At 71.4% G+C, this 54514-nt stretch carries 59 protein-coding genes, 3 tRNA genes and 2 pseudogenes (1 of these 64 cut by a window edge); 34 read left to right on the top strand and 30 right to left on the bottom strand.

Features of this window, described 5'->3' with window-relative positions; all coding sequences use genetic code 11:
• The 3 genes in view from C2L59_RS40755 to C2L59_RS40745 are tightly spaced (at most 52 nt apart) and all read left to right on the top strand, a layout consistent with a single transcriptional unit that may run on beyond the window.
• A protein-coding gene (locus C2L59_RS40755) for a hypothetical protein (RefSeq protein ID WP_103354928.1) crosses the window boundary here: on the top strand, positions 1-533 show its 3' end. It extends 883 nt beyond the left edge of the window; 533 of the gene's 1416 nt are visible here — the last part of the coding sequence; the start codon falls outside the window, past its left edge; the stop codon is at positions 531-533.
• On the top strand, positions 530-1504 hold the full coding sequence (locus tag C2L59_RS40750; protein ID WP_233223972.1) for a glutamate ABC transporter substrate-binding protein: 975 nt from the start codon (positions 530-532) through the stop codon (positions 1502-1504). Before C2L59_RS40755 ends, C2L59_RS40750 begins: the two co-directional genes overlap by 4 nt.
• Before the next feature lie 52 nt (positions 1505-1556).
• Entirely contained in the window at positions 1557-4193 is a 2637-nt protein-coding gene (locus C2L59_RS40745) for a serine/threonine-protein kinase (protein ID WP_103354927.1), read from the top strand.
• 45 nt (positions 4194-4238) lie between these two features.
• On the opposite strand, the gene C2L59_RS40740 is transcribed toward C2L59_RS40745, so the two are convergent.
• Positions 4239-4832 carry a PaaI family thioesterase gene (locus C2L59_RS40740; RefSeq protein ID WP_199199593.1) on the bottom strand — a complete coding sequence of 198 codons (594 nt, stop codon included), beginning with the start codon at positions 4830-4832 and terminating at the stop codon, positions 4239-4241.
• A 237-nt stretch (positions 4833-5069) separates the two neighbouring features.
• Between C2L59_RS40740 and C2L59_RS40735 the strand changes: the two genes are divergently transcribed.
• Positions 5070-6404, top strand: coding sequence for an MFS transporter (locus C2L59_RS40735; protein ID WP_103354925.1), 1335 nt, complete (start codon positions 5070-5072; stop codon positions 6402-6404).
• Positions 6405-6493: 89 nt separating this feature from the next.
• Here the strand turns inward: C2L59_RS40735 and C2L59_RS40730 are convergent, their stop codons facing one another.
• The 4 genes from C2L59_RS40730 to C2L59_RS40715 form a co-directional block, all read right to left on the bottom strand.
• The gene (locus C2L59_RS40730) at positions 6494-6967 is read right to left on the bottom strand and encodes a hypothetical protein (RefSeq protein ID WP_146060507.1); all 474 of its coding nucleotides are present in this window, start codon (positions 6965-6967) and stop codon (positions 6494-6496) included.
• Positions 6968-6972: 5 nt separating this feature from the next.
• Complete coding sequence (locus tag C2L59_RS40725; RefSeq protein ID WP_103354923.1) at positions 6973-7527, bottom strand: SigE family RNA polymerase sigma factor; 555 nt, start codon at positions 7525-7527, stop codon at positions 6973-6975.
• Positions 7528-7531: 4 nt separating this feature from the next.
• Positions 7532-7834 carry a hypothetical protein gene (locus C2L59_RS40720; RefSeq protein ID WP_103354922.1) on the bottom strand — a complete coding sequence of 101 codons (303 nt, stop codon included), beginning with the start codon at positions 7832-7834 and terminating at the stop codon, positions 7532-7534.
• Positions 7835-8013: 179 nt separating this feature from the next.
• Entirely contained in the window at positions 8014-9213 is a 1200-nt protein-coding gene (locus tag C2L59_RS40715) for an Ig-like domain-containing protein (protein ID WP_199199591.1), read from the bottom strand.
• 468 nt (positions 9214-9681) lie between these two features.
• Between C2L59_RS40715 and C2L59_RS40710 the strand changes: the two genes are divergently transcribed.
• A complete protein-coding gene (locus C2L59_RS40710) occupies positions 9682-9885 on the top strand; it encodes a cold-shock protein (protein WP_003097368.1) in 204 nt (67 codons plus the stop codon).
• Between the two features lie 77 nt (positions 9886-9962).
• On the opposite strand, the gene C2L59_RS40705 is transcribed toward C2L59_RS40710, so the two are convergent.
• The gene (locus tag C2L59_RS40705; protein WP_199199585.1) at positions 9963-10400 is read right to left on the bottom strand and encodes a hypothetical protein; all 438 of its coding nucleotides are present in this window, start codon (positions 10398-10400) and stop codon (positions 9963-9965) included.
• A 945-nt stretch (positions 10401-11345) separates the two neighbouring features.
• On the opposite strand from C2L59_RS40705, the gene C2L59_RS40695 reads away from it, so the two are divergent.
• From C2L59_RS40695 to C2L59_RS40675, 5 genes are all read left to right on the top strand, one after another.
• Positions 11346-11600 carry a hypothetical protein gene (locus C2L59_RS40695; protein WP_003097372.1) on the top strand — a complete coding sequence of 85 codons (255 nt, stop codon included), beginning with the start codon at positions 11346-11348 and terminating at the stop codon, positions 11598-11600.
• A gap of 149 nt (positions 11601-11749) precedes the next feature.
• A complete protein-coding gene (locus tag C2L59_RS40690) occupies positions 11750-12544 on the top strand; it encodes a hypothetical protein (RefSeq protein WP_103354919.1) in 795 nt (264 codons plus the stop codon).
• A 99-nt stretch (positions 12545-12643) separates the two neighbouring features.
• Positions 12644-12716 (top strand) — tRNA-Glu (locus C2L59_RS40685).
• Between the two features lie 21 nt (positions 12717-12737).
• Positions 12738-12811 (top strand) — tRNA-Asp (locus C2L59_RS40680).
• A 31-nt stretch (positions 12812-12842) separates the two neighbouring features.
• Positions 12843-12916: transfer RNA gene (locus tag C2L59_RS40675), tRNA-Phe, on the top strand.
• Between the two features lie 108 nt (positions 12917-13024).
• On the opposite strand, the gene C2L59_RS40670 is transcribed toward C2L59_RS40675, so the two are convergent.
• Positions 13025-13408 (bottom strand): hypothetical protein, encoded by a 384-nt coding sequence (locus C2L59_RS40670; RefSeq protein WP_103354918.1) that lies wholly within the window; start codon positions 13406-13408, stop codon positions 13025-13027.
• Between the two features lie 265 nt (positions 13409-13673).
• Between C2L59_RS40670 and C2L59_RS49595 the strand changes: the two genes are divergently transcribed.
• The 4 genes from C2L59_RS49595 (at position 13674) to C2L59_RS40655 (ending at position 15376) form a co-directional block, all read left to right on the top strand.
• A complete protein-coding gene (locus C2L59_RS49595; RefSeq protein ID WP_233223971.1) occupies positions 13674-13853 on the top strand; it encodes a class I SAM-dependent methyltransferase in 180 nt (59 codons plus the stop codon).
• A gap of 24 nt (positions 13854-13877) precedes the next feature.
• The gene (locus C2L59_RS49590; RefSeq protein WP_233223970.1) at positions 13878-14105 is read left to right on the top strand and encodes a hypothetical protein; all 228 of its coding nucleotides are present in this window, start codon (positions 13878-13880) and stop codon (positions 14103-14105) included.
• Positions 14106-14199: 94 nt separating this feature from the next.
• Complete coding sequence (locus C2L59_RS40660; RefSeq protein WP_103354917.1) at positions 14200-14550, top strand: YciI family protein; 351 nt, start codon at positions 14200-14202, stop codon at positions 14548-14550.
• A 34-nt stretch (positions 14551-14584) separates the two neighbouring features.
• Positions 14585-15376 carry an arylamine N-acetyltransferase gene (locus C2L59_RS40655; RefSeq protein WP_103354916.1) on the top strand — a complete coding sequence of 264 codons (792 nt, stop codon included), beginning with the start codon at positions 14585-14587 and terminating at the stop codon, positions 15374-15376.
• Here C2L59_RS40655 and C2L59_RS40650 read toward each other — a convergent pair.
• Both C2L59_RS40650 and C2L59_RS40645 read right to left on the bottom strand, forming a co-directional pair.
• Entirely contained in the window at positions 15370-17694 is a 2325-nt protein-coding gene (locus tag C2L59_RS40650; RefSeq protein ID WP_103354915.1) for an EAL domain-containing protein, read from the bottom strand. The two genes, C2L59_RS40655 and C2L59_RS40650, sit on opposite strands and share 7 nt — an antisense overlap.
• 40 nt (positions 17695-17734) lie before the next feature.
• Positions 17735-18481: a rhomboid-like protein gene (locus tag C2L59_RS40645; protein ID WP_233223969.1), complete on the bottom strand. Its 747-nt coding sequence runs from the start codon at positions 18479-18481 to the stop codon at positions 17735-17737.
• A 171-nt stretch (positions 18482-18652) separates the two neighbouring features.
• On the opposite strand from C2L59_RS40645, the gene C2L59_RS40640 reads away from it, so the two are divergent.
• The gene (locus C2L59_RS40640) at positions 18653-19195 is read left to right on the top strand and encodes a hypothetical protein (RefSeq protein ID WP_103354913.1); all 543 of its coding nucleotides are present in this window, start codon (positions 18653-18655) and stop codon (positions 19193-19195) included.
• Here the strand turns inward: C2L59_RS40640 and C2L59_RS49585 are convergent.
• The 3 genes and pseudogenes from C2L59_RS49585 to C2L59_RS40630 all read right to left on the bottom strand — a co-directional run bounded on the left by C2L59_RS49585 (position 19182) and on the right by C2L59_RS40630 (position 21211).
• Entirely contained in the window at positions 19182-19481 is a 300-nt protein-coding gene (locus C2L59_RS49585) for an alkaline phosphatase (RefSeq protein ID WP_233223968.1), read from the bottom strand. The two genes, C2L59_RS40640 and C2L59_RS49585, sit on opposite strands and share 14 nt — an antisense overlap.
• A 110-nt stretch (positions 19482-19591) precedes the next feature.
• A pseudogene (locus C2L59_RS49580) lies at positions 19592-19807 on the bottom strand (alkaline phosphatase); the annotation flags it as partial.
• A 72-nt stretch (positions 19808-19879) separates the two neighbouring features.
• Positions 19880-21211 (bottom strand): nucleobase:cation symporter-2 family protein, encoded by a 1332-nt coding sequence (locus C2L59_RS40630; protein WP_103354912.1) that lies wholly within the window; start codon positions 21209-21211, stop codon positions 19880-19882.
• 82 nt (positions 21212-21293) lie between these two features.
• On the opposite strand from C2L59_RS40630, the gene C2L59_RS40625 reads away from it, so the two are divergent.
• Genes C2L59_RS40625 through C2L59_RS40605 form a run of 5 tightly spaced genes read left to right on the top strand, consistent with a single transcriptional unit; the run spans position 21294 to position 25577 of the window.
• The gene (locus C2L59_RS40625; protein WP_233223967.1) at positions 21294-22433 is read left to right on the top strand and encodes a 5-methyltetrahydropteroyltriglutamate--homocysteine S-methyltransferase; all 1140 of its coding nucleotides are present in this window, start codon (positions 21294-21296) and stop codon (positions 22431-22433) included.
• Positions 22433-22753, top strand: coding sequence for an NIPSNAP family protein (locus C2L59_RS40620; RefSeq protein ID WP_103354911.1), 321 nt, complete (start codon positions 22433-22435; stop codon positions 22751-22753). Before C2L59_RS40625 ends, C2L59_RS40620 begins: the two co-directional genes overlap by 1 nt.
• A complete protein-coding gene (locus tag C2L59_RS40615; protein WP_103354910.1) occupies positions 22750-23532 on the top strand; it encodes an IclR family transcriptional regulator in 783 nt (260 codons plus the stop codon). Before C2L59_RS40620 ends, C2L59_RS40615 begins: the two co-directional genes overlap by 4 nt.
• Before the next feature lie 54 nt (positions 23533-23586).
• A complete protein-coding gene (locus C2L59_RS40610) occupies positions 23587-24807 on the top strand; it encodes an NAD(P)/FAD-dependent oxidoreductase (RefSeq protein ID WP_103354909.1) in 1221 nt (406 codons plus the stop codon).
• 32 nt (positions 24808-24839) lie between these two features.
• The gene (locus C2L59_RS40605; RefSeq protein ID WP_103354908.1) at positions 24840-25577 is read left to right on the top strand and encodes a Clp protease N-terminal domain-containing protein; all 738 of its coding nucleotides are present in this window, start codon (positions 24840-24842) and stop codon (positions 25575-25577) included.
• Positions 25578-25673: 96 nt separating this feature from the next.
• Here the strand turns inward: C2L59_RS40605 and gndA are convergent, their stop codons facing one another.
• Together gndA and C2L59_RS40595 are read right to left on the bottom strand one after the other, a co-directional pair.
• Positions 25674-27113, bottom strand: a complete 1440-nt coding sequence (gndA, locus tag C2L59_RS40600) for an NADP-dependent phosphogluconate dehydrogenase (RefSeq protein WP_103354907.1) — start codon at positions 27111-27113, stop codon at positions 25674-25676.
• An 85-nt stretch (positions 27114-27198) separates the two neighbouring features.
• A complete protein-coding gene (locus C2L59_RS40595) occupies positions 27199-28119 on the bottom strand; it encodes an MBL fold metallo-hydrolase (RefSeq protein WP_103354906.1) in 921 nt (306 codons plus the stop codon).
• A gap of 236 nt (positions 28120-28355) precedes the next feature.
• Here C2L59_RS40595 and C2L59_RS40590 point away from each other — a divergent pair, with 236 nt between their 5' ends.
• The 4 genes from C2L59_RS40590 (at position 28356) to C2L59_RS40575 (ending at position 31598) form a co-directional block, all read left to right on the top strand.
• A complete protein-coding gene (locus C2L59_RS40590) occupies positions 28356-29219 on the top strand; it encodes a helix-turn-helix transcriptional regulator (RefSeq protein ID WP_103354905.1) in 864 nt (287 codons plus the stop codon).
• Between the two features lie 102 nt (positions 29220-29321).
• Entirely contained in the window at positions 29322-30173 is an 852-nt protein-coding gene (locus tag C2L59_RS40585) for an SAM-dependent methyltransferase (RefSeq protein ID WP_103354904.1), read from the top strand.
• Positions 30145-30993 (top strand): SAM-dependent methyltransferase, encoded by an 849-nt coding sequence (locus C2L59_RS40580; protein ID WP_103354903.1) that lies wholly within the window; start codon positions 30145-30147, stop codon positions 30991-30993. Before C2L59_RS40585 ends, C2L59_RS40580 begins: the two co-directional genes overlap by 29 nt.
• Positions 30990-31598, top strand: coding sequence for a class I SAM-dependent methyltransferase (locus C2L59_RS40575; RefSeq protein WP_103354902.1), 609 nt, complete (start codon positions 30990-30992; stop codon positions 31596-31598). The genes C2L59_RS40580 and C2L59_RS40575 overlap by 4 nt, the downstream gene beginning before the upstream one ends.
• Positions 31599-31661: 63 nt before the next feature.
• Here C2L59_RS40575 and C2L59_RS40570 read toward each other — a convergent pair whose 3' ends face one another.
• The gene (locus C2L59_RS40570) at positions 31662-31916 is read right to left on the bottom strand and encodes a hypothetical protein (protein ID WP_103354901.1); all 255 of its coding nucleotides are present in this window, start codon (positions 31914-31916) and stop codon (positions 31662-31664) included.
• A gap of 427 nt (positions 31917-32343) precedes the next feature.
• On the opposite strand from C2L59_RS40570, the gene C2L59_RS40565 reads away from it, so the two are divergent.
• Entirely contained in the window at positions 32344-32598 is a 255-nt protein-coding gene (locus C2L59_RS40565; protein ID WP_103354900.1) for a DUF397 domain-containing protein, read from the top strand.
• A 124-nt stretch (positions 32599-32722) separates the two neighbouring features.
• Here the strand turns inward: C2L59_RS40565 and C2L59_RS40560 are convergent, their stop codons facing one another.
• The 5 genes from C2L59_RS40560 to C2L59_RS40540 all read right to left on the bottom strand — a co-directional run bounded on the left by C2L59_RS40560 (position 32723) and on the right by C2L59_RS40540 (position 37202).
• Complete coding sequence (locus tag C2L59_RS40560; protein WP_103354899.1) at positions 32723-33307, bottom strand: hypothetical protein; 585 nt, start codon at positions 33305-33307, stop codon at positions 32723-32725.
• 4 nt (positions 33308-33311) lie between these two features.
• Entirely contained in the window at positions 33312-34454 is a 1143-nt protein-coding gene (locus C2L59_RS40555) for a hypothetical protein (protein WP_103354898.1), read from the bottom strand.
• Positions 34455-34465: 11 nt separating this feature from the next.
• The gene (locus C2L59_RS40550) at positions 34466-34858 is read right to left on the bottom strand and encodes a FixH family protein (protein WP_103354897.1); all 393 of its coding nucleotides are present in this window, start codon (positions 34856-34858) and stop codon (positions 34466-34468) included.
• The gene (locus C2L59_RS40545) at positions 34855-36252 is read right to left on the bottom strand and encodes a hypothetical protein (protein WP_199199583.1); all 1398 of its coding nucleotides are present in this window, start codon (positions 36250-36252) and stop codon (positions 34855-34857) included. The genes C2L59_RS40550 and C2L59_RS40545 overlap by 4 nt, the downstream gene beginning before the upstream one ends.
• Positions 36253-36347: 95 nt before the next feature.
• Positions 36348-37202 (bottom strand): alpha/beta fold hydrolase, encoded by an 855-nt coding sequence (locus C2L59_RS40540; protein ID WP_103354896.1) that lies wholly within the window; start codon positions 37200-37202, stop codon positions 36348-36350.
• 53 nt (positions 37203-37255) lie between these two features.
• On the opposite strand from C2L59_RS40540, the gene C2L59_RS40535 reads away from it, so the two are divergent.
• Positions 37256-37831 (top strand): ABATE domain-containing protein, encoded by a 576-nt coding sequence (locus C2L59_RS40535; protein WP_103354895.1) that lies wholly within the window; start codon positions 37256-37258, stop codon positions 37829-37831.
• A gap of 217 nt (positions 37832-38048) precedes the next feature.
• Here the strand turns inward: C2L59_RS40535 and C2L59_RS40530 are convergent, their stop codons facing one another.
• The 3 genes from C2L59_RS40530 to C2L59_RS40520 are packed head-to-tail and all read right to left on the bottom strand — an operon-like array spanning position 38049 to position 40830.
• A complete protein-coding gene (locus C2L59_RS40530) occupies positions 38049-38912 on the bottom strand; it encodes an oxygenase MpaB family protein (protein ID WP_103354894.1) in 864 nt (287 codons plus the stop codon).
• Positions 38912-39487, bottom strand: a complete 576-nt coding sequence (locus tag C2L59_RS40525) for a TetR/AcrR family transcriptional regulator (RefSeq protein ID WP_103354893.1) — start codon at positions 39485-39487, stop codon at positions 38912-38914. The genes C2L59_RS40530 and C2L59_RS40525 overlap by 1 nt, the downstream gene beginning before the upstream one ends.
• Positions 39454-40830, bottom strand: a complete 1377-nt coding sequence (locus C2L59_RS40520; protein ID WP_103354892.1) for an amidase — start codon at positions 40828-40830, stop codon at positions 39454-39456. Before C2L59_RS40520 ends, C2L59_RS40525 begins: the two co-directional genes overlap by 34 nt.
• A gap of 86 nt (positions 40831-40916) precedes the next feature.
• Between C2L59_RS40520 and C2L59_RS40515 the strand changes: the two genes are divergently transcribed.
• Positions 40917-41945 carry a D-cysteine desulfhydrase family protein gene (locus C2L59_RS40515; protein ID WP_103354891.1) on the top strand — a complete coding sequence of 343 codons (1029 nt, stop codon included), beginning with the start codon at positions 40917-40919 and terminating at the stop codon, positions 41943-41945.
• Between the two features lie 78 nt (positions 41946-42023).
• On the opposite strand, the pseudogene C2L59_RS40510 reads toward C2L59_RS40515, so the two are convergent.
• A pseudogene (locus C2L59_RS40510) lies at positions 42024-42590 on the bottom strand (DUF998 domain-containing protein); the annotation flags it as partial.
• A 35-nt stretch (positions 42591-42625) separates the two neighbouring features.
• Positions 42626-43411 carry a hypothetical protein gene (locus tag C2L59_RS40505; protein ID WP_199199582.1) on the bottom strand — a complete coding sequence of 262 codons (786 nt, stop codon included), beginning with the start codon at positions 43409-43411 and terminating at the stop codon, positions 42626-42628.
• A gap of 91 nt (positions 43412-43502) precedes the next feature.
• Here C2L59_RS40505 and C2L59_RS40500 point away from each other — a divergent pair, with 91 nt between their 5' ends.
• Together C2L59_RS40500 and C2L59_RS40495 are read left to right on the top strand one after the other, a co-directional pair.
• Positions 43503-43712: a sigma factor-like helix-turn-helix DNA-binding protein gene (locus C2L59_RS40500; RefSeq protein ID WP_004559389.1), complete on the top strand. Its 210-nt coding sequence runs from the start codon at positions 43503-43505 to the stop codon at positions 43710-43712.
• Entirely contained in the window at positions 43712-44239 is a 528-nt protein-coding gene (locus tag C2L59_RS40495; RefSeq protein ID WP_103354889.1) for a Clp protease N-terminal domain-containing protein, read from the top strand. The genes C2L59_RS40500 and C2L59_RS40495 overlap by 1 nt, the downstream gene beginning before the upstream one ends.
• Here the strand turns inward: C2L59_RS40495 and C2L59_RS40490 are convergent.
• Positions 44218-44856, bottom strand: coding sequence for a YitT family protein (locus C2L59_RS40490; RefSeq protein ID WP_103354888.1), 639 nt, complete (start codon positions 44854-44856; stop codon positions 44218-44220). The two genes, C2L59_RS40495 and C2L59_RS40490, sit on opposite strands and share 22 nt — an antisense overlap.
• A 61-nt stretch (positions 44857-44917) precedes the next feature.
• On the opposite strand from C2L59_RS40490, the gene C2L59_RS40485 reads away from it, so the two are divergent.
• Positions 44918-46372 (top strand): PLP-dependent aminotransferase family protein, encoded by a 1455-nt coding sequence (locus C2L59_RS40485; protein WP_199199580.1) that lies wholly within the window; start codon positions 44918-44920, stop codon positions 46370-46372.
• Positions 46373-46871: 499 nt separating this feature from the next.
• Here the strand turns inward: C2L59_RS40485 and C2L59_RS40480 are convergent, their stop codons facing one another.
• Together C2L59_RS40480 and C2L59_RS40475 are read right to left on the bottom strand one after the other, a co-directional pair.
• Positions 46872-48125 (bottom strand): hypothetical protein, encoded by a 1254-nt coding sequence (locus C2L59_RS40480; protein ID WP_233223965.1) that lies wholly within the window; start codon positions 48123-48125, stop codon positions 46872-46874.
• A 744-nt stretch (positions 48126-48869) separates the two neighbouring features.
• Positions 48870-50036, bottom strand: coding sequence for a pyridoxal phosphate-dependent aminotransferase (locus C2L59_RS40475; protein WP_103354886.1), 1167 nt, complete (start codon positions 50034-50036; stop codon positions 48870-48872).
• A gap of 29 nt (positions 50037-50065) precedes the next feature.
• On the opposite strand from C2L59_RS40475, the gene C2L59_RS40470 reads away from it, so the two are divergent.
• Positions 50066-51364, top strand: coding sequence for a DUF445 domain-containing protein (locus C2L59_RS40470; protein WP_103354885.1), 1299 nt, complete (start codon positions 50066-50068; stop codon positions 51362-51364).
• A 213-nt stretch (positions 51365-51577) separates the two neighbouring features.
• Here the strand turns inward: C2L59_RS40470 and C2L59_RS40465 are convergent, their stop codons facing one another.
• Complete coding sequence (locus C2L59_RS40465; protein WP_103354884.1) at positions 51578-52048, bottom strand: CGNR zinc finger domain-containing protein; 471 nt, start codon at positions 52046-52048, stop codon at positions 51578-51580.
• Between the two features lie 83 nt (positions 52049-52131).
• On the opposite strand from C2L59_RS40465, the gene C2L59_RS40460 reads away from it, so the two are divergent.
• The 3 genes from C2L59_RS40460 to C2L59_RS40450 are packed head-to-tail and all read left to right on the top strand — an operon-like array spanning position 52132 to position 53513.
• On the top strand, positions 52132-52500 hold the full coding sequence (locus tag C2L59_RS40460) for a VOC family protein (protein WP_103354883.1): 369 nt from the start codon (positions 52132-52134) through the stop codon (positions 52498-52500).
• Between the two features lie 28 nt (positions 52501-52528).
• Complete coding sequence (locus C2L59_RS40455) at positions 52529-52900, top strand: zf-TFIIB domain-containing protein (protein ID WP_255410339.1); 372 nt, start codon at positions 52529-52531, stop codon at positions 52898-52900.
• A 1-nt stretch (position 52901) separates the two neighbouring features.
• Positions 52902-53513: an AAA family ATPase gene (locus C2L59_RS40450; protein WP_103354881.1), complete on the top strand. Its 612-nt coding sequence runs from the start codon at positions 52902-52904 to the stop codon at positions 53511-53513.
• On the opposite strand, the gene C2L59_RS40445 is transcribed toward C2L59_RS40450, so the two are convergent.
• Entirely contained in the window at positions 53510-54502 is a 993-nt protein-coding gene (locus C2L59_RS40445) for an IS481 family transposase (protein WP_103355026.1), read from the bottom strand. The two genes, C2L59_RS40450 and C2L59_RS40445, sit on opposite strands and share 4 nt — an antisense overlap.
• Positions 54503-54514 lie beyond the last annotated feature (12 nt).

The raw sequence follows: 54514 nt of genomic DNA, 5'->3' as shown, positions 1-54514 counted from the left end.
GCTCGCACCGCGTCGACGTGCTGGTCCGGGCGCGGATCGCGGCGCTGCAGGCCCGGGCGGACGAAACGCTGACGCTGGTCGCCCGCGGCGACGGCGCCGCGTACGAGAAGGACTTCGGCGCCAACGCGGTCCAGCTCGCCGGCCCCGACGGCCAGGGCGGCCTGCTCGGCGAAGCCCGCGGTTTGATCAAGGACGGCGAGGGCGTCACGAAGGTCGCCGACGCGACGAAGGCCACCGACGACTGGCTCAAGGCCCACAAGGAAGTCCGCGCCCAGGACGACGCCGGTCAGTACCAGGAAGCCGTCGACTTCGCCGTCCTGGAGGACAAGACCGACGGCTCGGCGCCGGCGTTCCGGCGGCTCGACGACAGCCTCCAGGCGGCCATCGACGTCGGCAGGCAGGAATTCCTCGACGACACCCACCGCGGGGACACCGCGCTGACGTTCCTCGCGCCCGGCCTGGCCGTGCTGGCGATCGTCGCCGCCGCGGGTGTCACCATGGGAATCCGGGAGCGACTGAGGGAGTACCGGTGAACAGGCGGGGCATCACGGTCCGGGCGGGCGTGCTGGCGCTCGTCGCGCTGCTGGCGGCGTCCTGCGGCAGCCCCGGGAAACCGGTCGACCCGGCCCCGGTCGGCAACGCGGCCTGGCCGCAGCCCGCGCACGTCGGCGGCCCGGACGCGGCGGCCGGCGGCGGCAGCGACACCAGCTGCAACCCGCTCGCCAGCCTGGCGCCCGACAAGGGCACGTCGATCCCCGGCGGCTCGACCATGGCGAAGATCAAGGAACGCGGCAAGCTCATCGCCGGCGTCGACCAGACCACCTACCTGTTCGGCTTCCGCAACCCCACCTCGGGCAACCTCGAGGGCTTCGACATCGACCTCGTCAACGAGATCGCCCGCTCGATCTTCGGCGCGCCCGAAGGCCACGTCCAGTTCCGCGCGATCACGTCGTCGCAGCGGCAGGACGTGCTGGCGCAGCACCAGGTCGACATCGTGGTCCGGACCTACAGCATCACCTGCGCGCGCAAGAAGGACGTGCAGTTCTCCTCCGTGTACTACGTCGCCGGGCAGCGGCTGCTGGTCACGAAGGAGTCGAAGGCGACGAAGCTGGCCGACCTGAGCGGCAAGAAGGTGTGCGCGGCGAAGAAGTCGACGTCACTGGCGAAGATCGCGACGGACCCGGCGAAGCCGGTGGCGGTCTCGGTGGACAACTGGTCGGACTGCCTGGTGATGCTCCAGCAGGGCCAGGTCGAGGCGGTTTCGACCGACGACACCATCCTCGCCGGGATGGCCGCGCAGGACCCGACGCTGCAGGTCGTCGGCGACCAGTTCACCCAGGAGAACTACGGCATCGGCGTGCCGAAGGACAACGAGGACATGGTCAAGTTCGTCAACGCCGTGCTCGAGAACATCCGCAACAGCGGCGCCTGGCAGAACAGCTACCGCCACTGGGTGGAACCGTCGCTCGGGCCGGCGTCACCGCCGCAGCCGCAGTACCAGTGAACCGGTCGCGACTAGGATCGATCCCCGCACGCCGGGGATCTGGGAGGTAGCAGTGTCGGAGGAGCCGCGCCGTCCTCGGCACGCCGCGCCGGACGACCAGCCGAAGGCCGGGTCGAGCTGGCAGCCGCCGCCACCGGTGCGGTGGGAGACGCCGGAGCCGTCGATCTCGGGCCGCCTCGACGACGGCGAGCCGTCGCGCGGCGAGGAGACCGTCTTCCACGCGCCGGTGCGCCGCCCGCCGACGCCGCCGCGCGGCGCGCCGATCCCGGGCGCCGACGACCCGACCAAGCCGCCCGGCAGCATGAACCCGGTCGTGCCGCCGGTCCAGCCGGTGCCGACGCAGGCCGTCCGCCCGCCGCAGCCCGACGAGCCGCAGCTGACGAGCGTGCTCGCGGCGCCGGCACCGGAAACCCAGAGCATCATGCCGCCGGTGCCGCGCCCGGACACCGGTCCCGGCACCCCGCTGCCCGACCCGGGCACCGAAAGCGTCCTGCCCGAGCGCACCAGCGAAGGCCGGCACACCGGAACCGGGACGGGCACCGGAACCGGCAGCGGCTCGGGTTCCGTCCCCGGCGCGTTCCCCGGCACGTCGCGGCGGACGTCGTCCCGGACGTCGCGGTCCCGCCGCGGCCGGCTCGGCGCCGGGCTGGTCGAGGTGCCGCCGGTTCCCGCGCGCGACCCCGCGTCCGCGGTGCTGTCGAACCCGGTGGTGTCGGAGGAAAAGCGGTTCTGCGGCAGCTGCAACACGAAGGTCGGCCGCGGCAAGGACGGCGAACCCGGTTCCCCGGAAGGGAAGTGCGAGAACTGCGGCGCGCCGTTCTCCTTCGTCCCGAAGCTGCAGCCGAACGAGCTCGTCGGCGGCCAGTACGAAGTCCTCGGCGCGATCGCCTACGGCGGCCTCGGCTGGATCTACCTGGCGCAGGACCACAACGTCAGCGACCGCTGGGTGGTCCTCAAAGGACTGATCGACACCGGTGACGCGACGGCGATGGCGGCCGCGGCCAACGAGCAGCGGTTCCTCGCCGAGGTCGAGCACCCGAACATCGTCAAGATCCACAACTTCGTGCAGCACCCGGACGCCCACAGCGGGACGACGACCGGCTACATCGTGATGGAGTACGTCGGCGGCCAGTCGCTGCGGCAGCTCGCCCTCGCGCACCACCGGGAAAGCCGCCGTCCGGAGCCGCTGCCGATCGGCCAGGTCATCGCCTACGGGCTGGAGATCCTGCCCGCACTCGGCTACCTGCACAGCCAGGGCCTGCTCTACTGCGACCTCAAGCCCGACAACGTCATCCAGACCAACGAGCAGCTGAAGCTGATCGACCTCGGCGCGGTCCGCCGCACCGACGACTACGAGAGCCCGCTGTTCTTCACCACCGGCTACAGCGCGCCGGAACTGCCGACGCAGGGCGCGTCGGTGGCCTCGGACCTGTTCACCGTCGGGCGCACGCTCGCCGTGCTGAGCTTCGAGTTCACCGGCTACACGAACAAGTTCAAGACGACCTTGCCCGGCCCGGACGCCGTCCCGCTGTTCGCGCTCTTCGGTTCTTACTACCGGTTCCTGCGGCGCGCGACGCACGCCGACCCGGACCGCCGGTTCCTCTCCGCCGAAGAAATGGCCGACCAGCTCACCGGCGTCCTGCGCGAGATCATGGCGCTCGGCACCGGCAAGCCGCGGCCCGGCGCGTCCACCGTGTTCGGCCCGGAGAGCCGGACCTTCGGCGTGCAGCTGGTGGTGCCGGAGGCCGGCGCCAGCGTGCCGCTGCCCGGTGCGGACGAGGTCGTCGCCGGCCTGCCGATCCCGCAGGTCGACACGGACGACCCGGCGGCGGGCGTGCTCGCCACCACGACCGCGCTCGACCCGCGCGCCGCCATCGAGGCGCTGGCCGGTGCGCCGCGGGAGTCCATCGAGGTCCGGCTGCGGATCGTGCGCGCCCGGATCGAGCTCGGCGAGCTCGCGGAGGCGCAGCGGCAGCTGCAGGCGGCGCAGTACCTGGCGATCAAGAACGGCTTCCCGCACGACTGGCGGATCGACTGGTACCGCGGCCTCATCGAGCTGGCGGGCGGCCGTTCGCGGGTTGCGCACGTCGCGTTCGAAGCGGTGTACGACGACCTGCCGGGCGAGATCGCCCCGAAGCTCGCCCTGGGTGTCAGCGCCGAGGGCGTCGGCGACTACTTCGCCGCCGCGCGGTTCTACGAGCTGGTCTGGCGCACCGACCGCACCTACGTCAGCGCCGCCTTCGGCCTCGCCCGCGTGTACCTCGCGCAGGGCGCGCGGGCGAGCGCGGTCGAGGTGCTGGAAACCGTGCCGCCGTCGTCGACCCACTACGTCGACGCCCAGGTCGCGGCGATCAAGATCAAGACGACCGCGACCAAGGCGAACGGCCGCGAGACGCCGGTCGCCGAGCACGATCTGCTCGACGCGTCGGCCCGGCTCGAACGGCTTCGCCTGGATGTCGAACGCAAGACGCAGCTGAGCGCGAACGTGCTCGAAGCCGCGCACGAATGGCTCAAGCAGGGCAAGCCGACGCCGGGCGCGCGGGTGCTGGGTTGCCCGCTCGAGGAACGCGAACTGCGGTTCGGCCTCGAGCGGTGCTACCGGGCCCTGGCGCGGCTGGCGGGCACGATCGAACAGCGCGTCGAGCTGGTCGACCGGGCGAACGCCATCCGGCCCCGCACCCTCACCTGATCAGGGAGGCGGCACTTTCACGTGAAAGCGCCGCTTCTGCGGGGGTCAGGGGTTGATGTCCCAGTCGCGCTCGGCGCGCTCCCGCTGGTTCTTCTCGTGCTGCGCGGCGAGCTTCTCCAGCGCCTCGGGGTCGCCGTGCGTGCTGAAGTGCTCGAAGCCCACGACGACGAACAACGCCCGCGCGCTCACCGCGATCGGGCCGTCCTCGGCGTCGAGCCGGCCGTTCGCGCTGACGTAGATCTTGCGGCCCGCGATGCCGTCCAGGCGGGTCGCGATGAACAACGTCGAACCGACCGGGACCGGCCGCCGGAAGTCCGTCTCGAGCTTGCCGGTCACCGCCGGGCGGCGCAGCAGGTTCCCGACCGTGGAGCCGAGTGCCTCGTCGAACGCGCAGGCCAGCAGGCCGCCGTGGGCGAGCCCGGGCGCGCCCTGGTGTGCGGCGGTGACGGTGAACCGCGAGTGCACGACCTGGTTTTCGCCGACGGTCGAGCGCAGGTGCAGCCCGGCGTCGGCCTCGTCGCCGCAGCCGAAGCACTCCGCGAAGTGGACGCCGAGCTCCGTGCCCGGCGCCGGGGCCTTCGGGTGCGGGAGCGCCGGCTCGACGGCCACCGGCGGCCAGGGTGGGGAAACACGACTCATGCGCTGACGTTAACCGGCGGGTAAGGAGCCGCCTCGCGCGCCCCGGGACGTCGGCGAACCGACCGTACCGGTCAGTAGCCGGAAAGTTCCCCACCGTAGACAATTTCCGGCTCAGGCTGCCGACGTGGAAGAGCCGGTCAAGACTGGGCTGATGAGCTCGAACGGCCCAGTGGGCACTGCACGGGAGGAGTCGTCGCCGGCATGAGCGAACCAGCAGCAACGACGGGCAAACCGTCAGTGGACGAGAGAACCGTCAAGCGTGCCGTGTGGGCGTCGGCCATGGGCAACGCCACCGAGTGGTACGACTACGGCGTCTTCACCTCGGGCGCGATCGCCGCCAGCATCGGCTCCCTGTTCTTCCCCGGTGAAGGCAACGCGGTCCTGAAGTCCCTGGCGCTGCTCGCCGTCGGGTTCATCGTGCGGCCGTTCGGCGGGGCGTTCTTCGGCCCGCTCGGCGACAAGATCGGCCGCAAGCGGGTGCTCGCCATCACCATCCTGCTGATGTCCGGCTGCACGTTCCTGGTCGGTGTGCTGCCGACGTACTCCGGCGCCTACAGCATGGGCATCGCGGCGCCGATCGCGATCCTGCTGCTCCGGATCATCCAGGGCTTCTCCACCGGCGGCGAGTACGGCGGAGCGGCGACGTTCATCGCCGAGTACTCGCCGACCAAGCGCCGTGGTTTCTTCGGCAGCTTCCTCGAGCTCGGCACGCTGGCGGGCTACGTGCTCGGCAACCTGGTCGTGCTGTCCGTCACGCTTTCGCTGTCGCCCGAGCAGGTCGACGCCTGGGGCTGGCGGATCCCGTTCTTCGTCGCGCTGCCGCTCGGCCTGATCGGGCTCTACCTGCGGAACAAGCTCGAGGACACCCCCGAGTTCCGCCGGCTGGAAGCGAAGGGCGAGGCACCGCAGAAGGCGCCGCTGAAGGAGATCTTCGTCCGCAACTGGCGGATGATCCTCAACCTGATCGGCATCGTGCTGCTGCTGAACGTCGCGGACTACCTGCTGCTGACCACGATGCCGACGTACTTCACGGACACGTTGAAGATCAACGACAACACCGCCACGCTGATCATCATCGCCGTCGAAGTGATCCAGATGGCGATCATCATCCCGCTCGGCGCCCTGTCCGACCGGATCGGCCGGAAACCGTTGCTGCTCACCGCGGCCATCGGGTTCCTGGTGCTGAGCTGGCCCAGCCTCAAGCTGATGCAGTCCGGCAGCATCCTGTGGCTGTTCGTCGGGTTCCTGATCGTGGCGATCCTGCTGGTCTTCATCCTCGCGGTGATCGGCTCGACGTTCCCCGCGATGTTCCCCACCCGGGTCCGCTACGGCTCGTTCGCGATCGGCTACAACATCTCGACGTCCCTGTTCGGCGGCACCGCCGGCGTCATCGTGACGGCGTTGATCAAGAGCACCGGCAACGAGGACTGGCCGGCGTACTACCTGATGGCGGCGGCGCTGATCGCGATCATCCCGATCATCAAGATCCCCGAGACGTCGCAGGTGCCGATGGAGCAGATCGACAACGAGGACAACAGCGGGAAGCTGACCTCCGCGGCCGTTCAACGCTGAGCGGTCACCGGAAAGCCGTGTGCCCCGCCCGGATCACCGGACGGGGCACACGTGCGTTCCGGCTCGGTCCGCGTCGTCCCGAGCAGTGCCTAGCGCGACGTCTCCGCCGTCGGCGGACCGGGCCGGGTCTCCATCGGGGTGGTGGAGGGCTGCGCCGTCGACCGCGGGCTGGTCCGCGGACCCGCGGACGGCGGCTGCGGGACCACGGTCCGCTGGGTGCGTGGTGACGAACGTTCCGGGGCGACCGACGGCGGCGCGATCGACGTCGCGGGAACGGGAAGGGCGCTCCTCGGCGTGGCGGGAGCGGTGGTGCCGACCGTGGACAGGCCAGGGCCGGCGGGCTGCACCGGCTCCGGTGGCCCGGCGCGGTGACCGGCCAGGAAGCCGGCCACCGCGAGGACGACCGCCGTCGCGGTCGAGGTGCCCGCGACCGCCAGGCGCTTGCGCCGTCGCCGGACCCGGCCACCGCGCTCGATCACGTCGGCGGCTTCGAGGCGCATCGGCGGCTGCGCGCCGCCGGCCGCGCCGGTCAGGAACGCGCGGACGTCGTCTTCGGGGTCCATGTTCGTCACCTCCCCTCCGTGGGTGCGCTGAAGGTCAGCGCACCGTAGTGCGGGCCGAGCCGCTTGCGCAGCGTGGCCAGGCCCCGCGAAGCCTGCGACTTCACCGTGCCGGTGCTGCAGCCGAGCGCCTTCGCCGTCTCCTCGACGCTCAGGTCCTCGAAGTACCGCAGCACCAGCACGGCGCGTTGCTTGGGGGCCAGCACGGCCAGAGCTTGCCGGACGAGTTCGTCCTGCTCGCTCGCGGCGGGTTGCGCCGGCAGCTCCGGCGGCTCGTCGGTCAGCCGCTCCCGTTTCCACCTGCTGCGCCGGTGCTCGGCGAGGAACGTGCGCAGGACGACTTTGCGCGCGTAGGCGTCCAGCGCGTCGTGCCGCGACAGCCTCGGCCAGGCGAGGTAGAGCTTGAGCAGCGCGGCCTGCGTGATGTCTTCGGCCTGGTGCCAGTCCCCGCAGAGCAGGAAGGCGGTCGACCGCAGGCTGTGCGCGCGCTCGCCGAAGTACCGGGCGAACTCGCCGTCCCACGGCGAGCCCGGTCCGGTCGACGGACGGGAGCGGGGGATCACCTGGTTACCGGGTCTCCCACACGGCCGGGAGGTGCAGGTCGCCGGTCGGCCCGGCGGGGACGGCCCGCGGGACACGCGGCGGCTGGCCCGTGCGCGGCATGGTCGTTTCGCGCGGGGCGGGGGCCGCGCTCGGACGTGCCGGCCGGGTGGAGGCAGGGGCCGGCGCCACGGTCGGTTCGCCCGGGCGGGTCACCTGGGTCGTGGGGGCGGCCGGCGCCTGCGCGTCCGAAGCCAGCGCGATGCCACCGGTCAGTGCACCACCGGCGAGCACGAGCGCGCCGAGGGTCAGGGCGATGCGGATACGCAAGACAGCTCCTCATTCTCGCGGGCGCGGCCGTGATCGCCGCGCCTCTGCCCTTAGTCATGCGGCGGGTGCGCACCGGGGTTGCACCGGATTTCCGTGGGTTTCCGGGGTTCCCCGGAAAGCACGAACGGCCGGGAAGCCCGCAGTGGACTTCCCGGCCGCCCGGTGTTCCCTGATGGTCTTCAGCCGGCCAGGGCCGACAGCTTCTGCCAGCTCGCCCAGTCGTAGGTCCAGTCGCTGTAGTCGCCGTCCTTGGCGGTCAGCGTCTGCGTGCTGCCGGTGATCTCGACCGGATCGCCGGTGAGCACGCCGTCGTAGTACTCCTTGGCCCGTGCCGGCGACAGGTTCAGGCAGCCGTGCGAGATGTTCTTCTTGCCCTGTGCCCAGACGGACGCGGCCAGGCCGTGGATGAACTCGCCGTTGTTGGAGATCCGGACCGCCCACGGCACCACGACGTTCTCGTAGTGGTACTTCGGGTTGCTCATCGCGTAGGTGGCCTGCTTGCCCATGACGACGTGCACGCCGCTGTGGGTGACGCGGCCCGGGTCGGAGTCGAGACCGTAGCTCACCGGGTAGTCCGCGATCTGCTGGCCGTCGCGGATCACCTGCATCGTGTGCTGCGTGGTGTTGCCCTTGACGATCTGCGAACGCCCGATGGCGAAGCTGGCCGAGACGTCCTGCTTGCCGTACACGCCGTCGCCGATCTTGACGCCGTAGATCTTGGCGTTGACCTTGACCTGGGTGTTCGGCTTGAAGTACTCCTTCGGCCGCCAGTGCACCGAGGTGTCGCCGTCCGTCCAGCCCCACGAGCCTTCGGTCTTCGGCGTGGTCTCGACCGAAAGCGCCTTCTCGACGGACGCCTTGTCGGTGACGCGGCTCGGGAAGCTCAGCGCGATCGGCATCGCGATGCCGTACGTCTGGCCGTCACCGACATTCAGGCTGGCCGACATCTGGCGCTTCGGCTTGACGGTGGTGAACGCGCCGGCGATGGCCACGTTCTTGCCGTCGGCGCCCTGCGCCTGGCCGGACCAGGTGTAGGTCTTGCCGTAGCCGAGCTGCTCGGTGGTGTTCCAGCTCTTCTTGTCCGCCGACGCCTGCCCCTGGACCTGCTTGCCGTCCGGGTTGGTCAGCGTCACCGAGACGATCGTGCCGTCGCTGACCTGGACGCCGACCGGCTCTCCGGGCGCGACGTCCTGGGCGCCGCCCGTGGGCGTCACCGTCAGCTTCGCGGGCTGGGCGCTGGGCGCCGGCGAGCTGGTCGGGCCGCCTCCCGAGGTACCGCTGGCCGACACCGTCGGCTCGCTGCTGCACGCCCCGAGCGTGAGCACGGCGACCAAGCCCAGAGCCACGGCAGCGCCCGAGCGCCGCGTGGAAGTCCTCACCGTCACACCTATTCCCCTTTGCCCCTTTGGTGTCTCCCCTCTTCGAGACGCCTCACGGACCGTACACGTTGAGCAACCATTACGTGACGCGTGTCACATTTGCTGCCGGAGGCTTTCACGGAGGGGGCACGACCGACTCCGAGCCGTATCCGGTGATCACGGTGTCGATGCGCTACGCAAGACTAGCCCGCAGGGCCGCCCGGAGCGGGCGCGAGCCCTACGACGTTCCGGTGACCTTGGTGCGCACAGCCGGTTTTCGCCTCGATCACGGGGTTCAACTTTGGCCAGATCCCGGTAGTCTGCTCTCAGGCCGTCGTTTTGCGTGTTCGTGGCTTCACACTCGCGGAACTTCTGACGCGAGCCATGGAGCCGACCCGCTCTTGACTCGTCTCGTTGGAACCGCCCGGGACGGTCGGGGTGCCGCTTCGGTGGCATTCGAAGCGGATCTGTGTAACGAGGAGTACAGCGGTGGCGCAAGGCACTGTGAAGTGGTTCAACGCGGAGAAGGGCTTCGGCTTCATCGCGCAGGACGGCGGCGAAGGCGACGTGTTCGTTCACTACTCGGAGATCGAGGGCCGCGGCTTCCGCACCCTCGAGGAGAACCAGCGGGTGGAGTTCGAGGTCGGCCAGGGTCAGAAGGGTCCGCAGGCCCAGAAGGTCCGCGCGATCTGACGTCAGGCCCTCTGCGTTCCAAGGCCTGAGTGAAGGGCCCCCGGCGATCTCGCCGGGGGCCCTTTCTCATGCGGTGCTCAGCGGTGCCCGGCGACGGGCGCGTCGAAGGCGTCGGCCGGGAAGTGGAACTCGTCGGTGAGGTCGGTGAGGTCGCCGGCCTGCTGGCGCTGGTCCTGCAGCGAGGAGGCCTGGCCTTCCCAGTTGAGCCGCTCGAGGATCCATTCCTGGGCGAGCGCCTGGGGCGAGATGTCCCGCTCGGCGGCGATGTCCTTGAGCTGCTGGCTGGCGATGAGGCTCATCCGCAGCTGGTAGACCTGCGCCTCGCCGAACCGCTTGCCGGAGCCCGTGCTCTCGAGGTCGTTGTCGGGAGCGAGCGCGGCGAGGTAGGAGGTCAGTTCGGTGTCCTCGACAACACCATCGTCCGCAGGCTTCGCGGCACCACGATGCCGGCCGGAAGACGCGGCGGCTTTCAGGTTCGTACGGCTGCTCAAGCGGCCAAGGGAGGGAAGAGGCACGAACGCCACGATAACGTTTGGATCTCGCCATACAAACCACTGTGAGCTACGACACGCCAAAAGTATTCCCCATTCGGTCCACCTGCCACCCATTCAGCTCAGTCATCTGTGACGCACTGCAACCCCCTAATAACCCACCGAGTCGATCACCAATCGCAGAGAGTGGCGAGAGGCCCGCTGAGGCTGACAACCCATGGGGTTCACGGCTGGAGTTCTGGCCGCCGCTCAGTGCGGCGGACAAGGCCGGCGAGTGCCCTGGAGGCGAGAGGGCGCGCGGGATGTGGCCCCGACCGGCAGGGGCCGAGTAGGGCGGCGAGTGTCCTGGGAGGCGAAAGGGCGCGCTGGGGGAGTTTGGACCGGCAGGGCCAAGGAAGCGGCAAGTGCCCTGCGAGGCGAGGGAGCGCGCCAGGCGGCCCGGATCGCATGCCCCGATCGGCAGGAGCCATCGGCTTCGGCGACTTTCCCGCCAAGGGTGACCACGCTCGCTAGGGCGCGCAGCGCCCGGAGCGAAAACCCGGCCCGGCTGGGAGCTGAGCAGGAGGCACCGTGGGGGTCCGGGGGGCTCGGCCCCCCGGGCGGTACGCCGGAATGCCGGGGGCTGGCGAAGGAGAAGCCCGAGCAAGCCCTAAGAAATGGAGGACCCCCGCGCCAGGGGGAGGAACGCGGGGGTCGGAGGGGATCTCCACAGGCGCTGACCGGGGGTGTGTCAGCACTTCGATTGTTGCACGACTTGGGTGGTTGGGCGAGTGGAGAGCGGGAAATTTCCCCGTGTGGTGTCACTTTGCGGCGTGGGTGACGCTCGTTCGGCTGGGTTCTTCTTCGGTAGTGCCGATTGCGCTGCGTTGAGCGGAGCGTGGCCTCAGGTTCACTCTCCGGGGGGCTGTGTGTGGTGGCCGGTGCTGGTTAGCCTCGCGGCCAAGCTGTTGTGAGCCGTATGGAGGGGCTATGAGCGGGTCTGTTGAAGTGCGGCAGTTCCTCCTTCGGTACGAAGGTGCCGATGGGGGGAGTGCTCCGTTTGCGGGGGCGTTGCCGGCTCAGCGAAGCGGGGCGGCCGATGCGCAGCGGGTGTCGGATGATCAGGTTCGGCGGGCTCGGCTGGCGGTGGCGCATGGCGCGCTGGGGGTCGAGGACTGTGTTCAGTTGCTGGAGATGCTGGGTCTGAACCTCGACGAGGACGGGCAGGCGCCGGTTCAGCGCTGAGCGGGTGGGCCCGGTGTGTGGCGCCGGGCCTGTTCCGTGATATTTCCGCAGGTTCGGCTGGTTTTCCGGCAGTGATTCGCGAGTCGATGCCCGCTAGTTGACCCGCGTTTCGTAACAGTGTTACGGTCGTCGTGTCGAAAGGGGCGGACGTGACGGCGATCGAAGGTGCGGCGGAGCTGGCGAACCGGATCCGGCCGGTCGTGCAGCTGCTGGGTGGGAAGTTCATGACGTCGCCGGAGCTGGCCGCGGTCGAGGCGGAAGCCGGGGTGCCGCCGCGTTCGCTGTACGTGCGGGGGCGGTCGGCCGTGCTCGGGGACGTGCCGCCGAAGGTGGCCGCCGAGCTGTTCGGGATCTTCCCGCACTGGCTGTTCGAGTACGTCCTGCCGCCGGCGACGGCGGTCCTCGACGCGCCCGCCGCGGTCCGTGCCTACGCGGAGTCATCGGCACGGTGGTCGCGCGTCAACCTTTCGGCCGTATCGGAGCCCGGCCGCCTGGCCGAGCTGTTGTTCCGGGTGGTTGACACCGCCGACGCCAGCGCGCTGGCGCTGTTCGCGGGGTGGAAGCACGCCGAGCGCCCCGCGGGCGACGTCGAACGCCTCGGCTTCGCGCTGATGGTGTTCCGTGAACTGCGCGGCGGCCTCCACTTCGCGGCCCTGCGCGCACTGGGCCTGTCGGTGCCGGAGGCGGTGATCGCGGACCCGGAAGGCGGCCGCGAGCGGCTGCTGCGCACGGCGTGGCCCGAGGACGCGGCGAACGAGCTGACGGCGGCGGCGGAGCGCAAACCGGACCTGCGCACCCGCTGGCGGCAAGCCGAGGCAATGACCGACGACCGGATCGGCGAGCTGCTCGTGTCGGCCCTGTCCGAACGGGAGCGAGCCGAGCTCGACGGGCGGCTGGCCGAACTGGCGGCGTTTGCGCAGCTCCCGGGCTTGCCGGAGGCTTAAGGAACCCCCGGTGCAAAGCGGTGGCGGCGTGCCCTATGCTTGTAATCGCTCCCAGGGGAACCTGAGAGCGCGGTCGGTCGGTCACCCGAAACCGACCGGGCTCCCATCGTTCAGTGGCCTAGGACTCCGCCCTTTCAAGGCGGCAACGCGGGTTCGAATCCCGTTGGGAGTACGCAGTACTGTAGTAACGCAAGGCCCTGTGGCGCAGTTGGTTAGCGCGTCGCCCTGTCACGGCGAAGGTCGCGGGTTCGAGTCCCGTCAGGGTCGCAAGATCGTTCGGCTCCTTGCCGGCGTTCCCGGCCAGGTAGCTCAGTTGGTACGAGCGTCCGCCTGAAAAGCGGAAGGTCGCCGGTTCGACCCCGGCCCTGGCCACCGTTCGAAGAAACCGTCTTGACTCCGGTCAAGGCGGTTTTCTTGTGTCTGGGGCCGATGAACGGCAATGCGCTCGTCCGGGCCTGCGTAAGGGTCGGCATCTCGTCGTCAAGCACTGAACGGGACCACGACGATCTGCTCGTCGTCCTCGTAGATGATCCGTCCGGGTGCCTGGTGCGAGACCAGCTTGTCGCACCGGACGTCGTGGGCGTCGAGGATTTCGAGGTAGCCGGCTGCGCGAGCGACGAGTGCTTCGGCCGACTCCTTGAACCAGGCAGTCGCGCCCGGGTTGGCCGAGTGGTCGTAGACGGTCGGATCGGCCGTTGTGGGGTTGGTGTAGCGGGACTCGTACCAAGCGTGGTTGATCCGGCGGAACTCTTCCTGCTCGGCGGTGAGCCGGCCGGCCTTGCTCAGGTTGTTGATCAAGCCGAAGAACCCGGCGTGGCGCCCTTCGGCGTTGGGCTCGGCGCTCTGGAACCTGACGTAGGCCATGCGGCATTCATAGCGAGGCACCTGGCCTGATGCTGCACGGGGGTTGCACACAGCGGCCGTGGCGCGGGACTGTCGGTGGTGACCGGCACGATGGCGGTGTGACGAACATCTGGGACGCCGAAGCCGCCTCCTTCGACGATCAACCCGACCACGGCCTGACGGACCCCGCCGTCCGGGGTGCGTGGTCGGAGTTGCTGCTGCCGCTCCTTCCGGCGGCTCCCGCGGCCGTCGTCGATCTTGGGTGTGGGACCGGCAGTCTGCCGTCTTGCTCGCCCAAGCCGGCCACCTCGTGCACGGGGTCGACCTCTCCCGGTGGATGCTGGCCGTGGCCAAGGAGAAAGCCGCGGCCGCCGGGGTTGAGGTGGACTTCCGGGTCGGGGATGCCGCGGATCCGCCCTGTGGGCCCGGTTCCTATGACGTCGTCCTCGTGCGACACGTGCTGTGAGCCCTGCCCGATCCAGCCGCCGCGGTGGGGGCCTGGGTTCGGTTGCTGCAGCCGGAGGGCCGGTTGGTGCTCGTCGAAGGCCGGTGGTTCACCGGGGCCGGGATTCCGGCCGGGGAGTGTGAACGGCTCGTTCTCGCGCACCGGGGCGACGCCACCGTGACGCGGCTCGACGATCCCGCCCTGTGGGGCGGTCCGATCGAGGACGAGCGGTACGTGCTCGTCAGCCGGAGCCTCGCTAGGCCGAACGAGTGAACCCCCGGCACCCGTGTCCGGATGCGCGGCACAGCCACGACCACCCGGCGAAGGCAGCCGATCAGGGCCGCCACCCAGTACACAGGAGCCGGACATGCGTTACCTCCTCACCCTCCACATGAACCCCACCCTCTGGGCCACCCTCACCGACGACGAGAAGGACGCCGTCTACGCCGGGCACGGGGACTTCATCAAGCTCGTCACCGAATCCGGGGAGATGGTCGAGACCAAGGCGCTCGCCGAACCCGGCGAAACCAAGACCGTCCAGGTCAGGGCGGGCAAGGCGCAGACCAAGGCCGGGACCTTCGTCGAATCCGACTCCTTCCTCTGCGGCTACTACGTCGTCGACGTCGAAAGCGAAGGGCGGGCCGTCGAGCTGGCCGCCAAGATCCCCGATGCCGCCTACACCGCCGTCGAGGTGCGGGAGGTCGTGCACGAAGGTTGACCTCCAGCAAGGTCGAGGGTCCATCATCGATTCCATGACCAGCCATGGGGAATGGGGTATCGGTGCCGTCGATCTCGACGCCTACCTCGCACGTGTCGGACAGCCGAAACGGGCGCCGTCCGAAGGAGCACTCAGGGATCTCATGCGGGCGCACGTCCGGACGATTCCGTTCGAGAACGTCGACGTCGTTCTCGGGCAGCACCAAGGGATTTCGCTCGACGTCGTGAGCGCGAAACTCGTCGGACGGCGGCGGGGCGGCTACTGCTACGAACACAGCGGCCTCTTCGCCGCCGTCCTCGAACAGCTCGGGTACGCCGTGCACCGGCTCTCCGCGCGCGTGCAGCCGCGGCGGCCCGGGCCCTACACCCACATGACCCTCGTCGTCGACGTCGACGAGCAGCAGTTCCTCGCCGACGTCGGGTTCGGGGCCGGGATCCTCGACCCGATGCCGCTCGTCGACGGCCACGAGGTCGACCAGGCCGGCTGGCCGCAGCGCCTCAAGCAGCAGGACGGCTGGTGGACGCTGGAAAAGGGCGGCGAGGACATCCTCGAGTTCCGGCTCAACACCATGCACCCCATCGACTACGAGGTCTACCACCACTACACCTCGACGCACCCGAAGTCGCCGTTCACCGGGCGGCTGGTGGTCATGACGCTCGAACCCGGCGTCAGCCGCCGGTTGCTCGGCCGGGAACTCACCGTCGAACGGCCCGGCGGCCGCAGCGAAACCAGCACCGTCGCCCCCGATGAGCTCGACGCCACCCTCAAGGACCTCGGCATCGAGCTGACGCCGGATGAGCTGGCGCGCCTGAAAACCGCCTACTGACCGAACAGCTCGGCCGCCGGCACCGGGCGGCCGAGGTGGTAGCCCTGCGCCTGGTCGCAGCCGAGCCGGCGGAGCAGGTCCACCTGCTCCGCCGACTCGACGCCTTCGGCGATCACTGTCAGGTCGACCGCGTGCGCCATGGCGATGATGCTCGTGACGATCGCTTCGGCGTCGCGGGACTCCGCGATCCCGGTGATGAACGACCGGTCGATCTTCAGCGTGTCCAGCGTCAGCCGGCGCAGCTGCGCGAGCGACGAATAGCCGGTGCCGAAGTCGTCGATCGCCAGCAGCACGCCGAGAGAACGCAGTGACGCCAGCACTTCCGCGGCCGCTTCCTGGTCGCGCATCAACGCGCTTTCGGTCACCTCCAAGCACAACGCGCTCGCCGGCAGGCCGGTGCTCGCCAGCGCGTCCTGGACCGCCGGCACCAGGTGCGGGTCGTCGAGCTGGCGGGTCGACAAGTTGACCTTCAGCATCAGGTCCAGACCTTGGCGCTCCCGCCGCGTGGCGAGCTCGCGGGTCGTCGCGCGCAGCATCTCCTTGCCGATCACGTTGATCAGGTCGCTTTCCTCGGCGAGCGGGATGAACTCCGCCGGCGAGATCGCGCCGTGGCGCGGGTGCGTCCACCGCAGCAGCGCCTCCACCGCGACCATCTCGCCCGTCCGCAGGTCGACGACCGGCTGGTACGCGGGCCAGAGCTGGCCGTCGTGCACCGCGGCGCGCAGGTCCTGCTCCATCCGCAGCCGCCGCTGCATCCGCTCGCGCAGCCCGACGTCGAAGAAGTGGTGACGGCCCCGCCCGAGCGTTTTCGCCTGGTACATCGCGACATCCGCGTCACGCAGCAGGTCCTCGGCGCTGCGGCGGTCGTCGCGGCCGACGAGGACGACGCCGATGCTCGCGTCCAGGTGCAGCTGCCGGCCCAGCACGCCGATCGGTGCGGCCAGCGCCGCCCGCAGGTGTTCGGCCAGCGCGCGGACCTCGCCCGGGTCGGTGACCTCGGCGGTGACCACGACGAACTCGTCGCCGCCCAGCCGGCCGACCAGGTCGTCGCGGCCCGAGCTGCGGCGCAGGCGTTCCCCGACGATCCGCAGCACCTGGTCGCCGACCGAGTGCCCGAGCGAGTCGTTGATGACCTTGAACTTGTCCAGGTCCAGGAACAGCACGGTGACCGCGCCCCGCTCGCGCACGTCGAGCCGGCCCAGCACCAGCGTCCGGTTCGCCAGCCGGGTCAGCGGGTCGTGGGTGGCGTCGTGCGCCAGCTGCGCGCTGATCGCGCGGGTTTCGGTGATGTCGGTGAACGACGTGACCACGGCCAGCGCCGCCGGGTCGTCCGGGTTGAGCAGCCGCGAGGTGAGCGACACCCAGACATCGCGGCCGTCCGGCCGGCGGAGGCGCACGACCAGGCCGTTGTGCGTGACGCCGGTCCGCCGCGTCTGCACCGACGGCAGCTCGTCCGGCGGGATCCAGTGCCCGGACTCGGTGAACAGCGTCAGCGTGTGGCACGGAACGCCGATCAGGTCAGCTTCGGCGACGCCGAGGATCCGGCAGGCCGCCGGGTTCGCGGCTTCGATGAGCCCGGCCGGCCCCATCACCAGGACGCCTTCGTCGAGGGACGCGACCACCGTGCGGTAGTTCTGCTCGGCCCGCCGCCGCGCGGTTTCGTCGGCGCAGACCAGCACGTACCCGTCGTTCATCTCGGCGGCCGAGACGCGGACCGCCAGCGGCGCGCCGTCCCGCCGCCGGTGCACCGCCTCCGCGACCCCGCCGCCGCGCCGGATGGCGGGCAGGTCGAGGGGCGCGCCGACGAGCTCGCTCGCGCGCCGCCCGACGGCCTCGGCCGCGGTCCAGCCGTACACCGCCTCGGCGGCCGGGTTCCAGCTGGTCACGACCCCTTCGCCGGTGGTCGCGATCAGCGCGTCGCTGACGTGCGACACCAGCGCGGCCTGGTAGCGGAGGGCGTCGGCGGCCGCCTTCTTCGCCGTGATGTCCCGCATGACGACCTGGTAGGCACCGCGGCCTTCGAGGCGCACCGACACCGTCTCCACGGCGAACTTGCTGCCGTCCAGCCGGGACATCAGCGCTTCGACCGGCTCGCTCGCCTGGCCCGGCCGGGTCAGCCCGGCCAGCTCCGCCACCACGGCGGCCCGCGACTCCTCGGCGACGAACTCGGTGAACCGGCGGCCGACGACCTCGTCCGCGCAACGGGCGGCGAACGTCTCCAGGGCGGCGCGGTTGGCGTAGGTGAGGACGCCGTTCTCGTGGACGCAGATCGCGTCCGGACTCAGCTCGACCAGCGCGGCGAGCGAGTCTGCCTCCATGAGCGTTCGTCCCCCATGCGGTCGGCGTGTGGCTCGTCGATTACACCACCGACTCCGGTTCGTGCCTACCCGCCGGAATCCGCTCCCGGCCTGCGGATGCGCGCTGGAGGCGTGGCCCCCAGAACAGCAGCCCGAAGTGGGCGGCGAACGCGTGGCCGAGCAGCGTGACGATCGTGTCGAGGCTCCGCGGGTCGTCGCTGAGCCAGATCGCCGCGATGAACGCCTCCGTCGCGGCCAGCGCCAGGAGCCGCGCGCGGCCGCGGAGCAGGAACACCAGGGCGCCGGCCGTGGTGAAGAAGCCGTAGCTGACCCCGATGTCGAGCCAGTGCCCCGCCGAGTTCGGCAGCACGTGCGCGGTGATCAGGGCCATCACCGGCAGCTCGGTGACCAGCGTGGCCAGCACGTGGCCGGAGAAGAACACGATCGCCACGCGGCGGGCGCCGAACCGGCGTTCCAGCGGCGCGACGGCGATCGCGAAGATCACGACGTAGGCGAGCCAGCCTTCGTCGGACAGCCAGAGCGCACTGGTCAGCAGCGAGGTCAGCGGCCGGCGCCACAGGTTGTGGGCGTCGGTGCTCGACAGCCGCAGCAGCCGTTCGGTCAGGTCCGGGTCGGCGAACTTGAGCAGCAGCGTCGTGCCCAGCAGCACGACCAGGTAGCCGAAGGTGAACGGCGTCGACTTCGGGTTCGGGACGACCTTCAGGACCGACCACCGGGCGCGCGCGCCGACGGCGGCGGGGAGCGGCCGGCCGGCTTTCAGCAGCATGGTCCGAGCTTCGGTGGTCATGCTGGGAGTATCACGAGCGCCAGCTTAGAAAACGCTGTGGAGAGTCACTGACTGTCAAAGTGAACGTTACGTGACGAATTTTTGCCGGGTCTTCACCCGTTCGGGGGGCTTTTACGGTAAGAATACGGCCACGATGTCGGCCGAAAGGCCCTCTCGGGAAGGTCTGTCGGGGTGAACGACGAGGTATCGGTCGCCGAGCTGCTCGTGCGCGAGGGCTGGGGCGACCGTCCGGGACCAGGCCAGTCACGCTGGCGGGTGGTCGCGGTGATGCTCGCCGTCATCGTGGGCTGCGGCGCCGCCGCGGCCCTGGTCGCCTACGGCGGCAACGAGCGGCAGGACGCCGCCCCGGTCGACCAGATCCAGGTCATCCCGTTCCCGCAGCGCACCACCGGGCTGGGCGGCGCCGACCAGGCCACGGACTCCCCGCCCGACGGCGGGATCGGCGGCGGCACCGGCGGCGACGTCGTTCCCGCGTCCGGCGAACACCGCGGCACCGTCACCGAGGTGCCGGGCCGCCCGTCGCCCACCGAGACCAGCGGTGCCGGCGCCGGCACCGCGACGCCGACCACCACGCAGACCGGCGGCGCCGGTTCGACCACCACGCCCACCGCGACGACGACGGGGCACCCGCCGCCGTCCGGTGGTCACTCGCCGGCCCCGACCACCACGCCGCGGTCCGAGCCCTCGTGCGTGCTGCTGATCATCTGCTGGTGAGCTCGGCGCGGACCTTCAGCGCTCGAAGCCGGCGGCGCGCACCATCGTCCGGGTGGGCCAGGACGAACTCCCGCACCGCCGCGACCGTGGCGTCGAGCGCGCGGCCCGCGTCGATCACCGCGTGCGCGTTGTTCTCGTGCGACATCCCGTCGATGCCTTCCTCTTCCAGGAACAGGAAGAACCCGCGCGGGTTGGCCGACAGCGTGTCCAGGGCCTCATTCGCCATCTGGAGCAGCGAGACGCTCGGCGCGTACTTCCCGACGCCGTCCGGGCCGTAGTCGACCATGCCCTCGTTGGCGAACAGCCCGAGGATCCGCGACGCGCGCTGCGCTGGGCTTGGGTTCTGCGCCCGGTCGCCAGCGCGGTGGCCGCCGCGGCGGAGTCGGTGACTACGTTCTCGGGGTCGTCGGGGTCGGTGTGCACCAGCCCGGTGACCGGCAGCCGGTTCATCGCCGGCTCACCGTGCCGGCCGGCGATGGTCAGCCGGAGGAGAGTGCGCTGGCCGGGGCCGAGGCCGTCGCCCTGGATGTAGATGACGTTGCGCGCGTGGGCCGCCGCCGCCACGCCGCCGCTGAACAGGATCAATGCCGCTACGAGAACCCCGGACCGCATCGCGCCTCCCACTGAGGTAGTCAGGAAGCTTTCCTGATATATGCGGGCGGGAAAGGCGAGATGGGCGCCCGCTCAGGGTTCTTCGAGCAGGTCCGGCTCCGCGCGCCGGCCGAGGTGGTTGAACAGCAGGTTCAGTGCGAACGCCAGGACCGCCGCCACCGTGATCGAACTGCCGCAGATCGTCTGCAGCCAGGCCGGGAAGTGCTTGAAGAAGTCCGGTGCGAACGCCGGCAGCAAACCGACACCGAGGGCCACCGCGACGACGAACGTGTTGTGGTTACCGGAAAACTCGACCGTCCGCAGGTTCTGCGCGCCGACCGCGGCGACCATCGCGAACATCACCACCGCAACCCCGCCGACCACCGGCTCCGGGATGGCCGCGACGAACGCGCCGACCTTCGGCACCAAGCCCATCAGGAGCAGGATCCCGCCGGTCACCGCGACCACCCAGCGGCTGCGCACGCCCGTCATCCGCACCAGGCCGACGTTCTGCGCGAACGCCGTGTCGGGGAAGGAGTTCATCACCCCGCCGAGCACCGCCGAGACGCCGTCGGTGGCCAGGCCGCGGGCGAGGTCGGCGTCGGACGGCGGGCGGCCGGTGATCTCGCCGACGGCAATCATGTCGGCCGTCGACTCGGTGAACGTCACCAGCATGACCACGCACATCGACAGGATCGCCGCGACCGGGAACGTCGGGGCACCGAAGTGGAACGGTGACGCCAGCCCGAACCAGCCGGCCGCACGCAGGCCGTCCCAGTGCACCAGCCCCATCGGGATCGCCACGACCAGCCCGATGGCCAGCGCGAGCAGCGGCCCGATCTGGTTGGCGAACCCGCGCAGCACACGCGTGAACAACACGAGCAGCGCGAGCACGCCGAACGCCAGCCCGATGTGCGACGGCGCCGCGTAGTCCGGGGCCGTCGTGTCGTGGCCGGCGATCATCGCCGCGCCCGGGCCGAGCAGCGAGACGCCGATGACCAGCAGCAGCGTTCCGGTGACCAGCGGCGGGAAGAACCGGATCAGCTTCGCGAACGGCCGCGCGATGAGCAGCCCGAACACGCCGGAGGCGATCATCGCGCCGTAGACCGCGGGCAGGCCGTACTGGGACGCGATCAGGATCATCGGGTTGACGACGGTGAACGTCGCGCCGGCCACCACCGGCAGCCGGATGCCCAGCAGTTTCCCGATGCCGACCGCCTGTATCAGCGTCGCGATGCCGGCGACCAGCAGATCGGCGTTGACCAGCAGCCCGATCGTCGCGGGATCGAGCTTCAACGCGCTGCCGACGATCAGCGGCACCGCGACCGAGCCGGCGTACATGATCGACATGTGCTGGAGGCCGAGCAGGGCGAGCCGTCCGGCGGGCAGGCCCCGGTCGACCGGGTGGACCGCGGATTCCGTCATGAGCGGACGGTAGCAAGAGCCGGGCGCGATGATCATGGTTCAGGGGGCGGCGCGAAGGCCGGGAGTGTGTGACCATCGGTGCATGACTTCGGGTGGCATTTCCCAGGTGGGCCCGCCGTTTCGCGCCGATCACGTGGGGAGCCTGCTGCGGCCCCCGGTGCTGCGCGACGCGCGACGGCGGCACGAAAGCGGTGAGATCAACGCGGAGCAGCTGCGCGCGGTCGAGGACGACGCGATCCGCGACGTGATCAAGATGCAGAAGGCCGCCGGGCTCAGCTCGGCGACCGACGGCGAGTTCCGGCGCGCTTCCTGGCACATGGACTTCATCTACTCGCTCGGCGGCATCTCGAAGAGCGACGAGCGGCTGCACGTCAAGTTCCACAACCTGGCGGGCGACCTCGAGTTCAGCCCGCCCGGGCTGCAGGTCGACGGCAAGGTGCGGCTCGACGAGCCGGTCTTCGCCGACCACTTCCGGTTCCTGCAGTCCCATGTGGACCCCGGCGTGACGCCGAAGCTGACCATCCCGTCGCCGAGCATGGTCTACTACCGCGGCGGCCGGGCCGCGGTCAGCGAGAGCGTGTACCCGGACCTCGAGGAGTTCTTCGACGACCTCAGCGCGGCCTACAAACAGCAGGTCAGCGCGGTGCACGGGCTCGGCTGCCGGTACCTGCAGCTCGACGACACCAGCCTCGCCTACCTCAACGACCCGGCGCAGCGGGAGCTCGTCGCGCGGATGGGCGGCGACCCGGACACCCAGCACGTGCGCAACATCGCGACGATGAACGCGGCCCTGGAAGGCCGGCCCGAGGACCTCACCGTGACGACCCACCTGTGCCGGGGCAACTTCCGGTCGTCGTGGGCCGCGGAGGGCAGCTACGAGTTCGTCGCCGAGGCGCTGTTCGGCGAGCTCGCCGTCGACGGGTTCTTCCTGGAGTACGACGACGAACGCTCCGGCGGGTTCGAGCCGCTGCGGTTCGTGCCGAAGGACAAGAAGGTCGTCCTCGGCCTGGTCACCACCAAGCGGCCGGAGCTGGAGGACCCGGACGTCCTGGTGCGGCGGATCGAGGAGGCGTCGCGGTACGTCGACATCGACCGGCTCTGCCTGTCGCCGCAGTGCGGCTTCTCCTCGACGGAGGAGGGCAACGACCTGACCACGGACGACCAGCTGCGGAAGCTGGAGCTGATCGTGGCGACGGCCGACCGCGTCTGGGGCGGCCACTGATGATCACCTGCGTCGTCGACTACGTCATCGACCCCGCGAAGCTCCCCGACTTCGAGCGCTTCGCCGCCGCCTGGATGCGGCTGGTGCAGCGCGAAGGCGGCATCCACCACGGCTACTTCCTGCCGTCGGAGGGCGCGAGCGACGAAGCACGGGCGCTGTTCAGCTTCGAGAGCCTCGCCGCGTACGAGCGCTACCGAACGCTGTTCGGCGTCGACCCGGACTTCATCGAGGCCGACAAGATCCGCGACGAGAGCGGGTGCGTGGTGCGGTACCGGCGGACGTTCATGCGGCCGCTGCTGCCGGACGACGAAGAGGGGTGAGACATCGCGCGGGGCGGCCGCCGTCGGTCGTGGACCGCGTCCTCGACCTGCTGGGCGCGTTCACGGCCGACCGGCCGCGGCTGACGCTGTCGGACCTCAGCCGCCGCGCCGGGCTGCCGCTGTCGACCACGCACCGGCTGGCCGGCGAGCTCACCCGGCGCGGCGCGCTCGTGCGCGACGAAACGGGCGGCTACCGCGTCGGGCTGTGGCTGTGGGAGGTCGCGTCGCTGGCGCCGCACGGCGCCGAGCTGCGCGAGAGCGCGATGCCGTTTCTCGAGGACCTCTACGAGGCCACGCACCAGAACGTGCAGCTCGCCGTGCTCGACGGGCCGGAGGTCGTGTTCGTCGAGCGCATCTCCGGCCGCGGTGCGGTCAACGTGCTGACCCGCGTCGGCGGGCGGCTGCCCGCCCACGCCACCGGCGTCGGCCAGGTCCTGCTCGCGCACGCCTCCGCCGAGGCGCAGGAGGAGGTCCTGGCGGGGCCGCTGAAGGCGTTCACGCCGAAGACGATCAGCGCGCCCGCGCAGCTGCGGCGGGTGCTCGCGGACGTGCGCCGGGACGGGTACGCGATCAGCGACGGCCAGGTCGAGCTGATCGCGCTCTCGGTGGCCGCACCGGTCCGCGACGCCACGGACGCCGTCGTGGCCGCCATCTCGGTGGTCGTCCCGGCGGAGGGAACGGACCCGCGGACGCTGGTCCCGGCGGTCCGGGCCGCGGCCCGGGGCATCTCGCGGGTGCTGGGCGCGCCCCGGCCCGGCGGCGGTTCCTCGACGGCTTGAGCCGGTTGTGGTCGGATGAGACAGAGGGTTGCCGGATCGGGGTGAGGAGCAGGAATGACCACCGTTCTCGTCGTCGGTGCTGGTCAGAGCGGGTTCCAGGCCGTGGCTTCGCTGCGGGACCGGGGCTTCGCCGGCCGGGTCGTGCTGGTCGGGGACGAGCCGGGGGTGCCCTACCAGCGGCCGCCGCTGTCGAAGGCGTACCTGGCCGGGACCGCCGGGCTCGAGCAGCTGCACCTGCGCGGCGAGGACTTCTTCGCCGAGAAGGACATCGAGCTGGTCGCCGGGCGGGTCGCGGCGATCGACCGCGAGGCGGCGGCCGTGCGGCTCGACGACGGCCGCGAGCCGGCCTACGACTTCCTCGTCCTGGCCACCGGCGCCCGCAACCGGACGCTGCCGGTGCCGGGCGCGGACCTGCCGGGGGTGCTGACGCTGCGCACCCGCGACGACGCCGACCGGCTGCGGGCGTCCCTCGAACGGGCCGAAAACGTCGTCGTGGCCGGCGGTGGGTTCATCGGGCTGGAGTTCGCTTCCCACGCCGGTCGCCCGGTGACGATCGTCGAGGCGCAGGACCGCCTGCTCAACCGCGTCGCGACGCCGGAGATCTCCACGTACTTCGCCGACCTGCACCGCAAGGCCGGGCACACGGTGCTGCTCGGCCAGGGTGTCGCCGCGATGCACGGCGACTCGCGGGTGCGGGAGGTCGAGCTGGCCGACGGCACCCGGCTGCCCGCGGACCTGGTCGTCGTGGCCGTCGGGGTGGTGCCCGAGACGTCGCTCGCCGAGGCCGCCGGGCTGCCGGTGCGCAACGGCGTCGTCGTCGACGCGCACCTGCGCACGGCGGACCCGCGGATCTTCGCCATCGGCGACTGCGCCAACTTCCCGTGCGTGCAGGCCGGCGCCGAGACCCGGCTGGAGTCCGTGCAGAACGCCGTCGACCAAGCCCGCTGCGTGGCCGCGGCGATCACCGGCACCGAAGAGCCGTACGCGAGCCTGCCCTGGTTCTGGACCGACCAGGCGGGCGCGAAGCTGCAGATCGCCGGGATCCTGGCGGGCGCGGACCGGACGGTGGTCGCGGGCGACCCGGCCGCGGGCAAGTTCTCCGTGCTGTCCTTCCGCGACGACGTCCTCATCGCCGTCGAGTCGGTGAACCGGCCGGCCGACCACATCGCCGCACGACGGCTGTTCACGGCCGAGCCGAAGCCCGCGTACGCCGATCTCGAGACGAGCGAGTTCGACCTGAAAGCTCACCTGAAGGCAGCGTCAACTCGCGGTTGACGGAACTAGATCGTCAACCTAAAGTTGACGGCATGACCCTACCGACCAACATCAAGCTCGACGACCTGATCACCGCCATCAAGAGCAACAACGACCACGACGCCCTGGCCCAGCTGACCGACGCCGTCTACGTGGGCCAGCACCTCGGCGAGGTGGCCGACCACCTGATCGGTCACTTCGTCGACCAGGCCCGGAGATCGGGCGCGTCCTGGACCGACATCGGCGCCAGCATGGGCGTCACGAAACAGGCCGCCCAGAAGCGGTTCGTGCCGAAGGTCGACCCCGGCGGCGACCCGTCCGGGGCGATCGAGCGCGTCTACGGGCGCTACACCGACCGGGCGCGGCACGTCATCGTCGAGACGCAGAAGGCGGCCGTCGACCACGCCAGCCCGGAGATCGACACCGTGCACATCGTGCTGGGCCTGCTGACCGAGCCCGCCGCCCTCGCGGCCGGGGCGATCCTGGCCCAGGGCGTGCAGCTCGACGCCGTCCGCGGAGCGGCCGAGGCGCGGCTGCCCGAGCCGGTCGAGCCGGTGCCGAACGTGGTCCCGTTCTCGGCGGCGGCCAAGAAGACCCTGGAACTGACCATGCGCGAAGGCCTGCGGCTCGGGCACAACTACATCGGCACCGAGCACATCCTGCTGGCGCTGCTGGAACAACGTGAGGGCGCCGGCTTCGAGGTGCTCGACGGCCTGGGCGTCAAGAAGGACAAGGCCGAGGCGAAGATCGTCGAGGTGCTGGCGGAACTCCTCGCCGCCCGGGGGCAGTGAAGCTCCTGCTGGCCGCCGCACTGCTCGCCGTGCTGCTGGTGACGCTGCTCTGACCGGGTGGGACCAGGGGGTCTTCCCGGTCAGAGCAGCGGCTCGTCAGGCGTCGGACTCCGGGCGGCCGTCGGCGGCCCAGGCCGTGTGGAACGAGCCTTCGCGGTCCACCCGGCGGTAGGTGTGGGCGCCGAAGAAGTCGCGCTGGCCCTGGACCAGGGCGGCCGGCAGGCGGTCCGCGCGGAGGCCGTCGTAATAGGCCAGCGCCGTCGAGAAGCCCGGCGTCGGGATGCCGAGCTTGACCGCCGTCGAGATCACCGAACGCCACGAGTCCTGCGCGTCCTCGACCGCCTTGCGGAAGCCGCCCGACGTCAGCAGCGTCGGCAGCTCCGGCTCGTCGGCGTAGGCGGCGGTGATGTCGTTGAGGAACTTCGCGCGGATGATGCAGCCGCCGCGCCAGATCGAGGCGACCTTGCCGAGGTCGATGTCCCACCCGTACTCGGTCGCGCCGGCCTGGATCTGGTTGAAGCCCTGCGCGTACGCGACCACCTTCGACGCGTACAGCGCCTGCTCGACGTCGTCGGCGAAGCGCTCCAGCGAGGACCCCGACAGCGGCGCCGCCGACGGGCCGCCGAGCCCGCGGGCCGCCGCACGCAGCGACTTGGACCCGGACAGCGAACGCGCGAAGACGGCTTCGGCGATGCCGGAGATCGGGACACCCAGGTCGAGGCCGATCTGCACGGTCCAGCGGCCGGTGCCCTTCTGCTCGGCGGCGTCCTCGACGACGTCCACGAACGGCTTGCCGGACGTCTTGTCGACGTGCGCCAGCACCTCGGCGGTGATCTCGATCAGGTAGGAGTCGAGGCGCCCGGTGTTCCAGGTGCGGAACACGTCGGCGATCTCGGCCGGCGCGTAGCCGCCCGCGTGCCGGAGCAGGTCGAACGACTCCGCGATCAGCTGCATGTCGGCGTACTCGATGCCGTTGTGCACCATCTTGACGAAGTGGCCGGCGCCGTCCGCGCCGATGTGCGTGCAGCACGGCTCGCCGTCGACCTTCGCCGAGATGTCCTCGAACAGCGGGCCGAGCGACTCGTACGACTCCTTCGAACCGCCGGGCATGATGCTCGGCCCGTGCAGCGCGCCTTCCTCGCCGCCGGAGACGCCGCTGCCGACGAAGTGCAGGCCACGCTCGCGCAGCGCCTTCTCGCGGCGGCGCGTGTCGGCGAAGTGCGCGTTGCCGGCGTCGATGATCACGTCGCCCTCTTCGAGCAGCGGCGCGAACTCTTCGATGACGGCGTCCGTCGGGCCGCCCGCCTTGACCATGATCACGACCTGCCGCGGCCGCTCCAGCGCGTCGACGAACGCCTGCGCGGAGTACGCCGGGATGAAGTCGCCCTCGTCGCCGACCTGCTCCACCAGCGCGCGGGTCCGCTCCTCGGACCGGTTGTGCAGGGCCACCGTGTGGCCGTGCCGGGCCAGGTTGCGGGCCAGGTTGCGGCCCATGACCGCCAGGCCGGTGACCCCGATGCTCGCCTTCTTGCTCATCCGAATCCTCTCAACGTCTCTCTCGATTCAGACCCTAGTCCGATCGACGCCTCAAGGGAGGGCACGGAGGAGCAGCTCACCTAGTTCAGGAGAAGCAGCGGATCGGGCCCTTGTTGTAGGCGAGCATGTCGGTGATCGCCGCGACCAGGTCGATGTCGGCGCCCCACTCGGCGCCGTCGAGCTCGGCGTACGCGCGGTGCAGGTTGCCCGGCAGCCGCTCCTGCTCGCTCAGCGACGCGAACTCGCCGAGGTCCGTCTCCTTGGCCAGCTCCAGCGGCGACAGCCCGGCGGCCTTCCCGCGCTCGGCCGTCTTCTGGACGAATCCGAGGTATTCGTCCACTTTGTCCACGACCTCCAGCCCGCAGGGGCCGCCGTGACCAGGCAAGATGACTTCGGGCTGAAGCTCCCGGATGACGTCGAGGCCCTTGCGCCACCCGGCGACCGAGCCCATCAGCGCGAACGGGCTGCCGCCGTGGAACACCAGGTCACCGGCGTACAGCACGCGCTGCGCGGGCAGCCAGACCAGGACGTCGTTGGTCGTGTGGGCCGCGTGACCCGGGTGGATCAGCTGGATTTCGACGTCGCCGGCGTACACCGTGAGCCGGTCGTCGAACACGATCTCCGGCGGCCGCGACTCGAGCTCGCCCCAGTCGCTGCCGACGAAGACGCCCTCGAACGTCTGGATGCCCTCGGCGACCATCACCTCGCGCGTCTTGCGGTGGCCGACCACCGCCGCGCCCGTGACCAGGTAGTTCCCGTTGGTGTGATCGCCGTGGTGGTGGGTGTTCACCAGCGTCGTCACCGGGCTGCCGGTGGTACTGCGGACTGCCTCGAGCAAGGCGCGCGTGCGGCGCTCGGTCGAACACGTGTCAATGAGCACGGTGTGGTCGCCGGCGTCGACGAACCCGCAGTTGTTGATGTACCAGGAGCCGTCCGGCTGGACGTACCCGTGGACCTGGTCGGCCAGCCGGGTGACGGCGGCGGCGGAAGGCGAGCGATCGGTCACCGGGCCACTATGCCCGAGAGAGGGCTCCGCCGGTTGGCGGAATAATTCGGAATTTCGCTGGTCCAGGCGAGTGATAGCGCAGGTGACTGGCGTTCCGCGACGTTTCCTGGAACGCTGCGCGATGTCATCATCGAGATCCGCAAGGTGAAGCACTAACCTGGGTGGGTTCGATAGTTCGCGCGCGACGGCGACCGGGAGGCCGCCGTCGCTTGGTAGTGGTCCGGGAGAGCAGGGCGATGGCCAGCACCGTCACCTCGCGCCGGAAGCAGCTCGGGAACGAGCTCCGGCATGCCCGCACCGCGGCGCGGATGACACAGCAACAGGTCGCCGAGGTCCTCGGCTGCACCCAGGGCAAGGTCAACAAGATCGAGTCCGGTGCCGTCGGGGTGAAGCTCGGGGATGTGCGATCGATGCTGAACGCGTTCGGGATCAACGGCGAAGAGGCCGACACGCTGATGAACCTGGCGCGGGCCGCCGCCGGGCAGCGCGGCCACTGGTCCGGCTACCGCTCGGTGGTGCCGCACTGGTTCCGCACCTTCACCGACCTGGAGCCCGCGGCCGCGGAGATCCTCACCTGGCACGGCGAGCGCATCCCGGGCCCGCTGCAGTCCGAGCACTACATGCTTAAGCAGTTCACCGAGTTCGGTGCCACCGACGTGACGTCGCTGGTGCGCAACCGGCTCGACCGCAAGGCGGTGTTCGAGCAGCAGCAGCCGCCGTACTACCGGTTCATCATCAGCGAAGGCGCGCTGCGCCGGGCGCCCGGTGGCTACGCGCCCGCGGTGATGCTCGACCAGGTCGAGCACCTGCTCTCGCTCGAGAAGCACCCGCGCGTCTACGTGCACGTACTCCCGTTCGGCGCGCGGCTGGCCGCGGTGCCCAACGACTTCACGATCATGCGGTTCCCGGACCGCACCCGGGACTTCGTCTACATCGAGCACTCCGCCGGCGGCCTGTACCTCGACGACGTCAAGGACTTCAACATCTTCGTCGACTCGTGGGACAGGCTGCGCGGAGCGGCGCTGGAGCGCCAGGAGACCCGGCAGTTCCTCAAGGAGCTCGCGGAGGGTTACCGCGCGCAGATGCAGCAGCTCCAATAGGGCGAATGGCGGCCTGAGGTGTCCCGGGCCGTGAACAACCTTCGGTAGAGTCACTCCGTTAGGCCTGAATCCACCGGAAGTGGCCGCCTCGAAGGGGACGTCGTGGACCCCGACTTCCTTCCCGATGTCATCGATCTGGACCGCCCGAATGTGGCCCGCATCTACGACTGGGCGCTGGGCGGCACCGCGAACTGGGCGGTCGACCGGCAGTACGGCCAGCAGGCGGTGGAAGCGTTCCCGCTCGCCAAGACCCTGGCCCGGAGCAACCGCGACTTCCTCGGCCGGGCCGTGCGCTACTGCCTCGCCGAAGGCATCACGCAGTTCCTCGACCTCGGCTCCGGCATCCCCACCGCGGGCAACGTGCACGAGGTGGCCGACGACCACGTCGACGACAGCCGGTGCGTCTACGTCGACTGCGAGCCCGTGGCCGTCGCGCACGGGCGGATGCTGCTCGAAGAAGCCGGCGACCCCGAACGGCACGCCGTGCTGCACGCCGACCTGCGGGACGCCGGCGAGGTCTGGGAAGCCGCGCTGGCCACCGGCGTGCTCGACCCGGACCGGCCGATCTGCCTGCTCACCGTGGCGGTGCTGCACTTCCTGCCCGACGTCACCGGCGTCCGCGAAGCCATCCGCGACTACCGGACGCTCCTGGCGCCCGGGTCGGCGTACGTCCTTTCGCACGCGACCGAATCCGGCGTCGAAGGCGAAGAGCTGGAGCAGATCCGGCGGCTGGTGAAGCTGTCCGAGCGGTCGAGTTCCCCCGCGGTGTCCCGATCGCTCGCCGAGATCGCCGCGTTCTTCGGTACCTTCGACGTCGTCGAGCCCGGGATCGTGCCTGTGGGAGAGTGGCGCCCGGAGCCCGGCGCCGCCACGGTCCCCCTCGCGAGCGTGGTCGGCGGTGTCGGCCGCAAGCCTGGAGGACGCAATGACTACGCAGGACCCCGAAGCCCCTGAAGGCGTGGACCTCGACCGGCCGAACGCGGCCCGCATCTACGACTGGTTCCTCGGCGGCGACGCCAACTGGGCCATCGACCGCCAGTTCGGCGAGCAGGCGGTCAAGACGTTCCCGATGATCAAGACGGTCGCCCGTGCCGGCCGCGACTTCCTCGGCCGCGGCGTCCGGTACCTGGCGCGCAACGGCGTCGACCAGTTCCTCGACCTCGGCTCCGGCGTCCCGACGGTCGGCAACGTCCACGAGGTCGCCACGGAGGTCAACCCGGACGCGCGGTGCGTGTACGTCGACAACGAGCCGGTCGCCGTCGCCCACTCCCAGATCCTGCTGGAACAGGAGGGTGTCGCGGACCGGCACGCGGTGCTGCAGGGCGACCTGCGCGACCCGGCCGACATCTGGAAGCGCGCGCTCGACACCGGCGTCCTCGACCCGAACCGCCCGATCGGCCTGATCATGGTCGGCGTCCTGTACTTCCTCGGCGCCGACGAGCCGGTGGCCCAGACCATCCGGAAGTACCTGTCGCTGCTGCCCGCCGGTTCGTACTTCCTGTCCTCGCACCTGACGAGCGACGGCCTGCAGGAGATGGCCGACGTCGACAGCCGCGAGACGATCATGAAGCAGTACAACCAGTCGAGCACGCCGCTGCACCTGCGCACCCGCGCGGAGTTCACGTCGTTCTTCGAAGGGCTGGAGCTCGTCGAGCCGGGCATCGTCTACCTGCCGGAGTGGCACCCGGAGGAGATCGAGTCCAAGGCCACGAAGAAGCTCGCGAACGACCCGTCGTTCGTCGGTCACCTCTGCGGCCTCGGCCGCAAGCCGTGACGGCCGCCGCCTACGACGCCATCGCCGCGCAGTACGCCGAGTTCGCCCGCGAGGTCTGGGACAAGCACCCGCTGGAACGGGCGGTGTGGACGGCGTTCGCGGATTCCGTCCGCGGCCGCGGCCCGGTCGCCGACCTCGGCTGCGGGCCCGGCCGGCTGACGGCGCACCTGCGTTCGCTCGGGCTCGACAGTTTCGGCGTCGACCTGTCGCCGGCGATGATCGAGCTCGCCCGGGCGGCGTACCCGGACCTGCGGTTCGAAGTCGGTTCCATGGCGGCGCTGGCGGTGCCCGACGCGTCCCTGGGCGGGATTCTCTCGTGGTACTCGATGATCCACACGCCGCCGGCGGAAATTCCGGGCTACTTCGGCGAATTCGCCCGAACGTTGGCGTCGGGCGGTCACGTTCTGTTGGGGTGCTTCGAATCCGGCGGTGGCCCGCGAACGGCTTTCGACCACAAGGTGACGACGGCCTACAGCTGGCCGTTGGACGAACTGGCCGGTTTCGGGGCTGCGGCGGGATTCCACGAAGTGGGGCGGGTGTACCGCGAGCCGGTCGCGGGGGAGCGGCCGATGCGCCACGGCTGCCTGCTGCTCCGAAAACCGTAGCCCCGCACGGCAAGAGCCCCGGTTCCGCAGGAAACCGGGGCTCTTCGGTGGTGGTACGGCAGTTCAGACGCGCGAACCGAGCCGGCCGCGCAGCAACGGTGTCAGGTCGATCGACGCCTCCAGCGGGCGGGTCGTCCGGACCCCGTCGGAGTGGCGCCGCAGCGGGACGTCCTGGTCCGCCGCCCACGTCGTCGTCTTGCGCAGCGGCGCCTGGATCAGGCTGAAGCCGAAGCGGTTCCGCAGCTCGTTCCCGATGCCCCGGCGGCCACGGTGTGCTTCGTCCTCGCGGCGGAACAGCGAGTTCACCCGCACGGCCATCGTCTACACCCCCTGCTCTCGTCGCGGTGACCCGGCGGGTTCGCCGCTGGTCAGATGCGCTCGGATCAGCCCGGTCGTGGCCGTGGCGGCGCGTCCGGAGACGTGGGGCCTGTCCTCGACGATCACGCTGATCCTCCCCCATGAGGTCTTGCGGCGGCTTGGGTTTATCCGGTCCGGCACTGGTCAGTCCGACACTTCGGCCCGTGCCGACGACCGCCCGCCGCGAGCAGGCAGTCGTTCACCGACGCCGGCGCCCCGGCCGATGCGATTAATCCTACTCCTGGAATAATCTTCATGTCGAGGCCGAAGCTAGTTGATCACCCGCTTGGCCCTGTGGCTTGCGCCATTGAGACACTGAGTAGCCGGGAGCGGGTGCATTTCGACCAGTTCGCGGCCGCGACCCCATCGATCCTCGGAGGTACGACCCATGGCGGATTATCCGTCGTTCGCGGATTACGATCCGAACACGGCCGTGTCTATGTTCGAAGAGGCCGCCTGGGAGAAGTCGTTCGCCAGCGAACCCAACGGCGGCAGCTGCGTCGAGGTCAACCTCGGCCGGGACGGCCTGATCGGCGTCCGGGACACCAAGCTCACGACCAGTCCCGTCTTCGTCTTCGACACCGCCGAGTGGGAAGCGTTCCTGATCGCGGTCAAGGCCGGGCAGTTCGACCTGCCCGCCTGAGCCCGCCCGGCCGGCTGCTGGTGAAAAGGTTGGAGAACAGATGGTGAAGGCCCCCTTCCCGTCTCGGTGAAGGAGGCCTTCGCGACGCCCTGAATACGTCCGGACGCCGAATGTGAGCGGAATCTCACCCGGTTGCCGGGAGCTCCCCGCCGCGCAACCGGCCGCGGGTCCGGCGCCAGGCCACCACGACGAGCACCACGAGCCCGATCAGCGGCAGCGTGCTGATCGCCCAGCTCACGCCCATCGGCGGCCCGGGCTGCTGCAGCACCGGCAGCGCCCGCAGCTCGCCGGTGCCGGACCCGGCGGGGCCGTTGACGGTGAAGCGGAACGTCCACTCGCCCGGCTGCGGCAGCGACCGGACGTCCAGCCCCCAGACCTCCCGCTTGCGCGGGTGCCGCACGAGCGGCTGGGCGCGGCGCTGCGCGCCACCGGGGCCGAGCATCGTGAGCCGACCGGACTTGTCCTCGATCCCGCCGTCGGGGATGAAGGTGAAGTCCAGTGACTGCATGGCTTTCAGCGGCCAGGTGCTGAACCCGACCGTCAGCCCGTACGGCCCGGCCTGCACCCGCTCGGTGTGCACGATGTTCACCGGCTCGTAGGCGTTCGCCGGTGCCGCGGTGGCGAACAGCAGGGCGGCGACCGCGGTCAGGGCCAGAACAATCCGCTTTACGGCGGTTCCGGATGGCAGAGCCCCCGGCCCGAGTGACATTGTCTTACGCATCAGCGGTTTCCCCCTTCTCCGCGGGCGCCAGCAGGCAGAGCATCCCGCCGAACCGCCACCCGGCGAACCCGCCGAGCAGCCCGAGCAGGCCGGCCAGTACGGCCGTCGTCGCCAGGTACCAGGCCGGCGGCAGGTGCGCGCCGGTGTAGAGCAACACCCGCTGCACCGGCAGGCTCAGGCCGGTCAGCAGCCCGGCAACCCCGCCGACGACCACCGAAACGCGGCCCGCGCGCCACCCGCGGCGTCGCCCGGCCAGGTAGCCCAGTTCCATCAGCGCGGCCACCGGCAGCAGCGCCATCGGCGCCAGCGACGGCATTTCCGGCACCCCCGAGATCGCGTCGCGCATCGGCAGGCCGACGAGGTCCGCGTAGGCCCGCGCCGCCCACGGCGAGAACCACCAGAAGAGCACCTGCACGGCCGCGACCAGCGCCGCGGTGCCGACCGCCCCGCCGGGCCGCCGGAGGAACCCCGCGCCGACCGCCACCAGCAGCACCGCCATCATCGACGTCCCGATCGAGACGGCGTCGGCGTAGTCGTCCGGCACCTGCTGCAACCCCAGGGCCAGCACGGGACCGAAGGTGAGCAGCACGGTCAGCGACGCCAGCGTGCCGAGCCGGCCCCAGCGGTGCTCGCGTGCCGCGGCGAACACCGCGGTCGTGCCGATCAGCGACACCGTGATCGACAGCAGCAGCCCGATGTGCGGCGGCGAGTCGATGACCGCGTCGAAGCCGTAGAGCCCGTGCCACCACTGGTCCCACAGGCCGTACAGCAGGAACGTCGCCGCGCCGACCCCGGACATCAGGTAACCCAGCGGCGCCGCGAACGTCCGGCCGAAGACGTTGACCACGCGCCCGCCGACCCGCGGGTCGACCGGCCGGCCCGCGCGCCGGGCCGCCGTCGTCAGCAGCACGACGGCGAGGCTCGCCAGGCCGACGACCGCGCTGCCCGCGTACAGGAACAGGTGCGGCAGCGTGAAGAACGTGTCCGGCCCGACGTCGCTGTGCCACTGGATGTCCCAGGTCAGCCCGACCAGCGACAGAAGCGACCCGCCGAGCACGACGTTCGCCGGCAGCAGCCCCGTTCGCGCCGGTTTCGCCACGGACGTGGTGCGCACGCCCGATGCGGTGAGATCCATTCCCCCTCCTTCTACTTGACCAACAACGGAAAGACGACTTGCGCGGGCCCGCCGGGCCCGGTCAGCGCCACGGTGATCTCCCACTGCCCGGCCATCGGCAGCCCGACGTCCGCCGCGCGGAAGCGGCCGGGCCCGTCCGGCCCGGCGGGCACCGGCGCCAGCGCGTGCCCCATCTGTGCCATGACCGGCGCGACCGTGACGGCTTCGGGCGCGGGCCCGGTCACCGCCACCGCGAACGTGTTGCCGCCGACGCGCGGCTGGTCCGCGGAGAACTGCACGGTGTAGGGCCCGGAAACGGCCTGCTGCGTGGTGGGTTTCGCGCCCCCGCCGCCCCAGAGCAGCCAGGCGGCGCCGGCCGCGACGACCAGCGCGACGACGGCGATCAGCAACGTCGGGCGCTTCACCGGCCGGCTCCGGTCGCCGGGACGTCGACCACGGCGGGCACGGTGAGCACGTGGAAATCGCGTTCGGCCTGCAGCCAGATCCGGTACCGGCCCGGTTCGGCGAAGGTGTAGGTGAAGCTGACGTCCGGGCCGTACGCGGCGACTGTCTCGTCAGGACGGTCGAGCTGACCGGCGACCGGCGGGACCATCGCGTGGACGTGCGCCCACGTGGGTGCCTTGGCGGCGCCTTCGCCGGCGGGCCCGGTGAACGGCCCGGTGATGATCAGGTGGCCGAGCATGCCCAGCCAGGGCTGGAGGTCCTGGGCGGGGAAGTGCGCGGTGATGGTGGTCGGCGTCCCCGGGCCGATGGTGAGCTCGACCGGGGTGCCGTCGACGGTCCGCAGGCCGGCGCCGGGTGGTTCGGGGGCGGGCGCGGCGGTGCCCTTGACGTCCACAGTGGACCGGGCCAGCTGGACGCCGCCGCCGCGCCGCGCGAGTTCCGCGGCGACGGCGTACGTGCCCGACTCCGGATCGGCGAGGCGGACGCGGAAGTCGCCCGGGCCGACGCGGACCGGGTGCAGGTGGCTGAGCCGCCCGGAGGGGGAGACCAGCACCAAGTGCACGAGGGCGTTGTCGTGGACCAGCAGGTCGTCGACCGGCCGCCCGGTGGCGCCGTCGGTGAGCCTCAGCTTCAGAGTGCCCTGCTGCGCCTCGACCGCGAGGTTCACCGGCGGCCGTGAGTAATCCACTGTGGACGACCGGGCGTTCGCGTACGGGTCGGTCACGTTGTCGAACGTCGGGTCCAGCTGGCTGCCGGGCGCGGGTGGTGGGGGAGTACTCGCCGACAGCAGTGCCCCGGTGACGGCGACGGCGATCGCGGCGACCGCGCCGCCCGCGGGGATCAGCGCGAACGCCGTCCTCCTCGCCCGCACGCCCACGACCAGGGCCAGCAGCAGGAAGACGCCGGCGGCGACGAACCCGCCGTAGGTCGCCTTCTCCCACGGCGGCACCACCCGCGCGGGCACGAGGAACGGGATGGTCGCCGGGGGCCCGGCGCCGTCGCTCAGCGACAGCAGCCACGGCCCCGGCTTGTCGACTTGGAGATTTCCCGCGTACATCCCGGGCTCGGCGCCGAGGACGACGTCAGCGCGTGACACCGTGACGCCGTCGGCCGCGACCGCCAGGTGCAATGCGCCGGGCGCGGTGCCCCGGTGCGTCACGACGTCGACCCGCAGCGGCGACGGCGTCGTGTCGACGCGCCGGATGATCACGGTCAGTTCGCGTGCGCCGAGCGTCTGCGCCACCTGGACGTCGGTGCCGCTCGGTGCGCCGTCGGCGTGCGCGGTCCCGCCGCCGGCCGCGATCCCCAGGACGGTCAGCAGCATCAGCAACGCCGCTTTCGATTTGATCCCCATGGTGTGGCGAACCTAACCGGTGCGGCCGGTGGCGGGCGTCACGGCGGCGAGGGAAAGCCGGTCCCCAGTTCGGGGGACCGGTGCCCCCGGGAATCTCAGGGCCGCAGGAACCGCCGCAGGTGGGCGACGGTTTCCTCGGGTTGTTCCTCGGGCAGGAAGTGGCCGCACTCGGCGAGGGCCTCGCCGGTGACGTCGTTCGCGTACTCCCGCCAGATATCCAGCGTGGGGAGCGTGCCGAGCAGGCCGTTCGCGCCCCAGAGCGCGAGAAGCGGCTGGGTGACGCGCTTTCCGGCGGCGAATTCGGCGTCGTCGAGCTCGGCGTCGTCGGGGAAGGAGGCGCGGTAGTCGTCGAAGCCGGCCCGGAGCGCGCCCGGCTGGGAGAAGGCGCGGACGTACTCGGCCTGCGCGTCGGCGTCAAGGGCGTGGCGCTGGTAGGTCCAGCGCTCGAAGAAGTAACCGAGGTAGCCGGCGATGTTCTGGCCGGCGAGCAGTTCCGGCAGGTCGGGCTGCAGGTGGAAGAGCCAGTGCCAGTACGCCTTGGCGATGCCGGCGTCGAGGCGCTGCCACATGGCGCGGGTGGGCGCGATGTCGAGCACGGCGAGGCGTTCGACCTGGTCCGGGCGGTCGAGGGCCCAGCGGTGGGCGACGCGGCCGCCGCGGTCGTGGCCGACGACGGCGGTGGTGGCGAATCCGAGGTGGTCGGCGAGCGCGGCGACGTCGGCGGCCATCGTGCGCTTGTCGTAGCCGGTGCCCGGTTTGTCGGTGCGGCCGTAGCCGCGCAGGTCGGGGGCGATCACGGTGTGGGCCTCGGCGAGCGGCGCGAAGACCTTGTGCCAGCAGTGCGACGTCTGCGGCCAGCCGTGCAGCAGGAACAGCGGCGGGCCGTCACCGGCGCGGAGGTAGTGCACGCGGATGCCGTTCACGGTGGCCATGTTGTCTAACCGGTTCATAGGGTTAGACGGTAGCGCTGCTTCTAACTGTCTTCAAGGGTTAGCATGACGGCATGGAATGGGTCTTCGACGGCGGACGGCCGTGTCTCGACCTCGTCAACACGATGCGCAGCCGGCACGAGGACGGCGTGGAGCTGCTGACCGGCCCGGACGCGCTGGCGGAGTGGCTCTCGCTGGCGGGGCTGACGACGGGGCCGGTCCCGGTGACGGCGGGCAACGTGCTGGCGGCGAAGGCACTGCGGGAGGCGATCGACCGGGTGCTGCTGCCGCCCGAGGAGCTGTCGAGGATGGACGTCGAGCTGGTCAACAACGCGGCGGCCTCGGCACCCGCGCCCCCACCGCGGCTGGCGTTGGCGGGCGGCACCCTGCGGCGAGAGGTCCCGGCCCCGAAGGACCCGGTGGCGGTGGCGTTCGCGGCCCTGGCCGCGGACGCGATCGACCTGGCCACGAGCGACGCGGAGGTCCGAGTGTGCGCGGCGGACGACTGCGGCCTCCGGTTCTGCGACGCCTCACCCCGCCGCAACCGCCAGTGGTGCGCAATGTCCCGCTGCGGCAACCGAGCCAAGGCCCGCGCCCACTACGCCCGCACCGGTCCACAGGCAAGGCGAGATGTGGACAACCCGGCTTAGCACACTCCCCGGCCGCCGGTTTTGTCATGGGCGGCCGATACGCTGGACCCGGGGGGCGCCCCCGTGGGCTCCCACCCGAGGCTGACCACGCCGCCAGCCCCGCCCACGACGCGAAATGACCCTGCAATCACGCGAGATGACCCTGCAATCACGCGAGATGACCCCTCAATCACGCGAGATGACCCCTCAATCACGCGAGATGCCCCGCCCATCACGCTCAACCCGGCCTAGCACCCGGCCCATCCTCCCGCACCAGCGCCCGGTACACCCGCGGGTGCGCGCGGAACCACACGTTGAGCTTCCCGACCCACCGCATCGGCGCCGTCCGCAGCCATGCCGGAGTGAGCCTGCCCGCCGCCCGCACGCACCCGGCGAACCGCGTGAACCGCCGCTGGTCCGCGTCCGTCCATTGTAGACCGAGAACATCCCGTAGCGGAGGCGGCAACGTCGCCCGGATCAGGAACACCTGTCCCCGCTGCACCAGCCGCCACCACGGATCCGGCAGCCACGACACCGGCTTCGGCACCGTCCGGAACGTCTCGAGCAGCGTCTCGATCGTCGGGTTCGGCGTGAAACCCGCCACCATCGCCTCGTAATACCGCTCGAAAGCCGCCCAGTCCGGTGGCATGTCGCGCTCCCGGACGCCGAGCAGGCGGCCGATTCCGCGCATCTGCGCGTAGTACTCCGTAAACTCCACATCGGACAAAGGCACGCCGAAAAACCGTTGTGCGTCAACCGGAGCCTTCACCAGTGTTGCGTGCACCCACGCGTACGCCGCCGGGGTCAGGGCGCTGTAGCGCCGTCCGTCCGCCAGGCCCGTGAACGACCGGTGCAGGGACCGCAACCGCGCCGCTTCCACCTGTGCGCCCGCCGTGCCGCCGTACACGTAGATCGACAGCGACGCGACCGTGCGCATCAGGCGCGTCCAGGGATCCGATGTGTAGTCCGAATGGTCCCGCACGCCCGCCGCGACGACCGGGTGCGCCACCTGCAGCACCAGGACCTGTCCGGCCAGTAGCGCGTCGCGGACGTCGCCGAAGTACCGCCACGCCGCCGTGCCGCGGACGACCGGCGGTGCCATCAAGCGCCGCGGATCAGCATCATCAGGGGCTCGGCCACCGGCGTGTTCGTCTCGCCCGTCGCCAGCCGGCGCAGCTGCAGCCCGGCGATCAGCGCCACCACCGGTCCGGCCAGCCGTTGCGGCTCCGGGACGCCCAACGCCGCCAGGATCGTCACCGCCAGCTCGTCGTACGCCGCGAAGCAGCGCGAAGAAGCTTCGTGCAGCTCCGGGTCCCGTGCGGACTGCAGGTACAGCTCGTGCGCGCCGAGCTCGTCGGCGCCGAACGGCAGCTGCGCGATCACGTGCTCCACCACCGAGGCCGCCTGTTCGACCGAAAGACCCTCCGACCGGTAGCCGTCGACGATCGCGCCGAGTTTCGCCGTCTCCTCCTCGACGAACAGCAGCATCGCTTCGCGCAGCAACGCCGTCTGGCTGGGGAAGTGGTAGGTCAGCGTGCCGAGGGAGACGCCGGCGGCCGCGACGATCCGGCGGTTCGTCAGCCCGCCGACCCCGTGCTCGCCGACGACGGTCAGCGCGCCGCGCAGGATGGCCTCCCGGGTGCTTACCAGCTTGTCTCGGGATGCCGCTCCGGCCACCGTTCGACCTCTTCCAGTTGCGCGGCGAGGGAAATCAGCCGCTCCTCGGCGTGCGACGGGCCGAGCAGCTGCGCGCCGAGCGGCAGCCCGTCCGCCGTCTGCCCGGCCGGCACGTTGACCCCCGGCCAGCCCAGCACGTTCCACGGCCAAGCGTACGGGCAGGCGGCGATCATGGCCTGGTCGGTCTCCCAGCCGGACAGCCCGTCGAACGTGCCGATCGGCGGCGGCGGGGTCGCCGTCGTCGGCGTCAGGAGCACGTCGACGCGGCCGAACACCGAGCCGATCCGCCGGTGCAGGCCCGGCTCAAGGGCCCGCGCCAGCCGCAGCGCGGGCCCGGCCAGCAGGCGGCCGTGACCGGCGTTGCTGCGGGTGCGCGGGTCGAGCCCGGTCCGGTCGGGCACCCGCAGCGCCCAGTCGCGGACGCCGGTCAGCGAGCGCGGCAGGAACGTCAGCCCGATCAGCCCGTAGTCCGGCTCGACCTCGACGATCTCGTGGCCCAGCCCGGCCAGGGACTCGGCGAGCCGCCGCACGTTCCCTTCGACGACCGGGTCGAGCCGGGTCTTGGTGGCGGTGAACGGGATCCGCGTCGACAGCCCGATCCGCAGCCGGCCGGGCTCGCGGGCCGCGGCGGTCCGGAAGGTGGCGCCGGTCGCGGCGACGACGTCCAGCAGCAGGGCGGCGTCCTCGACGGTCCGGGCCAGCGGGCCGAGCACGGTCAGGCCGTGGAACAGCTCGCCGCCGGTCGGGATCCGCCCGCGCTGGGTCTTGACGCCGACCAGTCCGGTCCACGCGGCGGGGATGCGCACCGAACCGGCGCCGTCGGACCCGAGCGCGGCCGCGATGACCCCCGACGCCACCGCGGCCGCGCTCCCGCCCGAAGAACCCCCGGGGGTGTGGCCGGGGTGCCACGGGTTGCGCGTCACGCCGAAGGCCGGGCCTTCGGTGAACGGCCACTGGCCCAGCTCGGGGGTGTTCGTCTTGCCGATGATCACCGCGCCGGCCTCGCGCAGCAGCGCGACGACGGGTGCGTCGGACGTCGCGACCGGGAACTCGCCCAGGCAGCCGAAGGACGTCGGCAGGCCGGTGAGGTCGACGTCGTCCTTGATCGCGATCGGGACGCCGAGCAGCGGCGCGCGCTCGCCGGCCTTCAGACGCCGGTCGGCGTCCGCAGCCTCGGCGAGGGCGTCGTCGTCGCGCAGGTAGCGGAAGGCGTTGAGGGTGCGCTGGCTCGCGTGTGCGCGCCCGAGCGCGGCCGCGGTCAGCTCGGCGGACGTGACTTCACCGGCGGCGAGCTGCGCGGCCTGGGCGGCGAGGCCCGTGAAGTCGAGGCTCGTAGCGGTCATGGCGGCCCCCGAAGGTTCTCGTTCGTTCGAACGAACGTTACCGGATACCGGCGGTTTCCGGCCACCCTTGCGGCAGACTGGCTCCCATGACGTTCGACTTCGCCGGCTTCCCCGACGCCGCACTGGCCGCGATCCCCCGCGTCGACCTCGGCGGCTGGCCGACCCCGCTGCAGGCGGCCCCCCGGCTCGGCGAAGCGCTCGGCCTGCGGAACCTCCTGCTCAAGCGCGACGACGTGCACCCGCTCGGCGCCGGCGGCAACAAGCTCCGCAAGCTCGAGTACCACCTCGGCGCCGCGCGGGCGGCCGGCGCGGACACCGTGATCACCTTCGGCGCGCTCCAGACCAACCACGGCCGGCAGACCGCCGCCGCGTGCGCGAAGCTGGGCCTGCGCTGCGAACTCGTCCTCACGGCCAAGGTCCCGCGCGACGGCGAGGCGTACGAACGCGGCGGCAACATCCCCCTCGACAAGCTCTTCGGCGCGACCGTGCACGTCTGCGCCGACGGCGAAGAGACCGGCCGCACCTACGACCGCCTGGTCGCCGAAGCCGCCGCCGACGGCCGGAAGGTCGCCACCATCCCGGTCGGCGGCTCCAGCGACCTCGGCGCGCTCGGCTACGTCCGTGCCACCTACGAACTCGCGAAACAGCTGGAAGAACGCGGCATCGAGCGCGCCCACCTGGTCGTTCCGCACGCCAGCGGCGGCACCGCAGCCGGTGTGACGCTGGCTGCCGGGCTCCTCGGCGGCCTCGGCGTCGGCATCGCCTGCGTCAGCCACCCGCTCGACGAGGCCACGGAGAACCTCCACGACCTCGTCGGCGGCGCGGCCAAGCTCCTCGGCGTCGAACCGCCGCCGTTCACGCACGCGAGGCTCGGCGACTCCACCCTCGGCCCCGGCTACGGCATCCCGACCGAGGCGGTGTGGGCCGCCTTACGGCTCTTCGGGCGCACGGAGGGCGTGGTGCTCGAGCCGGTCTACACCGGCAAGGTGGCCGCCGCGCTGGTCGAGTGGGCCGGCCACTTCGCCCCGGACGACCACGTGGTGTTCCTGCACACCGGCGGGATGCCCGGCCTGTACGGCTACGCGCCCGAATTCGCGGCCGCCGTCGAAAGCTGACTCCAGCCGGGTCGCCAGCCACAGCAGCGTGCCCAGCAACGCGATGTCGGCGAGCAGCAGCAGCCGCTGCATGACGCCGATCGGGAAGACGCCGGAGATCTCGTGGAACGGCTCGATCCCGGCCTCGCTCAGCCGCACGAACACGAAGCTCAAGGCGAACAGCGCGAACGCCCCCGCGGTCAGCCGGATCGCCTTGACCAGCGCGACCCGTTCTGGCCGGCCCCGCAGCGGCTCCAGCAGCGAGATCGCCGCGCCGGGCAGGCTGCAGAAGGCCACCAGGCACGCGTAGAGGTGGATTTCGCCGCTGACCGGGTCCGGCGCCTCGGGGTAGCTCGCCGGGAAGACCGCCGCCGCGGCCAGCCCGAGCGCCCACAGCGCGAGCAGCAGCCGGGTGGTCCGCGACAGCGGCACCCCGGCGACCTGCAGCGCACCGAGCACCGCGAGCGACCCGATGGCCAGCGAGAGCACGCTCGCCGCGAGCATCCCCTCGCCGCGGTCGGTCACGGTGTAGCTCGACAGCGTGTCGTACACCGGGTTGTGCGAGCTGACGATGTGCAGCACCACGGCGGTGAACAGCCCCCACCCGATCGCACCCAGCGCGACGAGCCGCCACGGTCTGGTGCGTTTCCCCTGTTCGGTCCCCATGCCGTCCAGGTTCTCGGAGAACGGCACGCCCGTGATCAGGGAAGACCCTGAATTCCCCCGGAGGTGAAGTCGACCAGGACGAGCGCCTGGTCGTCGTGGCGCTTCGGGCGGGGCCAGCGTTCGCCGTCCGGATCCTGCTTCTCCGCGGTGCGGACGGCGGCCAGCACGGCGTCGGGCCCGTCGGCGCGGGCGGTCGCCAGCACCTCGGGCCAGCCGAAGAGCTCGTACTGGTCGACGCCGATGGAGACACCGTCGCTGGCGAGCAGGACGGCGTCGACGCCGGCCCGCGGCCAGCTGCGCCGGACCGCGTGCGCGGCGGCGCCCGGATCGGCTTCGGCGACCCAGAAGCCGTCGTGGGCGTTGCGCCGCCGCCGGACGTCGGCGCCGGTCTGGAGCATCCCGCGCCGCCGCAGCCGGGCGAGCCGGTCGTCCGAGACGACGTCGACCCCGAAGCCGCCGAAGCCGATCACCGGGCTGTCGGCCAGCACGAGCGCGTCGACGCGTTCGTCGAGCCAGCGCACGGCGGCGACCGTGCTGGACGGCGACTGCTGCGGGCGCAGGCGGTTTTCCGCGGTCACCGCGGCGATCGCGCGGGTCAGGACGCCGGTCAGGTCGGCTTCGGGGGCCGCGCGCAGGTCGTCGGCGAGGCGCCGGGCGAGCCGTTCGGCGTACCAGCCGCCCGGGGGTTGGGTGGGGTCGGAGGAGGTGGCGCCGTCGAGGACCAGGACCGCGTTGTCCAGCACGACGACGTGGTCCTCGGTCGGGCGCGGGTGGCCGTCCGCGCCCACCCCGGCCCGTTCGGCGATCGCGATCTCGGGCATCACCCGACTGTACGTCGCCCGTCCGGCGGCTTCGCGCTGAGCGTGTCAACCAGAGTTGACACGCTCCGAATGTCAACGTAAGTTGACAGGCATGACCGAAGCAACGGACCTGGCCGCCCGGGCCGGTGACCGCGATCCCCGGGTGGGACTGCGCGCGGTCGCCGCGCTCCGGCGGCTGCTGGAACAACTGGAGGCCGTGCAGGTGCGCAGCGCGCGGGTGCACGGCTGGTCGTGGCAGGAGATCGCCGCCGAGCTGGGGGTCAGCCGGCAGGCCGTGCACAAGAAGTACGGGAGGCACTGATGTTCGAGAGGTTCACCACGGACGCGCGGATGGCCGTCGTGGAGGCGCAGATCGTGGCGCGGGAGTCCGGCTCGGTCGAGATCGGCCCGGCGCACCTGCTGGCCGGGCTGGTCAAGGCGGACGTCCCGCTGCTCACCGCGCTGGGCGTCGCCACCGACGACATCGCCGCGGAGCTGGCGCGCACCCGGCGCCGCGGCGGGGTCAGCGACGCCGACGCGGAGGCGCTGACCGAGTTCGGCATCGACGTCGAGCAGATCGTCGAACGCGTCGAGCAGACCCACGGCGAGGGCGCCCTCGCCGGGCGGCTGGGCCCGGCCAAGCGCGGGCACATCCCGTTCACCACGCAGTCGAAGAAGACCCTGGAGCTGAGCCTCAAGGAGGCGGTCCGGCTGGGGGACCGGCAGCTCGGCCAGGAGCACATCCTGCTCGCGCTGGCCCAGCAGCGAGGCACCGAAGAGGTGCTGGCCCGGCACGGTGCCGACTACGCGACGCTGCGCCGGGTCGTTCAGGAACGCAAGGCCGGCTGACGCTCGCGCCAGACGACCAGCGGCAGCAGCGCCTGGGTCAGCGGGCCGATCGCGAGGGCGTAGAGCACGGTGCCCACCCCGACCGTCCCGCCGAGGAAGAAACCGCCGACGACCACGGTGACCTCGATCCCGGTGCGCACCAGCCGGACCGACCGGCCGGTGCGCGCCGCGAGCCCGGTCATCAGGCCGTCGCGGGCGCCCGGGCCCAGCCGGGCGCCGACGTAGGTGGCGGTCGCGAAGCCGTTCAGCGCGACCCCGCCCGCCAGCAGCGCGATCTGCCAGCCGAGGTCGTGGGCGTCCGGGAGGACCGCCCGGACCAGGTCGACGGTCACCGAAATGACCACGACGTTCGCGACCGTGCCGATCCCGGGCCGCTGGCGCAGCGGGATCCACAGCAGCAGCACGGCCACCGAGATCACGCCCGTCGCCGTGCCGAAGGTCAGGCCGGTGTGCTTCATGACGCCTTCGGCGAGCACCCCCCACGGCTCGAGGCCCAGGTGCGCCCGGGTGAGCATGGCGACGCTGGTGCCGTAGAGGGCGAGCCCGGCGAGCAGCTGGACGCTGCGCCGGGCGGGGTCACGGGTGATCCGGACGGGCCGGAGGTCGATCTGAGCCACGTGCCCACTATTGACCGCAAGTGGCCCGGCAAACCATAGCCAATTCTGTAATATTGGCCTGATGGAACCGCTGATCCCGCTGGGTGGACGCATCTCCGGTCCGCGATTGGCCGTCATGCTGGGCTCGTGGCGGCAGGGTGGCTCCCGGCAGGGGGCGGCGGACCTGGCCGCGGCCATCGAACTGCAGGTGCTGGACGGCCAGCTCCCGCTCGGCACCCGGCTGCCCGCCGAGCGCGAGCTGGCCGACGCGCTCGGCGCGAGCCGGACGCTGATCGGCGCGGCCCTGGACCGGCTGCGCGAGAGCGGGTTCGTTGCCAGCCGCCGGGGCGCCGGTTCGTGGATCGCCGCGCCCGGCCGGCGTCGCCGGGACACGGTCGTGCCGGCCGGGGACGACCTGATCGACTTCGCCCACGCGTCGCCGTCGGCGCCGCCCGGGATGGTCGCGGCGGTCGACGCGGCCCGCTGCGCCCTCGTCGACCACCTCGGACAGCACGGCTACCAGGAGCGCGGCCTGCTGGGCCTGCGGGAGAAGATCGCCCGGCGCTACACCGAGCGCGGGCTGCCGACGACGGCCGCGCAGGTCATGGTCACCAACGGCGCCCACCACGCGTTCGTGCTGGTGCTGCGGATGCTGACCGGCCCGGGCGACCGGGTGCTGGTCGAGCAGCCGACCTACCCGAACGCCCTCGAAGCGATCCGCGCCGCGCACGCCATCCCGGTGCCGGTCGCGCTCGACCCGACCGGCGCCCGCAGCTGGGACATCGCCGGCATCGACGCGGCCCTGCGCCAGGCGTCACCGCGGCTGGCCTACCTCGTGGTCGACTTCCAGAACCCGACCGGCCTGCGCCTGGACGCCGAGGGCCGCGACCGCCTCGGCGCGGTGCTCGCCCGGGCCCGGACGCCGGTGGTCGTCGACGAGACGCTGGTCGAGCTGGACCTGGAGGGCGACCCGCTGGCCGGGCCACCGCCGCTGGCCGCGTTCGCCGGTGACCTGGCGATCTGCGTCGGCTCGGCGTCGAAGTCGCACTGGGGTGGCCTGCGGCTGGGCTGGATCCGGGCGTCGGAAGACCTGCTCGGCCGGCTGGTCTCGGCGCGCTACGCGGTCGACCTCGGCTCGCCGGTCTTCGAGCAGGTCGTGTTTTCGGAGCTGCTGGAGGCCGACGGCTGGGCGGCGCTGGCCCGGCGTCGCGCGGAGCTGCGCGACCACCGGGACGTGCTGGCGGACGCGGTGCGGGAGCACCTGCCGGACTGGACGTTCGCGTCGCCGAAGGGCGGTCTGTCGCTGTGGTGCCGCATGCCGGAACCGGTGAGTTCGCGGCTGGCCGTGGCGGCGGCGAGCCACGGGATCCAAGTCGCGCCGGGCTCACGCTTCGGCGTCCACGGCGGCCTGGAGCGCTGGATCCGCCTGCCGTTCGCGCTGCCGCCGGAGAAGATCCGCGAAGCGATCCGCCGGCTGAGCGCGGCGGCCGCGTCGGTCCGGGCGACGCCGGCGTCGCTGGACGCGCCCATCGCGTAAAAAAACGAACCGGTGCGCTGGATGCGAGCCTGCTCCCAGGGATGGGCGGCGTTCGGGTGCATCCAGCGCACCGGTTCGTTGTTCCACACACCCGCTCACGGACGTGACCCCGTTCGCGGGTACCGCGGCTTCCCGGCACAGCCCCTCGACGTGCCGGGAAGCCAGCGGCTCAGGTGCGCTCTCGGTACTGCGAGTCCTCGCTCGGCGCGGTGAGCAAGGGCTCCCGGAGCGCGCCCGGTGTGGGTCCCGGCGTCGCGGGGGCAGCGCGACGCCGGGACCGGGATCCGACCCGGCCGGGCGCGGTCGGCCGGTCGGAAAGACTGGGGTTTCGCATGGGTATCGCCCCTGGGGGTACGTCGGACGCGCGTAGGCGTCGCGAGACGTGAAAGAACCACGGATCACGTACTGGAGCAGGGGATTCGTCACGCCTCATCGGCGTGCGGGCACGCGCAAACGATCTTGTTTTGGGCGCACTTGTCCCCGGCTGCCCGGGTCGGGGTCAGTCCGGGGAGGTGGTCGGCAGGGCGGCTTCCCGCCCGGCGCCGTCGACCTCGTGGTCGCGGCTGGTGCCGATCAGCTTGAGCTGGGTGGTGGTGACGTCGTCGGTGCGGACGGCGAACGCGTGGCGGGCGCCGCCGGGGCCGTCGTGGCCGGAGGTGGCGGTCGGGGCCGGCGCGCTCGGCGCGGTGGTGCCGCCGGGCAGGCCGGGCGTGGAGTCGCCGCCACCGCCGGTGGCGTGGGTGCCGGAGTCGCGCGGCTGCTCCTGGACCGCCGGCAGCGATCCGGCGTGCCGGACGGCCGGGTGCGCGAGCGCGACCCGCGTGACCTGCGGCTGGTCCGCCGTGGTGGCGGTCGCGGCGGTCTCCGTGGTGGTGACCGGCGCCGGGGCGACGACCGCCGTCGCGACCGGCACGGTCGTGGTGACGCCGCCGGCGTTCGAGTTGCCGCCGAGCACCGGGCCCAGCACGTCGTCGAGGGGCAGCAGCACGGGCGCGTTCGGGTTGCCCGCGGGCGGCTGGGTCAGCGGCGCGAGCACGGTGTGGGAGAGCGTGTCCGTCACGGTGCCGAGCGTGTCCGTGACGGTGGAGAGCGTGCTGCCGACCACGTCCAGGACACCGCCGACGAGCCCGCCGACCAGGCCACCGCCGGTCGCCGAGGTGTCCTTTGTGGTCTCGGCGGTGGGCCGGACGGTGCTGCTGAGCGCGTTGAGGGTGCCGCCGACCAGGCCGTTGACCAGGCCGCCGGAGGAGGTGGCCTTCGTGGTGGCGGCCGGCTCGGTGTCCTCTGTGGTCTCGGTGGTGCCGCTGACCTCGGCGGTGCCGGCCGCCTTCGGCGCCGGGGTGTCCTTTGTGGTCTCCGCCGGCTGCGTCTGCGCGGCGGCTGGTGGCTCGGCCGAGTCGGCCGTGTCGGCCTTCGGCTGCACCGGGCACGCGGCGACGTCGGTCTGGTGGTGGTGGTTCTTGTGGTGCCGGCCCAGCAGAAGGGGCTTGGCGGCATGGTCCACAGTGGAGGCGACGGGCACTTCGGGGCACGTCGGCGCTTCGGCGGCCGACGCGGTGCTGCCGGTCAGGGCGGCGCCGAGCAGCCAGCCCGCCAGCGTGAGGCCACCGGCGAACAGGATCTTGGCGGCGGGGCGCTGCAGCGAGGCCGCCCACGGACGCGGTGCGCGTACGCGCGCGTATGAAGGAGTTTCACCCGCGGTGAGCGCAGGCCGAGCGGGGGCGCCGCGGCGCACGTACGCCGTGCTGCTCACCGCCACCACCACCGTCCGCGCCTGAGGCTCTCGCGTCGAGCCTGTTGTTGCTGGGGTCTTTCTCCGGCCAGGTCGCAGTTCCCCCGGGGCTGCCCTCTTTCTAGCACCGCTCGGGAGTCTTTCATCTCTCCCGCGCCGGATCCAGCCCGTAAGCCGGAACGGCCCTACCGGGCAAGGCATCTGCGGCCGACAAGTTGATCACTCTCAGTGCCGTTCGGGTGCTTCCCTGCGGCCATTCGGAGGAGTGGTGCAATTTGCAGCCGACCGGGTTGACCTGATGTTTCGCGGACGATGCTCGCGATGCGTACCGGTTCGGTTCCGTTCCGTGCGGGCATAGCGGTTTCGGCCGGGTGACCGGAAATACGTCCGGGATGTGGGACGCCCACTGGGCCGAACGGGTTCCGCGCGCGGCTTCGGTTGTGCTGCGCCGAAACGGTTCCCGCGCGCGGTTCCGGAATCCGGCTGCGGTCAGTGATCGCGAAGGGGGTCTCCGGGCGTCGCCGGAGGACGTCGGACACGGCGAACAGCCGGCAGGCGGAGGGGCGCGCCGCGGACGGTCTCGCGACCGTCGCAGCCGTCGCGGACTGGGGTCACCTCAATTGCGGAGCGTGACGACGTGCGGCGGCAAGTGGTGGACGGCCGTGGGGTGCGTCCCGGCGTCGTGGCGCTCCCGCCACGACGGCCCTCGCCCCCGTGCCGGCCCGGAACGGCCCGTGACCGGCTTACCCAGCCGGACCGCGGTCGTCAGACCAGTTTGCGCAATCGGGTGATGGCCTCGTCGATCACTTCGTTGCGCTTGCAGAACGCGAAACGCAGCAGGTGTTTCCACTCGTCCGGGTGATCGGTGAAGACCTTCACCGGCACCGCCGCGACCCCCACCCGGCCCGGCAGCTCCCACGCCAGGTCGGCGGCGTCGGCGAACCCGAGCGGCCGCACGTCGACGCAGACGAAGTAGGTGCCCGCGGTCGGCCGCACGGCGAACCCCGCGTCCGCCAGCCCGGCCGACAGCCGGTCCCGCTTCTCCTGCAGCGACGCGCGCAGGCCGTTCACCCAGGGCAGCTCGTGGTCGAGGGCGTGCGCGACGGCCGGCTGCAGCGGCCCGCCCGAGACGAAGGTGATGAACTGCTTCGCCGCCTTCACCGCGGCGACGAGCTCCGGCGTCGAGCAGACCCAGCCGATCTTCCAGCCGGTGCAGTTGAACGTCTTGCCCGCGCTCGAGATGCTCACCGTCCGCGGCCGCATGCCGGGCAGCGTGACCAGCGGGATGTGCTCGGCGTCGTCGAAGACCAGGTGCTCGTAGACCTCGTCGCAGATCGCGATCAGGTCGTGCTCGACGCACAGCGCGGCCAGCGCCGCCAGCTCGTCGCGGGTGAACACGGTCCCGGTCGGGTTGTGCGGCGAATTGACCAAAATCGCCCGGGTCCGCGGCGTGACCGCGGCGCGCAGGCCGTCGACGTCGAGGCCGAGCCGGCCGTCCGGGCCCTCGACCAGGCCGACGACCCGCCGCTCGGCCCCGGCCATGGCGACCGCGGCGGCGTAGGAGTCGTAGTACGGCTCGATGACGATGACCTCGTCGCCGGGCTCGGTCAGCGCGAGCAGGGTCGCCGCGATGGCCTCGGTCGCGCCCGCGGTGACCAGGATCTCCGTGTCCGGGTCGTACTCGGTGCCGTAGCGCCGCCGGTGCCGCGCGATCGCGGCCCGCAGCTCCGGCCGCCCGGGCCCCGGCGGGTACTGGTTCGCGCCCCCGAACAGCGCGTTCTTGGCCGCGTCGAGCATGCCGGCCGGGCCGTCGGTGTCCGGGAAGCCCTGGCCGAGGTTGACGGCGTCGTGCCGGACGGCCAGCGCGGTCATCTCGGCGAAGATGGTCGAGGTGAACGGCCGGAGGCGGGGGACGAGAGCAGGTTCGCGCACGATCAGCCATCCTCACGGACAATGGCGATGTGGAGCAACTGACCCCCGCGAAGGTGACGCCCGCCGACCCACCGGGCGGCGCGGCCGGCGAAGAGGAAAAGCGGCGTGCGCTGCGCAAGATGAAGCTCGTCGCGCTGTCGTTCCTGCTCGGCGCCACGCTCGTGTTCCTGCTGGCCAGCTGGGCGCAGGCGAGCGGCTGGCCGGGCTGGGTCGGCTACGTGCGGGCCGCCGCCGAAGCCGGCATGGTCGGCGCGCTGGCCGACTGGTTCGCCGTCACGGCCCTGTTCCGGCACCCGCTCGGGCTGAAGATCCCGCACACGGCGATCATCCCGAACAAGAAGGACGCGCTGGGCAACAGCCTCGGCGACTTCGTCGGCTCGAACTTCCTGTCCGAGGAGGTCGTGCGCGACAAGCTCAAGCGCGTCGAGATCGCGCGGCGCCTCGGCGGCTGGCTGGCCGAGGAGGAGAACGCCGAGCGCGTGACGTCCGAGCTGGCCACGGTGGTCCGGGCGGCCGTTCGCGTCCTCCGGGACGAGGACGTGCAGGCGATCATGGAGCAGGCCGTCGCACGCCGGATCATCGACAAGCCGTGGGGGCCGCCCCTGGGCAAGATCCTGCAGGGCGTGTTCGCCGACGGCGCGCACCACAAGCTCGTGGACCTGATGTGCGACCGCGCGTACGAGTGGGTCCGCGACAACCACACGACGATGCTGCGCGTGGTCTCGGACCGGGCGCCGAGCTGGTCGCCGAAGTTCGTCGACGAGATGCTCGCCGACAAGGTCTACGGCGAGGTGCTGTCCTTCGCGTGGGCGGTGAAGACCGACGTCAACCACCCGATGCGGCTGGCGCTGGACAAGTTCCTCGGCGAGTTCGCCCAGGACCTGCAGACCAACCCGGACGTGATGGCCCGCGCCGAGCAGGTCAAGGGCCAGATCGTGCACCACGAGGAGGTGCAGCGGCTGATCGGCTCGGCGTGGAGCACGGCGAAGGAGATGCTGCTGACCGCGGCCGAGGACCCGTCGAGCGAACTGCGCCGGCGCGTCCGGCTCGGGCTCACCTCGCTCGGGCAGCGGCTGATCACCGACGACCAGCTGCGCGCGAAGGCCGACGGCTGGGTCGAGGGGGCCGCCGCGTACCTCGTGAAGAACTACTCACGGGAGATCACCACGATCATCACCGACACGGTCGAGCGGTGGGACGCGGAGGAGACGTCCCGCAAGATCGAGCTCCAGGTGGGCCGTGACCTGCAGTTCATCCGGATCAACGGCACGGTCGTCGGCGCGCTCGCCGGGCTCGTCATCTACGCCGTGGCGGAGCTGCTGTTCTGACGGCCGAGTCATATACCACACCCGGGGGAGCTTCAAACCAGTTGTCCACAGGAAGCTGAGTTATCCCCGGGGTTATCCACAACTTTTCACGGTGATGGCCTAACGGCTGTCCACAACGTGTGGGGGCGGGGCCGTCCGCAGCGCGGATATGTGGTGCTTCGTCCCCAAGTTGTCCACAGCCGATCGAGGGTCCGCCGCTCGAATGACGACTTCTCAGCCCGCCGCGGCCCGGGCCCGCCAGCCGCGCGCCTTCTCGCGGTTGCCGCAGACGCGCATCGAGCACCACGTGCGCGAGCGGTTGCGCGACTCGTCGTAGAACGCCCAGAGGCAGGTGTCGGCGGGGCAGATCTTCAGCCGGATCCAGTCGCCGCGCACGACCAGCCGCGCGCAGGCGGCGAACACCGCGCCGACGACGTCGTCCGCGACGAGCGCCGGCCCGTCGGCGGTCAGCGAGATCCGGGTGCCGACGTTGACGGTGCTGTCGCTGCCGTGGGGCAGCCGCGGGTCGCCGATCGCCGCGCGCAGGGCGTCCCGCGCCGCGCGCGCTTCGGCGGCCGGATTCCCCGCCAGCCCGTGCGCGGCCGCCCACTCGTGCCACTGCCCGGGATCTTCGAGCAGGTCGGTGCCCTCTTCGACGTTGACCGTGTTGAGGAACTCCACCACGAGGGAGGCGTCGGTGTGCACTTACCGAGTGTACGGCGGTTGCCTCCTGGCGTACTAACCCACATAATCCCTTTACTGGTTACTCATGATCGAAGGGAGCGACGATGAGTGCGGTACCGACCCTGGGTGTGGTGGCCCTCGACTGCCCCGACCCGGTGGCGCTGGCGGAGTTCTACCGTTCGGTGCTGGAGTGGGCGGCGCCCGAGGTGGCCGAGGACGGGCACTGGGTGACGCTGGCGAACCCGGCCGGTGGCGCGGGCATCGCGTTCCAGCGGGTCCCCGACTACCGGCCGCCGGCGTGGCCGTCCGCGGACAACCCGCAGCAGCTGCACCTGGACCTGAACGTCACGGACCTGGAAGCGGCGCACGAGCGCGTGCTCGGCCTGGGGGCCAAGCTGCTCGACGACGAGCCCGAGACGTTTCGCGTCTACGCCGATCCGGTGGGGCACCCGTTCTGCCTCTGCGCCTGCTGAGGAGTTTTTGCGTAGGCTCGGCGGTGTGATTTGTCCGAAGTGTCAGAACCAGATGCGGACCGTGGACAAGAACGGCATCCACATCGACCAGTGCGACGGCTGCCGCGGGATCTTCCTGGACCGCGGCGAGCTCGAGGCGATCGTCGGTGCGGAGAGCTCGTTCTACGGTCAGCAGCCGCCGCCGTACCAGGGCGGTCACGGCCGTCCCGACTCGCCGCGGCCCTACCGCGGCGGCTACCAGGACTCGCCGCGGCCGCATCGCGGGTACTCGGACTCGCCGCGGCCGTACCGCGGTGGCTACGCGGACTCGCCCCGGCCGCACCGCGGGTATTCGGACTCGCCGCGGCCGTACGGGCACGGCCACCGCAAGCGCAGCTTCCTCGAGAACCTGTTCGACTGAGATGAGCCTCGACCTGCGGATCTGCCGGGCGTGCGGCGAGCTGGCCGACCGCCCGGCCGTCGCGGGCAGCGTCGTCACGTGCCCGAAGTGCGGGCACGAGCGGCCGTTCCGGAAGCTGCCCCTGTTCGCGCTGACCGGCCCGAGCGGCGCCGGGAAGTCGACGATGGGACCGCTGCTGGCCGAGCGGTTCGCCGGCGACGTCGTGCTGCTGGAGCAGGACGTCCTGTGGATCAACGCCCTGCGCGACGACGTCGGGACGTTCCGCTCGGTCTGGCTGCGGATGGCGGCGATGGTGCAGCAGAACGGCCGCCCGGTCGTGCTGTGCGGCACGGTGGCGCCGCCGGAGTTCGAGCCGCTGCCGGAGCGCGCGTTCTTCAGCGACATCCACTACCTGGCGCTGGTCGGCTCGCCGGAGTCGCTTCGGGCCCGGCTGCGTGCGCGGCCGGCGTGGCGCGAGTGGGACGAGCCGCGGATCGAGGAGATGCTGGAGTTCAACGACTGGCTCCGGACGTCGGCCCCCGGCCTCGGCGTCGACCTCTTCGACACCACGGAGGCGTCCCCGGAGGAGACGGCCGACCACGTGGAGCGGTGGATCCGCGCGCGGCTGCCCTAGGTGTGATGTCCAGGGAGGTTGGTCAGCCGGGTGACCGGCGGCTTGCCGCCGGTTGAGCTGTGGGGTCGGTGATGATTGTAGAAGTGCAGCCAGCTCGGTAACGCCGCCCGCCGCAGTGTCTCCGTCGGGTAGAAGCAGGCGTAGGCCCACCCGTCGGCCAGAGTCCGGTGGAACCGTTCGATCTTGCCATTGGTCTGCGGCCGGTAAGGCCGGGTCCGTTTCGGGGTGATCCCCAGCTCGGCGCAGGTGTCGCACCAAGCGTGCGAGCGGTAGGCCGACCCGTTGTCGGACAGGACGCGTTCGACGGTGACGCCCAGCCCGGCGAACCAGGTAACCGCGCGCTGGGGCACCGCGGTGGCGGTGGCAGCGGTCTCATCGGCGTGGATCTCGGCGTAGGCGACACGGGAATGGTCGTCGATCACCGTGTGCACGAACGCGACCCCGATCTTGGGGTTGCGGTAGGCGTTGCGGGGCTTGCCCGGGGTCGCGGCCCGGTTGCGGTCGCCTTGGGCCCGGCCCACGAACCGGTGCCCGCCGCCATTGGGGATGTTGCCGAACTTGGTGACATCGACATGCAGCAGCGAACCGGGGTGGTCGTGCTCGTAGCGGCGCAGCGGTTCGCCGGTGACCCGGTCGATGCGGGACAGGCGGTTGATCCGGCAGCGCACCAGCACCGCGTGCACCGTCGAGGCGGGCAGGCCGAGCCGGCCGCCGATCTGCACCGGCCCGAGCCGCATGCGCCACCGCAACCGCACGATCGCGCGGACCAGGTGCTCGGGTGTGCGGGCAGGGCTGCGATGCGGGCGTGAGCTGCGATCCGCCATCCCAGCTGCGCCTTCGGCGCGGTAGCGCTCGGCCCATTTGCGAGCGGTCCTGGCGGCGACCATGAACATCTTCGCCGCTGCGGTACAGGTCCAGCCCTGCTCGACGATCAGACGCGCCAGCCGCAGCCGGGTGCGTGGGGTCAGGGTGGCGTTAGGGTGGGACACGAAGGCCTCCGG

Source organism: Amycolatopsis sp. CA-128772 (assembly GCF_002904295.1).
Classification (GTDB): domain Bacteria; phylum Actinomycetota; class Actinomycetes; order Mycobacteriales; family Pseudonocardiaceae; genus Amycolatopsis.
Note: the sequence above shows the minus strand (reverse complement) of the source record. Positions and strands in the feature narration are given on the sequence as shown.

Excerpts from the sequence above, each read along its gene's own strand:
- C2L59_RS40500 (WP_004559389.1), top strand. The coding sequence starts at position 43,503 with ATGACCGAAGCAACGGACCTGGCCGCCCGGGCCGGTGACCGCGATCCC.
- C2L59_RS40540 (WP_103354896.1), bottom strand. The coding sequence starts at position 37,202 with ATGAACCGGTTAGACAACATGGCCACCGTGAACGGCATCCGCGTGCAC.
- C2L59_RS40580 (WP_103354903.1), top strand. The coding sequence starts at position 30,145 with ATGACTACGCAGGACCCCGAAGCCCCTGAAGGCGTGGACCTCGACCGG.
- C2L59_RS40485 (WP_199199580.1), top strand. The coding sequence starts at position 44,918 with ATGGAACCGCTGATCCCGCTGGGTGGACGCATCTCCGGTCCGCGATTG.
- C2L59_RS49585 (WP_233223968.1), bottom strand. The coding sequence starts at position 19,481 with ATGGTCGACTACGGCCCGGACGGCGTCGGGAAGTACGCGCCGAGCGTC.
- C2L59_RS40520 (WP_103354892.1), bottom strand. The coding sequence starts at position 40,830 with ATGACCGCTACGAGCCTCGACTTCACGGGCCTCGCCGCCCAGGCCGCG.
- C2L59_RS40730 (WP_146060507.1), bottom strand. The coding sequence starts at position 6,967 with ATGGACCCCGAAGACGACGTCCGCGCGTTCCTGACCGGCGCGGCCGGC.
- C2L59_RS40495 (WP_103354889.1), top strand. The coding sequence starts at position 43,712 with ATGTTCGAGAGGTTCACCACGGACGCGCGGATGGCCGTCGTGGAGGCG.
- C2L59_RS40565 (WP_103354900.1), top strand. The coding sequence starts at position 32,344 with ATGGCGGATTATCCGTCGTTCGCGGATTACGATCCGAACACGGCCGTG.
- C2L59_RS40655 (WP_103354916.1), top strand. The coding sequence starts at position 14,585 with ATGACCAGCCATGGGGAATGGGGTATCGGTGCCGTCGATCTCGACGCC.
- gndA (WP_103354907.1), bottom strand. The coding sequence starts at position 27,113 with ATGAGCAAGAAGGCGAGCATCGGGGTCACCGGCCTGGCGGTCATGGGC.
- C2L59_RS40560 (WP_103354899.1), bottom strand. The coding sequence starts at position 33,307 with ATGTCACTCGGGCCGGGGGCTCTGCCATCCGGAACCGCCGTAAAGCGG.
- C2L59_RS40590 (WP_103354905.1), top strand. The coding sequence starts at position 28,356 with ATGGCCAGCACCGTCACCTCGCGCCGGAAGCAGCTCGGGAACGAGCTC.
- C2L59_RS40625 (WP_233223967.1), top strand. The coding sequence starts at position 21,294 with ATGACTTCGGGTGGCATTTCCCAGGTGGGCCCGCCGTTTCGCGCCGAT.
- C2L59_RS40645 (WP_233223969.1), bottom strand. The coding sequence starts at position 18,481 with ATGACCACCGAAGCTCGGACCATGCTGCTGAAAGCCGGCCGGCCGCTC.
- C2L59_RS40555 (WP_103354898.1), bottom strand. The coding sequence starts at position 34,454 with ATGGATCTCACCGCATCGGGCGTGCGCACCACGTCCGTGGCGAAACCG.
- C2L59_RS40670 (WP_103354918.1), bottom strand. The coding sequence starts at position 13,408 with ATGGCCTACGTCAGGTTCCAGAGCGCCGAGCCCAACGCCGAAGGGCGC.
- C2L59_RS40450 (WP_103354881.1), top strand. The coding sequence starts at position 52,902 with ATGAGCCTCGACCTGCGGATCTGCCGGGCGTGCGGCGAGCTGGCCGAC.
- C2L59_RS40695 (WP_003097372.1), top strand. The coding sequence starts at position 11,346 with ATGAGCGGGTCTGTTGAAGTGCGGCAGTTCCTCCTTCGGTACGAAGGT.
- C2L59_RS40740 (WP_199199593.1), bottom strand. The coding sequence starts at position 4,832 with ATGAGTCGTGTTTCCCCACCCTGGCCGCCGGTGGCCGTCGAGCCGGCG.
- C2L59_RS40630 (WP_103354912.1), bottom strand. The coding sequence starts at position 21,211 with ATGACGGAATCCGCGGTCCACCCGGTCGACCGGGGCCTGCCCGCCGGA.
- C2L59_RS40610 (WP_103354909.1), top strand. The coding sequence starts at position 23,587 with ATGACCACCGTTCTCGTCGTCGGTGCTGGTCAGAGCGGGTTCCAGGCC.
- C2L59_RS40620 (WP_103354911.1), top strand. The coding sequence starts at position 22,433 with ATGATCACCTGCGTCGTCGACTACGTCATCGACCCCGCGAAGCTCCCC.
- C2L59_RS40530 (WP_103354894.1), bottom strand. The coding sequence starts at position 38,912 with ATGGCACCGCCGGTCGTCCGCGGCACGGCGGCGTGGCGGTACTTCGGC.
- C2L59_RS40505 (WP_199199582.1), bottom strand. The coding sequence starts at position 43,411 with ATGCCCGAGATCGCGATCGCCGAACGGGCCGGGGTGGGCGCGGACGGC.
- C2L59_RS40535 (WP_103354895.1), top strand. The coding sequence starts at position 37,256 with ATGGAATGGGTCTTCGACGGCGGACGGCCGTGTCTCGACCTCGTCAAC.
- C2L59_RS40460 (WP_103354883.1), top strand. The coding sequence starts at position 52,132 with ATGAGTGCGGTACCGACCCTGGGTGTGGTGGCCCTCGACTGCCCCGAC.
- C2L59_RS40545 (WP_199199583.1), bottom strand. The coding sequence starts at position 36,252 with ATGGGGATCAAATCGAAAGCGGCGTTGCTGATGCTGCTGACCGTCCTG.
- C2L59_RS40570 (WP_103354901.1), bottom strand. The coding sequence starts at position 31,916 with ATGGCCGTGCGGGTGAACTCGCTGTTCCGCCGCGAGGACGAAGCACAC.
- C2L59_RS40515 (WP_103354891.1), top strand. The coding sequence starts at position 40,917 with ATGACGTTCGACTTCGCCGGCTTCCCCGACGCCGCACTGGCCGCGATC.
- C2L59_RS40650 (WP_103354915.1), bottom strand. The coding sequence starts at position 17,694 with ATGGAGGCAGACTCGCTCGCCGCGCTGGTCGAGCTGAGTCCGGACGCG.
- C2L59_RS40605 (WP_103354908.1), top strand. The coding sequence starts at position 24,840 with ATGACCCTACCGACCAACATCAAGCTCGACGACCTGATCACCGCCATC.
- C2L59_RS40660 (WP_103354917.1), top strand. The coding sequence starts at position 14,200 with ATGCGTTACCTCCTCACCCTCCACATGAACCCCACCCTCTGGGCCACC.